56 protein-coding genes, 5 tRNA genes and 1 other RNA gene (2 of these 62 cut by a window edge) are annotated in these 55,205 nt (G+C 68.0%); 23 read left to right on the plus strand and 39 right to left on the minus strand.

The features are described from left to right. The 15 genes from ACWEOI_RS04245 to ACWEOI_RS04315 all read right to left on the minus strand — a co-directional run. Positions 1–1,534, minus strand: partial view of a dipeptide ABC transporter ATP-binding protein gene (locus ACWEOI_RS04245; protein ID WP_452358909.1) — the 5' portion only. Its footprint begins 89 nt before the window's first position; the window shows 1,534 of its 1,623 coding nt (coding positions 1–1,534); the start codon lies at positions 1,532–1,534; the stop codon falls past the left edge of the window. Continuing rightward, the gene (locus ACWEOI_RS04250; RefSeq protein ID WP_452358910.1) at positions 1,531–2,409 is read right to left on the minus strand and encodes an ABC transporter permease; all 879 of its coding nucleotides are present in this window, start codon (positions 2,407–2,409) and stop codon (positions 1,531–1,533) included. Before ACWEOI_RS04250 ends, ACWEOI_RS04245 begins: the two co-directional genes overlap by 4 nt. Further along, positions 2,402–2,575: a hypothetical protein gene (locus ACWEOI_RS04255; protein ID WP_357087937.1), complete on the minus strand. Its 174-nt coding sequence runs from the start codon at positions 2,573–2,575 to the stop codon at positions 2,402–2,404. The genes ACWEOI_RS04250 and ACWEOI_RS04255 overlap by 8 nt, the downstream gene beginning before the upstream one ends. Then, a complete protein-coding gene (locus tag ACWEOI_RS04260) occupies positions 2,568–3,527 on the minus strand; it encodes an ABC transporter permease (protein ID WP_452358911.1) in 960 nt (319 codons plus the stop codon). Before ACWEOI_RS04260 ends, ACWEOI_RS04255 begins: the two co-directional genes overlap by 8 nt. A gap of 4 nt (positions 3,528–3,531) precedes the next feature. Continuing rightward, positions 3,532–5,166 (minus strand): ABC transporter substrate-binding protein, encoded by a 1,635-nt coding sequence (locus ACWEOI_RS04265; protein ID WP_452358912.1) that lies wholly within the window; start codon positions 5,164–5,166, stop codon positions 3,532–3,534. Next, a complete protein-coding gene (locus ACWEOI_RS04270) occupies positions 5,163–6,233 on the minus strand; it encodes an LLM class flavin-dependent oxidoreductase (RefSeq protein ID WP_452358913.1) in 1,071 nt (356 codons plus the stop codon). Before ACWEOI_RS04270 ends, ACWEOI_RS04265 begins: the two co-directional genes overlap by 4 nt. Further along, complete coding sequence (locus ACWEOI_RS04275) at positions 6,230–6,733, minus strand: GNAT family N-acetyltransferase (RefSeq protein WP_452358914.1); 504 nt, start codon at positions 6,731–6,733, stop codon at positions 6,230–6,232. The genes ACWEOI_RS04270 and ACWEOI_RS04275 overlap by 4 nt, the downstream gene beginning before the upstream one ends. Beyond that, positions 6,730–7,716 (minus strand): ABC transporter substrate-binding protein, encoded by a 987-nt coding sequence (locus ACWEOI_RS04280; protein WP_452358915.1) that lies wholly within the window; start codon positions 7,714–7,716, stop codon positions 6,730–6,732. The genes ACWEOI_RS04275 and ACWEOI_RS04280 overlap by 4 nt, the downstream gene beginning before the upstream one ends. 25 nt (positions 7,717–7,741) lie before the next feature. Continuing rightward, a complete protein-coding gene (locus ACWEOI_RS04285; protein ID WP_379103411.1) occupies positions 7,742–8,506 on the minus strand; it encodes an amino acid ABC transporter ATP-binding protein in 765 nt (254 codons plus the stop codon). Then, a complete protein-coding gene (locus ACWEOI_RS04290; RefSeq protein ID WP_452358916.1) occupies positions 8,499–9,380 on the minus strand; it encodes an amino acid ABC transporter permease in 882 nt (293 codons plus the stop codon). Before ACWEOI_RS04290 ends, ACWEOI_RS04285 begins: the two co-directional genes overlap by 8 nt. 46 nt (positions 9,381–9,426) lie before the next feature. Continuing rightward, positions 9,427–9,975, minus strand: coding sequence for a flavin reductase family protein (locus tag ACWEOI_RS04295; protein WP_452358917.1), 549 nt, complete (start codon positions 9,973–9,975; stop codon positions 9,427–9,429). A gap of 112 nt (positions 9,976–10,087) precedes the next feature. Next, positions 10,088–10,801, minus strand: coding sequence for a hypothetical protein (locus tag ACWEOI_RS04300; protein WP_433669853.1), 714 nt, complete (start codon positions 10,799–10,801; stop codon positions 10,088–10,090). Positions 10,802–11,006: 205 nt separating this feature from the next. Further along, positions 11,007–11,726 (minus strand): hypothetical protein, encoded by a 720-nt coding sequence (locus ACWEOI_RS04305; RefSeq protein ID WP_433669851.1) that lies wholly within the window; start codon positions 11,724–11,726, stop codon positions 11,007–11,009. Positions 11,727–11,883: 157 nt separating this feature from the next. Continuing rightward, positions 11,884–12,582, minus strand: a complete 699-nt coding sequence (locus tag ACWEOI_RS04310; protein ID WP_433669849.1) for a hypothetical protein — start codon at positions 12,580–12,582, stop codon at positions 11,884–11,886. 116 nt (positions 12,583–12,698) lie between these two features. Next, positions 12,699–13,274 (minus strand): HhH-GPD-type base excision DNA repair protein, encoded by a 576-nt coding sequence (locus ACWEOI_RS04315; protein WP_357088749.1) that lies wholly within the window; start codon positions 13,272–13,274, stop codon positions 12,699–12,701. Between the two features lie 99 nt (positions 13,275–13,373). Here ACWEOI_RS04315 and ACWEOI_RS04320 point away from each other — a divergent pair, with 99 nt between their 5' ends. Then, the gene (locus ACWEOI_RS04320; RefSeq protein WP_452358918.1) at positions 13,374–14,192 is read left to right on the plus strand and encodes a methyltransferase domain-containing protein; all 819 of its coding nucleotides are present in this window, start codon (positions 13,374–13,376) and stop codon (positions 14,190–14,192) included. 56 nt (positions 14,193–14,248) lie between these two features. On the opposite strand, the gene ACWEOI_RS04325 is transcribed toward ACWEOI_RS04320, so the two are convergent. Both ACWEOI_RS04325 and ffs read right to left on the minus strand, forming a co-directional pair. Continuing rightward, positions 14,249–15,538 carry an aminotransferase gene (locus ACWEOI_RS04325; RefSeq protein WP_433669846.1) on the minus strand — a complete coding sequence of 430 codons (1,290 nt, stop codon included), beginning with the start codon at positions 15,536–15,538 and terminating at the stop codon, positions 14,249–14,251. A 141-nt stretch (positions 15,539–15,679) separates the two neighbouring features. Continuing rightward, positions 15,680–15,774, minus strand: an RNA gene (gene ffs / locus ACWEOI_RS04330) — signal recognition particle sRNA small type. A 100-nt stretch (positions 15,775–15,874) separates the two neighbouring features. Here ffs and ACWEOI_RS04335 point away from each other — a divergent pair. The 4 genes from ACWEOI_RS04335 to ACWEOI_RS04350 all read left to right on the plus strand — a co-directional run bounded on the left by ACWEOI_RS04335 (position 15,875) and on the right by ACWEOI_RS04350 (position 18,824). After that, positions 15,875–16,912, plus strand: a complete 1,038-nt coding sequence (locus ACWEOI_RS04335; RefSeq protein ID WP_433669844.1) for a hypothetical protein — start codon at positions 15,875–15,877, stop codon at positions 16,910–16,912. 54 nt (positions 16,913–16,966) lie between these two features. Further along, positions 16,967–17,052, plus strand: a tRNA-Ser gene (locus ACWEOI_RS04340). Positions 17,053–17,537: 485 nt separating this feature from the next. Next, positions 17,538–18,341, plus strand: a complete 804-nt coding sequence (locus tag ACWEOI_RS04345) for a DUF2637 domain-containing protein (RefSeq protein ID WP_452358919.1) — start codon at positions 17,538–17,540, stop codon at positions 18,339–18,341. A 57-nt stretch (positions 18,342–18,398) separates the two neighbouring features. Then, a complete protein-coding gene (locus ACWEOI_RS04350; RefSeq protein ID WP_452358920.1) occupies positions 18,399–18,824 on the plus strand; it encodes a hypothetical protein in 426 nt (141 codons plus the stop codon). Positions 18,825–18,893: 69 nt separating this feature from the next. Here the strand turns inward: ACWEOI_RS04350 and ACWEOI_RS04355 are convergent, their stop codons facing one another. After that, entirely contained in the window at positions 18,894–20,294 is a 1,401-nt protein-coding gene (locus ACWEOI_RS04355; protein WP_452358921.1) for a WS/DGAT domain-containing protein, read from the minus strand. Between the two features lie 96 nt (positions 20,295–20,390). Here ACWEOI_RS04355 and qcrB point away from each other — a divergent pair, with 96 nt between their 5' ends. Further along, entirely contained in the window at positions 20,391–22,046 is a 1,656-nt protein-coding gene (qcrB, locus tag ACWEOI_RS04360; RefSeq protein WP_433669836.1) for a cytochrome bc1 complex cytochrome b subunit, read from the plus strand. A 105-nt stretch (positions 22,047–22,151) separates the two neighbouring features. Here qcrB and ACWEOI_RS04365 read toward each other — a convergent pair whose 3' ends face one another. After that, positions 22,152–22,361 carry a DUF397 domain-containing protein gene (locus ACWEOI_RS04365; RefSeq protein ID WP_452358922.1) on the minus strand — a complete coding sequence of 70 codons (210 nt, stop codon included), beginning with the start codon at positions 22,359–22,361 and terminating at the stop codon, positions 22,152–22,154. Between the two features lie 381 nt (positions 22,362–22,742). Between ACWEOI_RS04365 and ACWEOI_RS04370 the strand changes: the two genes are divergently transcribed. The 3 genes from ACWEOI_RS04370 to ACWEOI_RS04380 all read left to right on the plus strand — a co-directional run bounded on the left by ACWEOI_RS04370 (position 22,743) and on the right by ACWEOI_RS04380 (position 25,122). Further along, entirely contained in the window at positions 22,743–23,240 is a 498-nt protein-coding gene (locus ACWEOI_RS04370; RefSeq protein WP_452358923.1) for a DUF309 domain-containing protein, read from the plus strand. A gap of 98 nt (positions 23,241–23,338) precedes the next feature. After that, on the plus strand, positions 23,339–24,298 hold the full coding sequence (gene gluQRS, locus ACWEOI_RS04375; RefSeq protein WP_433669832.1) for a tRNA glutamyl-Q(34) synthetase GluQRS: 960 nt from the start codon (positions 23,339–23,341) through the stop codon (positions 24,296–24,298). A gap of 50 nt (positions 24,299–24,348) precedes the next feature. Then, positions 24,349–25,122, plus strand: a complete 774-nt coding sequence (locus ACWEOI_RS04380) for an RDD family protein (protein ID WP_433669830.1) — start codon at positions 24,349–24,351, stop codon at positions 25,120–25,122. Between the two features lie 96 nt (positions 25,123–25,218). Here the strand turns inward: ACWEOI_RS04380 and ACWEOI_RS04385 are convergent, their stop codons facing one another. After that, positions 25,219–25,779: a DUF4190 domain-containing protein gene (locus ACWEOI_RS04385; RefSeq protein ID WP_452358924.1), complete on the minus strand. Its 561-nt coding sequence runs from the start codon at positions 25,777–25,779 to the stop codon at positions 25,219–25,221. A gap of 64 nt (positions 25,780–25,843) precedes the next feature. Here ACWEOI_RS04385 and ACWEOI_RS04390 point away from each other — a divergent pair, with 64 nt between their 5' ends. Then, complete coding sequence (locus tag ACWEOI_RS04390; RefSeq protein WP_452358925.1) at positions 25,844–26,614, plus strand: queuosine precursor transporter; 771 nt, start codon at positions 25,844–25,846, stop codon at positions 26,612–26,614. 42 nt (positions 26,615–26,656) lie between these two features. Here ACWEOI_RS04390 and tgt read toward each other — a convergent pair whose 3' ends face one another. The 5 genes from tgt to ACWEOI_RS04415 all read right to left on the minus strand — a co-directional run bounded on the left by tgt (position 26,657) and on the right by ACWEOI_RS04415 (position 32,940). Further along, positions 26,657–27,907: a tRNA guanosine(34) transglycosylase Tgt gene (gene tgt / locus ACWEOI_RS04395; RefSeq protein ID WP_433669825.1), complete on the minus strand. Its 1,251-nt coding sequence runs from the start codon at positions 27,905–27,907 to the stop codon at positions 26,657–26,659. A 104-nt stretch (positions 27,908–28,011) separates the two neighbouring features. Then, positions 28,012–29,976 carry an ABC transporter ATP-binding protein gene (locus tag ACWEOI_RS04400; protein ID WP_452358926.1) on the minus strand — a complete coding sequence of 655 codons (1,965 nt, stop codon included), beginning with the start codon at positions 29,974–29,976 and terminating at the stop codon, positions 28,012–28,014. Then, positions 29,973–31,706, minus strand: a complete 1,734-nt coding sequence (locus tag ACWEOI_RS04405; protein WP_433669821.1) for an ABC transporter transmembrane domain-containing protein — start codon at positions 31,704–31,706, stop codon at positions 29,973–29,975. The genes ACWEOI_RS04400 and ACWEOI_RS04405 overlap by 4 nt, the downstream gene beginning before the upstream one ends. A gap of 70 nt (positions 31,707–31,776) precedes the next feature. Further along, positions 31,777–32,316, minus strand: a complete 540-nt coding sequence (locus tag ACWEOI_RS04410) for an Rrf2 family transcriptional regulator (protein ID WP_433669819.1) — start codon at positions 32,314–32,316, stop codon at positions 31,777–31,779. A gap of 36 nt (positions 32,317–32,352) precedes the next feature. Beyond that, positions 32,353–32,940, minus strand: coding sequence for a TetR/AcrR family transcriptional regulator (locus ACWEOI_RS04415; RefSeq protein ID WP_452358927.1), 588 nt, complete (start codon positions 32,938–32,940; stop codon positions 32,353–32,355). A gap of 217 nt (positions 32,941–33,157) precedes the next feature. Here ACWEOI_RS04415 and ACWEOI_RS04420 point away from each other — a divergent pair, with 217 nt between their 5' ends. Continuing rightward, positions 33,158–35,485, plus strand: coding sequence for an MMPL family transporter (locus ACWEOI_RS04420; protein WP_452358928.1), 2,328 nt, complete (start codon positions 33,158–33,160; stop codon positions 35,483–35,485). 71 nt (positions 35,486–35,556) lie between these two features. On the opposite strand, the gene ACWEOI_RS04425 is transcribed toward ACWEOI_RS04420, so the two are convergent. Beyond that, positions 35,557–36,666: an FAD-dependent monooxygenase gene (locus ACWEOI_RS04425; protein ID WP_452358929.1), complete on the minus strand. Its 1,110-nt coding sequence runs from the start codon at positions 36,664–36,666 to the stop codon at positions 35,557–35,559. Positions 36,667–36,755: 89 nt separating this feature from the next. Between ACWEOI_RS04425 and ACWEOI_RS04430 the strand changes: the two genes are divergently transcribed. Beyond that, positions 36,756–37,322, plus strand: a complete 567-nt coding sequence (locus ACWEOI_RS04430) for a TetR/AcrR family transcriptional regulator (RefSeq protein WP_452358930.1) — start codon at positions 36,756–36,758, stop codon at positions 37,320–37,322. 36 nt (positions 37,323–37,358) lie between these two features. On the opposite strand, the gene ACWEOI_RS04435 is transcribed toward ACWEOI_RS04430, so the two are convergent. The 5 genes from ACWEOI_RS04435 to ACWEOI_RS04455 form a co-directional block, all read right to left on the minus strand. Further along, entirely contained in the window at positions 37,359–37,826 is a 468-nt protein-coding gene (locus tag ACWEOI_RS04435) for a hypothetical protein (RefSeq protein ID WP_452358931.1), read from the minus strand. A 96-nt stretch (positions 37,827–37,922) separates the two neighbouring features. Continuing rightward, positions 37,923–38,486 (minus strand): hypothetical protein, encoded by a 564-nt coding sequence (locus tag ACWEOI_RS04440; protein WP_433669811.1) that lies wholly within the window; start codon positions 38,484–38,486, stop codon positions 37,923–37,925. A 137-nt stretch (positions 38,487–38,623) separates the two neighbouring features. Continuing rightward, positions 38,624–38,711 (minus strand) — tRNA-Ser (locus tag ACWEOI_RS04445). A 54-nt stretch (positions 38,712–38,765) separates the two neighbouring features. Then, positions 38,766–39,203 (minus strand): deaminase, encoded by a 438-nt coding sequence (locus ACWEOI_RS04450; RefSeq protein ID WP_433594807.1) that lies wholly within the window; start codon positions 39,201–39,203, stop codon positions 38,766–38,768. A gap of 26 nt (positions 39,204–39,229) precedes the next feature. Then, positions 39,230–39,769: a tRNA adenosine deaminase-associated protein gene (locus tag ACWEOI_RS04455; RefSeq protein WP_433669809.1), complete on the minus strand. Its 540-nt coding sequence runs from the start codon at positions 39,767–39,769 to the stop codon at positions 39,230–39,232. Positions 39,770–39,827: 58 nt separating this feature from the next. Here ACWEOI_RS04455 and ACWEOI_RS04460 point away from each other — a divergent pair, with 58 nt between their 5' ends. Further along, entirely contained in the window at positions 39,828–40,778 is a 951-nt protein-coding gene (locus tag ACWEOI_RS04460; protein WP_452358932.1) for a prephenate dehydrogenase, read from the plus strand. Positions 40,779–40,784: 6 nt separating this feature from the next. Here the strand turns inward: ACWEOI_RS04460 and ACWEOI_RS04465 are convergent, their stop codons facing one another. Further along, positions 40,785–41,387 (minus strand): putative glycolipid-binding domain-containing protein, encoded by a 603-nt coding sequence (locus ACWEOI_RS04465; protein ID WP_404204459.1) that lies wholly within the window; start codon positions 41,385–41,387, stop codon positions 40,785–40,787. A gap of 275 nt (positions 41,388–41,662) precedes the next feature. On the opposite strand from ACWEOI_RS04465, the gene ACWEOI_RS04470 reads away from it, so the two are divergent. The 4 genes from ACWEOI_RS04470 to ACWEOI_RS04485 all read left to right on the plus strand — a co-directional run bounded on the left by ACWEOI_RS04470 (position 41,663) and on the right by ACWEOI_RS04485 (position 44,889). Continuing rightward, on the plus strand, positions 41,663–42,805 hold the full coding sequence (locus ACWEOI_RS04470; RefSeq protein WP_433673542.1) for a DNA (cytosine-5-)-methyltransferase: 1,143 nt from the start codon (positions 41,663–41,665) through the stop codon (positions 42,803–42,805). Positions 42,806–42,843: 38 nt separating this feature from the next. After that, entirely contained in the window at positions 42,844–43,263 is a 420-nt protein-coding gene (locus ACWEOI_RS04475) for a DNA mismatch endonuclease Vsr (RefSeq protein ID WP_433669806.1), read from the plus strand. A 217-nt stretch (positions 43,264–43,480) separates the two neighbouring features. Continuing rightward, positions 43,481–44,149 carry a DUF998 domain-containing protein gene (locus tag ACWEOI_RS04480; protein WP_452358933.1) on the plus strand — a complete coding sequence of 223 codons (669 nt, stop codon included), beginning with the start codon at positions 43,481–43,483 and terminating at the stop codon, positions 44,147–44,149. A 26-nt stretch (positions 44,150–44,175) separates the two neighbouring features. Next, on the plus strand, positions 44,176–44,889 hold the full coding sequence (locus ACWEOI_RS04485; RefSeq protein ID WP_433669802.1) for a maleylpyruvate isomerase family mycothiol-dependent enzyme: 714 nt from the start codon (positions 44,176–44,178) through the stop codon (positions 44,887–44,889). 55 nt (positions 44,890–44,944) lie between these two features. On the opposite strand, the gene ACWEOI_RS04490 is transcribed toward ACWEOI_RS04485, so the two are convergent. The 3 genes from ACWEOI_RS04490 to ACWEOI_RS04500 form a co-directional block, all read right to left on the minus strand. Then, positions 44,945–45,017 (minus strand) — tRNA-Arg (locus tag ACWEOI_RS04490). 36 nt (positions 45,018–45,053) lie between these two features. Beyond that, positions 45,054–45,143 (minus strand) — tRNA-Ser (locus ACWEOI_RS04495). Positions 45,144–45,231: 88 nt separating this feature from the next. Further along, complete coding sequence (locus tag ACWEOI_RS04500; protein WP_433669800.1) at positions 45,232–45,924, minus strand: dienelactone hydrolase family protein; 693 nt, start codon at positions 45,922–45,924, stop codon at positions 45,232–45,234. 187 nt (positions 45,925–46,111) lie between these two features. On the opposite strand from ACWEOI_RS04500, the gene hisC reads away from it, so the two are divergent. Together hisC and ACWEOI_RS04510 are read left to right on the plus strand one after the other, a co-directional pair. Continuing rightward, on the plus strand, positions 46,112–47,188 hold the full coding sequence (gene hisC / locus ACWEOI_RS04505; RefSeq protein ID WP_452358934.1) for a histidinol-phosphate transaminase: 1,077 nt from the start codon (positions 46,112–46,114) through the stop codon (positions 47,186–47,188). Positions 47,189–47,275: 87 nt separating this feature from the next. After that, complete coding sequence (locus ACWEOI_RS04510; RefSeq protein ID WP_452358935.1) at positions 47,276–48,073, plus strand: alpha/beta fold hydrolase; 798 nt, start codon at positions 47,276–47,278, stop codon at positions 48,071–48,073. Between the two features lie 59 nt (positions 48,074–48,132). On the opposite strand, the gene ACWEOI_RS04515 is transcribed toward ACWEOI_RS04510, so the two are convergent. From ACWEOI_RS04515 to ACWEOI_RS04525, 3 genes are all read right to left on the minus strand, one after another. After that, a tRNA-Ser gene (locus ACWEOI_RS04515) sits at positions 48,133–48,217 on the minus strand. A 65-nt stretch (positions 48,218–48,282) separates the two neighbouring features. Beyond that, entirely contained in the window at positions 48,283–48,717 is a 435-nt protein-coding gene (locus ACWEOI_RS04520; protein ID WP_433673541.1) for a MarR family transcriptional regulator, read from the minus strand. 169 nt (positions 48,718–48,886) lie between these two features. After that, positions 48,887–50,065 carry an alpha-hydroxy-acid oxidizing protein gene (locus ACWEOI_RS04525; RefSeq protein WP_433669794.1) on the minus strand — a complete coding sequence of 393 codons (1,179 nt, stop codon included), beginning with the start codon at positions 50,063–50,065 and terminating at the stop codon, positions 48,887–48,889. Positions 50,066–50,358: 293 nt separating this feature from the next. Here ACWEOI_RS04525 and ACWEOI_RS04530 point away from each other — a divergent pair, with 293 nt between their 5' ends. Beyond that, complete coding sequence (locus ACWEOI_RS04530) at positions 50,359–51,351, plus strand: NAD(P)H-quinone oxidoreductase (RefSeq protein WP_452358936.1); 993 nt, start codon at positions 50,359–50,361, stop codon at positions 51,349–51,351. Between the two features lie 3 nt (positions 51,352–51,354). Here the strand turns inward: ACWEOI_RS04530 and ACWEOI_RS04535 are convergent, their stop codons facing one another. After that, a complete protein-coding gene (locus ACWEOI_RS04535) occupies positions 51,355–52,560 on the minus strand; it encodes a cysteine desulfurase-like protein (RefSeq protein ID WP_452358937.1) in 1,206 nt (401 codons plus the stop codon). 327 nt (positions 52,561–52,887) lie between these two features. Between ACWEOI_RS04535 and ACWEOI_RS04540 the strand changes: the two genes are divergently transcribed. The 3 genes from ACWEOI_RS04540 to wzt form a co-directional block, all read left to right on the plus strand. After that, the gene (locus ACWEOI_RS04540; RefSeq protein ID WP_433669789.1) at positions 52,888–53,484 is read left to right on the plus strand and encodes a bacterial proteasome activator family protein; all 597 of its coding nucleotides are present in this window, start codon (positions 52,888–52,890) and stop codon (positions 53,482–53,484) included. A 120-nt stretch (positions 53,485–53,604) separates the two neighbouring features. After that, positions 53,605–54,450: a galactan export ABC transporter permease subunit Wzm/RfbD gene (gene wzm / locus ACWEOI_RS04545; protein ID WP_433673540.1), complete on the plus strand. Its 846-nt coding sequence runs from the start codon at positions 53,605–53,607 to the stop codon at positions 54,448–54,450. 7 nt (positions 54,451–54,457) lie between these two features. Continuing rightward, positions 54,458–55,205, plus strand: partial view of a galactan export ABC transporter ATP-binding subunit Wzt/RfbE gene (gene wzt, locus ACWEOI_RS04550; protein ID WP_433669787.1) — the 5' portion only. It continues 74 nt past the right edge of the window; the window shows 748 of its 822 coding nt (coding positions 1–748); it begins with the start codon at positions 54,458–54,460; its stop codon lies beyond the right edge, outside the window.

Genomic DNA, 55,205 nt, shown 5'->3' on the forward strand with positions numbered 1-55,205 from the left:
GTCGGTCGAAAACCTCGGCGGTGGCTCCGGTTTCGACGACACCGCCCTGACGCATGACCGCGACACGATCGGCCAGGCGACGGACCACCCCCAGGTCGTGGGAGATGAACAGGTAGGCCAGGTCCAGTTCGGCCTGGAGTCGTTCGAGCAGGTCGAGGATCTGCGCCTGCACCGAGACGTCCAGGGCCGAGACCGGTTCGTCCAGCACGAGCAGCTCGGGGCGCGGGGCCAGCGCGCGGGCGATGGCGACCCGCTGCCGCTGCCCGCCGGACAACTCCGCCGGGCGGCGATCCAGGAAGGCGGCGGGCAGCGCCACCTGATCCAGCAGCTCGGCCACCGCGGCACGTCGTCCGTGCCGATCGCCGATCCCGAACGCCTGCAAGGGTTCCGCCACGATTCGTCCGACCGTCAGCTTCGGATTCAGCGAGACGTACGGGTTCTGGTAGACGACCTGGACGCGACGGCGCAGCGCCCGCAGGTCCGAACCGCGCAGGGCGGTGACATCCTGCCCGTCGAACGTGACGCTGCCCGCGTCGGGCGCGGTCAGCCGGGCGATGATGCGGGCCGTGGTCGACTTGCCCGAGCCGGATTCGCCTACCACGGCCAGGGTTTCACCGCGATGGACCTCCAAGGACACGTCGTTCACCGCGTCGACGGTGAAATCCCTGGTGACGCGGAAGGACTTGCGCAGACCGGTCGCCGCCAGCAGCGGGGTCCCGTGTTCGCGGACCGGACGCGCGGGCTGATCCGCACCGAGGCTCGGCACGGCGGCGATCAACCGCCGGGTGTACTCGTGCCGCGGATTGCCCAATACCTCCGCCGCCGTGCCGGTCTCGACGATCATGCCGTCCCGCATCACCGCGATGCGGTCCGCCCGTTCGGCCGCGACGGCCAGGTCGTGAGTGATGAGCAGCACCGCGGTCCCCGATTCCGCGGTCCGCGCGGCCAGTAGATCGAGAATGCGGCGCTGCACGGTGACGTCCAGCGCGCTGGTCGGCTCATCGGCGATCACCAGTTCGGGCCCGCAGGCCAGCGCGATCCCGATCAGTACCCGCTGCCGCTGTCCGCCCGACAGATCCTGGGGATACTGGCGGGCCCGCAGCTCGGGGCGGTCCAGCCCGGCCTGCTCGAGGATCGCGACCGCCTCGAGGTCGGCGGTGCGGCGATCGGCGCGGCCGTGGATGCGCAGCACCTCCCCCACCTGCCGTCCGATGCGCAGCACCGGATTGAGCGAGGTGCCCGGATCCTGCGGAACCAGTCCGACGCGCGCGCCCCGAATCCGTTGCAGCGCGCGCGGAGACGCCCGGTCGACCCGCTCCCCGTCGAAGGTGATCTCCCCGGCGGTGATCACCCCACCCTGCAGCAGCCCGATCACGGCGTGGGCGAGAGTGGACTTGCCCGAGCCGGATTCGCCCACCAGCGCGAGCGTCTCCCCGCGCCGGACCTGGAGCGAGACGCCGCGCACGGCGGGTGTCGCTCCGCCGCGGCCCCGATACTCGACCTGTAGCCCCTCGATGTTCAACAGCTCGGTCATCGGGCCTCCTTCTGCAAGGCGCGGGCGATCCGCTGGGTGGACAGCACCAACACGACGATGACCAGCCCCGGCAGGGTGGTCAGCCACCACGCGGTGGCCAGGTAGCCGCGGCCCTCCGACACCAGCGAGCCCCATTCCGGGGTGGGCGGCACCGCGCCGTAACCGAGGAAGCTCAGCGACGCCACGAACAGGGTCACCACGCCGAAGTCGACGGCGGCCAAGGCCGCCACCGGCCCGTACGCATTGCGCAGGATGTGGCGGAACAGCACGATGTGCCAGCGCACGCCGGACGCGAACGCGGCCTCCACGTAGGGCGCGTTGCGCACCCGCAGCACCTCGGCGCGCATCACGCGCGCGAACCTGGCGATCAGCGAGATGCCCACGGCGATGGCCACATTGCGGGTGCCCAGCCCCAGCACGGTGATGGTGGCCAGGGCGAGCAGCATGTCGGGAATCGAGAGCACCACGTCGACCACGCGCATGATCGCGGTGTCGATCACGCCGCCCGCCGCACCCGCGACCAGCCCGATCAAGGCGCCGGTCACCAGCCCGATCAGCACGGCGAACACGGTCGCGCTCAACGACAGTGCCGCGCCGTGCACCACCCGGGTGTAGAGGTCACGCCCGAGATTGTCGGTGCCGAACCAGTGCTGGAGGCTGGGGCCGCGCAGCTTCTGCGCGGGCACGCCGCGCAGGGGATCACCGCTCGCGAACACGGCCGGGGCGACAGCCCAGGCGCACACCAGCGCGACGACCGCGCCCGCCGCGACGGTTCCCGGATTGCGCCGCGCCCACGCCGCGGCCGCGGTCCCGCCGGCGAGGGCCTCGCGGCGGAACGTCCGGTCGGACTCGGTCCGAAGTGCCAGGTCAGACATCGGACCACTCGTCATCCGCGTCCCAGAAGGCGATGCCCGGGTCGAGCAGGGGGTGGGTCAGGGTGATGACCCGCAGCGTCGATCGCGGGCCGCCCGAGTAGGCGCGCAGCCGCGCGCGCAGATCACGGATCACATGCCGGGGCGGGGTCGGCGAACGGTCAGGCATGAGCACGCTCCTTCGTCGAGTTCCTGTGCACCACACGGGGGTCGAGCAGGGGGTAGGCGAGATCGACCAGCAGATTGACGGTCACGAAGGCCAGGGCGGCGAACACGACGATGCCCTGGACGACCGGGATGTCCTGGCGCAGTACGGATTCCTGCGCCAGTCGGCCGATGCCCGGGCGGGAGAACACCGTCTCGGTGACCACCGCCCCGGCCAGCACGGTGCCGGTCCACAATCCCGACACCGTCAGTGCGGGGGCGGCGGCCGGGCGCAGGACGTGACGCAGCTGCACCCACCAGCGGGACGCGCCCTTGGCGAAGGCGACCTCGACGAACGGCTGCCGCCAGGTCGCGGCCAGGCTCGCGTGGAGGACCTGGGCGATGACCGCGCCGACCGGGATGGCCAGGGTGATCGCGGGCAGGATGGTCCCGCCGAATCCGGAGCCGCCGAACGCGGGCACCAGTTTCAACCGGAACGAGAACAGCTGCAGGAGCAGCAATCCCACCCAGAAGCCCGGCATCGACGCCCCGACGGCGGGCAGCGAGGTGAGCAGCCCGCGCAGCCGGGGACGTTCGGTGTACGCGGCCGCCAGGGCCAGCGCCCCGCCGGCCGCCACGGCCAGCAGCAGCCCGGTCGCCGCCAGCGCCAGCGTCGAGGGCAGGGCGTCGCCCAGCGCCGCGGTGACGGTCTGACCGGTGGAGATGGAGTGGCCGAGGTCGCCGCGCACCGCATGCGACAAGGCCGTCCAGTACTGGGCCCACAACGACTGGTCGAGACCGTAGCGTGCCCGCATCTCCGCGACCGCCGCGGCGTCGACGGGCGTGCCGGTGGCCGCGTCGGCCGCCAGCGCCACCGGGTCGCCGGGCAGCAGGTACAGCCCGGCGAAGGACAGCGTGAACGCCGCCCACAGCACGCCGATGGCCTGCAGCACCCCTCCGATCACGTAGCGGCCCATGGGTTTACCGCGCCAGCCAGGTGTCGTGGAACTGCAGTCGCGCCGAGGCCTCGAACTTCACCCCGGCCACCGTCTTGCCGACGCCGATGGCCTGCGAGAGTTCGATGGTCGGAATCCACAGGCCCTGGTCGAGGACCGCGGTCTGGGCGTCGCCGATGATGCGGGCGCGCGCGGCCGGGTCGGTGGCCGACAGCTGCTGGGCCAGCAGGGCGTCGAGGGGTTCGGCGGGGCCGCGGGCGTTCAGGTTGCGCTGGTCCACCGCGAAGGTGGTGCGCAGGATGTCGCCGTCGGCGCGGGTCGAGTTGTAGTAGTTGAAGTCGAAGTCCTTGCTGTTCTGGCGCACTGTCGATTCCGCCACCGACAACGGCTCCAGCCGCAGGTCGAAGCCGACCGCCCGCAGCTGCTGCTGGGTCAGCTCGAGAATGGGCTGGTTGGCGGAGAACACGGGGGCGAAGATGACGCCCGCGCTCAGCCGCTGTCCGTCCTTGACCCGGATACCGTCCGCGCCCGGCACCCAGCCGGCCTGGTCGAGCTGCTTCTTCGCGGCGTCCGGGTCGAACTTCACCCGCGCCGAAAGATCCACATAGCCGGGCGTTTTGGAGGCGAGCACGCTGCTGGCGGTCTTGAACTGCGGCCCGAGCACGGTGTCCACCAGTTCCTTGCGGTTGATGGCGGGTAGCAGCGCGGCCCGGACCGCCGGATCGCGCAGCACGCCCCGGGTCACATTGGCCTGCAAGCCGAACGGGACGCCCGGGTTGGCGGTGAACTGCACGCGACCGCCGCCGCCCTCGATCTGCGCCACGTCCTGCGGCAGCGCGTCGCTGATGGCGTCGAGCTGGCCGGAGGCGAGACTGCCGGTCCGCACCCCGGATTCGGGGACCACGGTGAACACGATCTTGTCCAGATGCGCCTCGCCCTGGCCGGCGAAAACCGCGGAGCCCCACGCATACCCGGCCCGCTTGACCAGGGTGGCGGAGGCGTTCTGCTTCCACTCCGCGTAGGTGAACGGGCCGCTGCCGACATTGGCGCCCAGGCACCGCTCCTCGGCGGCCTTGGCGGCGGTGGCCTCGGACTGGATGCCCAGCTGCGGGGTCGAGGTCGCCTGCAGGAACTGGGCGTTCGGACCGGCGAAGTCCACCCGCACGGTGCGCGGATCCAGCACCGTGCTGCCCGCGTACCCGGCCAGGTAGCTCGCGGCCAGCGGCGCCTTCGCACCACCGAGCGCGACGATCGAATCGAAGTTCCGCCGCACCGAGTCCGCGGTGAGCGGTGTGCCGTCGCTGAAGGTGACGCCGTCGCGCAGGTGGAAGGTGAACGACCTGGCGTCCGGGGAGACGGTCCAGGTGTCGGCCAGCCACGGTTTCAGCTGACCGGTCTCCGGGTCCTGATCGACCAGCGAGTCCACGACCTGCCGGGTCACATAGATCGTCTGATTGGTCGACGACTGCGCGGGATCGGAGCAGGTCGGGGCCGAGGACAGGCCGTAGCGGAGGGTGCCGCCCGCCTGCGGCGGACCCGACGGCTCACCACTGCCGGTGGCGGCGTCCCCGCCGCCGCACCCGGCGAGCGTGACGGCGGCGGCGAACACTCCCGCCAGGGCCACGGGTCGGGTGACGCGCGCGAGCAGGGAACGGGTCATCGGGGATCTCCAGCGGGGTAACGGTCGGCGCCGAGCGGTCGGCTCGGAATGCGGCGGAGCAGTTCGGGAGCGACCTCGGCCTGGAACAGTTCGAGGCTGTCGCGGTGCTCGGCCTCGGTCCGGCCGTCCGCGTCAGCGCTGAGGTGGATGACCTCGTGGCCGAAGCGCTCGTGATAGCGGCTCACCTTGTCCAGCACCTGTTCCGGGCTGCCGATGAGCGCCGAGGACCGGGCCGCGAAGTCCTCGACGGAGTCGAACACGATGGGCACGTCGAACTTCCGCGCCACCGCCTGCCGCGCCTCGAAGACCGGCCGGTACCGGTCGAGCGCCTCCTGCGAGGTCCGGGTCACCAGGAACCCCGCCGTGCCCGCGCCCACCAGCGCCTCGGCCGGGTCGTGGCCGTAGGCCGCCCAGCGTTCCCGGTAGTGGTCGATCAGTTCGGCGTACGGCTCGATCGGGTAGGTGACGTTCGCTGAGAACAGCGGATCCCCGTGCAGCGCCGCGTAATCCGCGGATTCACGACTGGTCGCGCTGCCGTGCCAGATGCGCAGCCGCGGCTGCAACGGCCGGGGCAGCGCCTTGGCCTCGGTCAGCGCGGGCCGGAACCGGCCCGACCAGGTGACGCTGTCGCTGTCCCACAGCTTCCGGAACAGTTCGTAGCCTTCGCGATTGCGATCCCACTGGTCGTCGGTGGTGACGTGGAACAGCTTGGCCTGCGCCGCGCCGTTGCCCTTCCCGATGATCAGTTCCAGCCGGCCGTCGGAGAGGTTGTCCAGCGTCGAGTAGTCCTCGAAGGCGCGCACCGGATCCAGCAGGCTGAGCGTGGTGACACCGGTGAACAGGGCCAGCCGCGAGGTGACGGCCGCGAGATGGCTGAGCACCACGGGCGGGGCCGCGGAGATGAACGGATCCTCGTGCCGCTCCCCCACCGCGAAGCCGTCGTACCCGAGCTCCTCGGCCAGGCGCGCGCTGTCGACGACCCGCCGCAACCGCTGCCGGGGCGACTCGGTCCCGCCGGTCACCGGGTCCGGAGTGTGGGTGATCAGGGTCAGCAGCAGGAATTTCATGCCGGGATCGCCTGCTCTCCGGCCTCGATGAACTTCTCGAACGGGTGCACGTAGCCGACTTCCTTGCGAACGTCACGCGGCAGCGCGGTGTATCCGGCCGCCGTGTACAGGGCGACGGCCTCCGGCTGGCGCGGCCCGGTGGTCAAATAGATGCGCGTGTAGCCGCGCCGCGCGATCTCGGCTTCCAGCTGATCGAGCACGAAGCGCCCCAGCCCTTTTCGCCGGTGGTCGGCGGCGGTCCAGATCCGCTTGAGCTCGGCGGTCTCGGCGTCGTACCGCTGGAACGCACCGCCCGCCACCGTTTCCCCGTTATCCACAACTATCAACAGGTCGCCCTGTGGAGGAGCGAAGTGACTGGCCGAATACCCGGTCAGATCCGCGTGCACCTCCCCCGGCGTCCCGCCGTACCGGCTGCTGTACTCGATGGCCAGCTCCGCCAGCAGCGGCGCGGCCAGGGGATCGTGTTGCCCGACATGGAAAACCCTGCGCGACATGCTCATCCCTTCTTCTTGGGCAGTCCGGGCGGATTGATCCGCGACTGCGGCACGGCCTCGCCGCCCAGACCCCAGCGGTCCAGCACCTGCTTGTAGAGCCCGTTGTCGATGGCGTACTGGATGGCGGCCCGCAGCGGACCGGCCAGACCGTTGTCCTTCTTGGTGAGGACCCCGATCTCGGCCTGGAGCGCGGCGCCCGCGCCGGAAAGGGTCGTGACCACCTTGGTCTGGCCGGCGGAGGCGGCGTGATACTGCGCCGACGGGTTGGGGCCGAGGTAGCCGTCCAATCGGCCCGAGGACAGCGCCAGGTAGTAGTCGCTGGTCTTCTCGTAGTAGGCGAGATCGATCTTGGGCAGACCCGCGGCGATATTGTCCTCGTTCCACTTCACCAGCAGCTGCTCCTGGTTGGTGGCGGTTCCGACGCCGATCGTCTTGCCCGCCAGCGACTTCCGGTCCTGATAGGTCCAGGTCGCGTCCTTGGGCACTTCCAGCGCGATATTGTCCAGGCGGTAGGTGGCGAAGTCGTACTTCTCCTTGCGCTCCTCGGTGACGGTGACATTGCTGATGAAGACGTCCGCCTCACCCGAGTCGACCTTCACGAAGTTCTGCGCCCAGTCCCCGATGCGGGTCTCCACTTTCAGGCCGAGCAGGTCGGCGAGCAGGTAGGAGATGTCGGCGTCGGAACCGATGGGGGTGCGGTCGTCGGTGGCGTAGAAGCGCAGCGGCGGTGTCGCGCCCACCGATCCGGTCACCACCAGCGTCCCGCGATCCCGCACGGCGGCGGGCAGCTGCGCCGCGAGAGCGTCCACCTTGGCGGCGTGCACCCGGCCGGACTGCGCCGGGGACAGGTCGTAGCTCAGTCCGTTGACAGTATTGGAGGCGGGAGCGTCACTGTCGCCGTCCTTGCCACAGGCGCTCGCCGCGAACAGGCCGAGCACGGTGAGTGCGGCGAGTGCGGTGATCCGTCTGCGACGGTGTGCCTGAGGCATGGGAGGTTCCTTCGTGGTCGATCGGTCAGAGGACGTGTGCGAGAAAGGCTTTGGTGCGCGGATGGGTCGGGGCATCGAGCACCTGCGCGGGCGGGCCCTGCTCGACGATGCGGCCGGCGTCCATCAGCACCACGGTGTCGGCGACCTCGCGGGCGAAACCGATCTCGTGGGTGACGATCACCAGGGTCGAGCCGGCGCGCGCGAGATCCCGGATCACCTCGAGCACCTCGCCGACCAGCTCCGGATCCAGCGCCGAGGTGGGCTCGTCGAACAGCACCACCTCCGGCCGCAGCGCCAGCGCCCGTGCGATGGCGACCCGCTGCCGCTGCCCGCCGGACAGGCGGCTCGGGTACTCGTCGGCCTTGTCCGCCAGCCCGACTCGCGCCAGCAGGTCGAGCGCCTCGGTGTTCACCTCGGCCTTGGCGCGCCGCTGGGCGGCCACCGGGGCCAGCGCGACGTTCTCCCGGACCGTCAGGTGCGGAAAGAGATTGAAGTTCTGGAACACGAAACCGATGCGCGCCCGCTGCCGCAGAATGTCGCGCTCGCGCAGTTCGTAGAGCTTGCGGCCCTTGCGGCGGTAACCGACCAGCTCGCCGCCCACGCGCACGGTGCCGGCGTCCACCTGTTCGAGGTGATTGATGGTGCGCAGCAAGGTGGACTTGCCCGAACCCGACGGGCCCAGGATGACCGTGACCTCGCCGGGACGGACCGTCAGATCGATGCCGGACAACACCTCGGTGCGGCCGAAAGACTTTCGGATGCCGCGCAATTCGATCGCGTAGTCACTCATCGCCGGTCCCTCTCGCGAAGTGCCGCTCGATATAGAACTGAATGACGCTGAGCACCGTGGTCAGCAGGATGTACCAGGCGGTAGCCACCATCAGCATCGGCACCACGCGGCCGTTGCGGCCGTAGATCACCTGGACCTGATAGAACAGCTCGGCGATCGCCATGGTCGAGACGATCGAGGTGCCCTTGAAGAGACTGATCACCTCATTGGCGGCATTCGGCAGAATTCCGCGCATGGCCTGCGGCCCGACGATGGTGAAGAACTGCCGCCGCCACGGCAGCCCGAGCGACCGCGCCGCCTCCCATTGCCCGGCGTCCACCGAGATGATGCCGGCCCGGATGATCTCCGCCGAATACGCCGCCTGATGCAACGCCAAACCGATGACGGCCGCACTGAATCCGCTGATCACGCCATTGGTCTGAAAACGCACGAACTCGGGGCCGAAAGGAATTCCCAGCGACAGCGTTTTGTACAGATAGGCCAGGTTGAACCAGAACAGCAGCTGCACGATCAGCGGAATCGAGCGGAACGCCCAGACATAGGTCCACGCGATCGCTTTCAGCACCGGATTCTTCGACAGGCGGCCGACAGCCAGCCAGACGCCGAGGAAGAACCCGAGCAGGGTGCCCCAGAAAGTCAGTTCCAGAGTCACCTTCAGCGCCGACAACACCGATTTCGCGGTGATGTACCGTGCGAACGTGCCCCAGTCCCAGCCCGGATTGGTGATCAGCCCGTGCGCGAACTGCGCGACCAGCACCAGCGCGACCACCCCCGTGACCCAGCGCCAGGGGTGGCGGGTGCGGACGACGGGCAGATCTCCGTCCTCGGCTCCGGTGGCCGCCACCGTCTGCGCGGATACCGCCAGGGTGCTCATGGACAACGACGATACGAAGCCCGGCACACCCTGTCGCCGGTCCGGCTCAGGCTGAATTCAATTGCGCGTCAAGAGATTTCCCGGAGAGTGCGCGGAAATCACTGCGATGGAAGACCAGGGGCTCCGACTCCGGGCTGACGCTCACCCGGTGCACCCGCAGCAGCACCACGGCGTGATCGCCCGCCGGAACCTGCTCGTACACCGAGGTTTCCAGCCAGGCCGTCGCCCCCGCCACGAACGCGGCGTTGCCGTTCCCGCCCCGCAGCTCCACATCCCGGAACCGATCCCCGCGCTTGGAGCTCAGACCGCGCGCCGCGCTCTCCTGGTCGCTGCTGAGCAGACTCAATCCCAATCGGCTCGCCTGCTCCAGCCGCGGCCAGGTCTCCGACGAGTACTGAATGCACACCGACACCAGCGGCGGATCCAGCGATACTGGCACGAAAGTGCTGGCCACCAGCCCGTGCGGCGTTCCGCCCAGCCGGGCGCAGAGCGCCACCACACCGCTGGGGAAGTGCGCGAAGGTCTTCCGGAGATCGGTCCCGTCGACCGGAGTGAGCGCGGCTGCCGCGCCGTGAATCGAGGTCAGGTCACCCATCGATCCACTCCAGCATCGGCGGCGCCGCCGCGACAGGATTGGGCTCAGGCCGATTACAACGACGAACCCCCGCCCGGCGGGTACCGGACGGGGGTTCGGAGTGCTGTGCGACCTACTTCGGCGCGACCAGGTGGGGCTGGTTGATGGTGACGAAGTAGTTGTAGGCGGAGGCGATCGCGACCGGGGCGGTCACGAGCAGGTTGCCCGCGATGGTGCCCAGGAAGCCGACGGTGCTCGCGCCGATGAAGCAGCCGGCCAGCGGGCCGACACCGAACATGGTGGCCAGCGGAGCCGTCGCGGCGGCGAAGACGACCGCGCCCATGGCGCAACCGACGGCCGCGCCGCCCAGGCCACCGACCAGGGTGCCGATGGTGGCGCCCATGGAGATGGTGTCCTTCATGCGGTTGAAGGCGGCGACCTCACGGTCGTAGTCCGACTTCCACGGAGCCTGGTCCTCGTAGGGCAGGTTGACGTCCTTGGCCTCGGCGACCGGCTTGTAGGTCGCGTGGTCCATGTCGTACTGCGGGGTCAGGGTCGCGGTGTGGTCGGAGATCTCCGCGGCGATCGGGAACTCGAAGTCGTCCACGCGGAAGTTCAGCGGCATACCGGCCACGACGGTGCCGTCGACGGCCTTGATCTTGAAGACGCCGTTCTCGACGACCAGCGAACCGGAATCGGTCCGGATGACGCTGTTGGTCTCGGAAGTGGTTGCGGTGTAATTGATCACGCCGTTGTCAGCGGCCGGAGCGGCGTTGACGGTACCGGCGGTGACGCCCATGGCAGCGGACAGCAGGGCCGCGGTCACGGCGAAAGTCTTGAAGCGCATTTCTCGGTTTTCCTCATCAGGCAGTCCGCGTGGTTGGACCGCATGATCGAAACGGGCCGACGCGAACGAAATATGTCGCACGGGTGCTCAAACGATGAACTCTCCCGAATTGCGAAACCCGCCCGGCCGATTGACCGAGCGGGCTGTCCCGATGAGGTGATCGCTGATGCCTGTTGTGCCCCTTGCTCTTGACTCGGACCGAGTATTACTTGGCCGGAGCCGGAGCGGTGATGTGCGGCTGGTTGATGGTGGTGAAGTACTGGATCGCGGCGGCGATGGCGACCGGCGCGGTGATCAGCAGCTGACCCGCGATGGTGCCCAGGAAGCCGACGGTGGCGGCGCCCACGAGGCAGCCGATGACCGGACCGGCACCGAACAGCGCGGCCAGCGGGGCCGAGGCCAGACCGGCCACACCGAAGCCGAGGACGCAACCGACGGCCGCGGCGCCCAGGCCACCGACCAGGGTCGCGACGGTGGCGCCCAGGGAGATGGTGTCCTTCATGCGGTTCCAGGCGGCCTGCTCACGGTCGTAGTCCGACTTCCACGGAGCCTGGTCCTCGTAGGGGAGGGCGACATCCTTGGCGACCGGCGCGTAGGTGGCGTGGTCCATGTCGTACTGCGGGGTCAGGGTCGCGGTGCGGTCGGAGATCTCCGCGGCGATCGGGAACTCGAAGTCGTCCACGCGCACCTTCAGCGGCATGCCGGCGACGACATTGCCGTTGGCGGCCTTGATGACGAAGTTGCCGTTCTCGACGACCATGGAACCGGCATCCGTGCGGATGATGGTGTTGGTCTCGGAGTTGGTGGCGGTGTAGTTGATCGCACCGTTGTTGTCGGCGGCGGGCGCGGCGTTCACGGTGCCGGCGGTGACACCCAGAGCGGCGATGACCAGCGCGGAAACCGCGGTGAAGTTCTTGAGACGCATGTGTTCGAAATTCCCTCTTGAGATGAGCGGTGTGCCCCGGAGGAACAACGTCAGGTGTATCCCCCGGGGCCCAGTGATGGAAACCGGCCTTGACTAACGCCGCGTGGCAGCTGGGTTTTGGCGCGGTGAACCTTTGCCCATCGGTTGCCGAAAATGCCTATTTGGGTGCGGAAAACGGCTGGTTGATAGTGGTGAAGTACTGCACCGCGGCAGCGATCGCGATCGGCGCGGTCACCAGCAATTGACCGCCGATCGTGCCCAGGAAGCCGACCGTGCTGGCTCCGATCAAGCAACCCGCCAGCGGTCCGACGCCGAACAGCGTGGCCAGCGGGGCCGTCGCCGTCGCGAAGGCGACGCCGCCCAGGACGCAGCCGAGTGCCGCGCCGCCGAGGCCGCCGACCACGGTGCCGATGGTCGCGCCCGCGGAGATGGTGCTGGTCAAACGGTTCCAGGCGGCCAGCTCACGGTCGTACTGGGTCTTCCACGGCGCCTGATCCTCGTAGGGCAGCGCGACCGGCTTGTACACCGCGTGCGCCAGATCGGCCTGCGGCGTCAGGGTGGCGGTGCGGTCGCTGATCTGCGCCGCGATCGGGAACTCGAAATCGTCGATCCGGAACTTCAATTCGGTGCCGGCGACGGTGGTTCCATTCGCCGCCTTGACCTTCAGCGCACCGTCCTCGACGACCAGCGAACCGGCGTCGGTGCTGACCACCGTGTTGCCCTGCTCGGTGACCTGGGACGTGTAGTTGATCGTGCCGTCGTCGGTCTTGGCCGGACCGGCGTACGCGGTGCCGGCGGTGACCCCCGTCGCCGCGACCAGCAATGCCGCGATCCCGGCGAATTCCCTCATCTTCATTTTCTTTACTGCTTCCACTGCCGAGAACTGAACTGTCGGCGGCAAGCATCTGTGAACCCCCTGTGAATCTGGAGGTTAAAAACCAGCTTGATTCGATGCCGTGGAAGTGAGGGAGATTACTTCGCCTTGGCGGCGGCCTTGGCCTGCTTCTTGAATTCCCGCACCTGGGTGAGGGATTCGGCGTCGGTGACGTCGGCGACCGAGCGGCGGGAGCCGTCCTCGCCGTACGCACCGGCCGCCTCACGCCAGCCCGCGGCGGCCAGACCACGCTGTTTGCCCAGCAGGGCGAGGAAGATCCGGGCCTTCTGGTCACCGAAACCGGGCAGCTTCTTGAGCCGTTTCAGGACTTCCTTGCCGTCCGGGTCGCCGTCGGTCCACAGGCCCGCGGTATTGCCGCCGTAGTTGTCCAGAATGTACTGGGCCAGCTCCTGGACCCGCCGTCCCATCGAGCGGCCGTAGCGGTGAATGGCCGGCGGCGTGGCGGCCAGCTCCTCGAATTCCGCGGGATCGGCGGCGGCGATCCGGTGGATATCGAAGCCGCCCATGCGGTCGGCCAGTTTCCACGGGCCACGGAATGCGTGTTCCATCGGAAACTGCTGATCGAGCATCATCCCGACCAACAGGGCGAAATCATCGGTCGAAAGCAGCTCGTCGGCATCGGATTCCTGCGCAATACACAGCGTGCGGCTCACCATGCGTCGATCATCCCATTCATCTTGCGTTGCGGTGACGCGGGTCACGACTAGGCTCGGCTTATGCCCGACACCATGGCTAATTCTTCAGTGCGAACCGTGCCGCAACCTGGTGCGGACTCAGGACTGCGACCGGACCGCTTCGACCGTGACGGACAGGACCAGCTCGTCGACGTCCAGGATCTACAGGCAGCGCTGCCGGGCATCCGGCGCCTGCGGGCCTGGGCCCACGAGGCGCTGGCCACCCGCCCCGGCGAGAGCGCCGTCGACATCGGCTCCGGCACCGGGTCGGAGGTGCTGGCCCTGGCCGAGCTGGTCGGGCCGACCGGCACCGCGCTCGGCGTCGAACCCGACCCGAACCTGCTGGCCGCCGCCGAACGCCGCGCCGCCCAGGCCGGCTCCTCCGCCACCTTCGTCAGCGGCGACGCCTACGGCCTGCCCGTCGGCAGCGAGAGCTTCGACGTGGCGCTGTGCGAACGCGTCTTCCAGCACCTCACCGCGCCCGCCCGCGCGGTCGGGGAGATCGCCCGCGTGCTGCGGCCCGGCGGCCGGGTCGTGGTGATGGACACCGACTGGGGCTCGGCCATCGTGCACCCGGGTGACCGGCACGTGGTGCACGAGGTGATCGAGACCATGATCGCGGGCACCACCAACCCGTACGCGGGCCGCCGCCTGTCGGGGCAGCTGGCCGCGGCCGGACTGGTCGTCGACGACATCGGCTCGCACGCCCTGATCCAGGACGGCAGCGTGGGCGCGGGCGCACTGGTCGCCCGGGTCGCCGATCGGGCGGTGGCGCGGGGCTCGATCAGCGAGCTGCAGCGCGATCAGCTGCTCGCCGACCTGGAGGCCGGCGCCGCCAGCGGCGACATCCACCTGTCGGTGACCATCTTCGCGGTGCTGGCGCACAAGCCGAACTGACCCGAGAACGCAAGCGGCGCGCACCCTTTCGGGTACGCGCCGCTTTTTCGCCGCCGCTACAGGCTCATGAGCTTCTCGGAGGCGGCCAGCAGCACGCAGGTGGCCAGGCCGTCCATCGCCTTCTCCAGCTCACCGAGGGACGGGAAGCTGGGCGCGATGCGAATGTTCTTGTCCTCCGGGTCCTTTCCGTACGGGTAGGACGAACCGGCCGGAGTGAGCGCGATGCCCGCGTCCTTGGCCAGCGCCACCACCTTGCTGGCGGTGCCCTCCAGCACGTCGAGGCTGATGAAGTAGCCGCCCTTGGGCTCGGTCCAGGACGCCACCTTCGACGCGCCCAGCCGGTCCTCCAGAATCCGCAGCACCAGTTTGAATTTCGGCTCCAGCACGGCCCGGTGCTTCTGCATGTGCTCCCGCACGCCCTCGGCGTCGCCGAAGAAGCGCAGGTGCCGCAGCTGGTTCACCTTGTCCGGGCCGATGGTCTTCTTGCCCAGGTGCTTCAGGTACCACTCCACATTCGCGGTGGAGGAGCCGAAGAAGCTCACGCCCGAACCCGCGAAGGTGATCTTCGAGGTCGAGGCAAGCACGAACGGGCGGTTCGGGTTGCCGGCCGCGGCGGCCATGCCCAGCACGTCCAGCACCGGCTCGGCGGTGTCGGTGAGCGGGTGCACCGCGTAGGCGTTGTCCCAGAACAGGCGGAAGTCCGGAGCCGCGGTCGGCATCGAAACCAGTTCGCGGGTAACGGCTTCGGAGAACGTGACGCCGGACGGGTTGGAGTAGTTGGGCACCGCCCACAGACCCTTGATGCTCGGGTCGGACGCGACCAGCTCCGCGATCAGGTGGGTGTCGGGGCCGTCGTTCTTCATCGGGATCGGGATCATCTCGAAGCCGAGCGACTCGGTGATCGCGAAGTGCCGGTCGTAACCCGGTACCGGGCACAGGAACTTGAGCACCGGCTCGTCCGCCCAGCGGCGCTCCGAATCCGCGGTCCCGTGCAGCATGGCGAACACCAGCAGGTCGTGCATCATCTCCAGGCTGGCGTTGTTGCCGGCCAGCAGATTCGACACCGGGATGCCGAGCAGTTCGGAGAAGATCGCGCGCAGCTCCGGCAGGCCGTGCAGGCCACCGTAATTGCGGACGTCGGTGCCGTTGGCGTCACGGTAGTCGGCGGCGCCCGGCAGCTCCAGGAGTCCCTGGGAGAGGTCCAGCTGCTCGGGCGATGGCTTACCCCTCGTAATGTCCAGCGTCAGCTTCTCGGTCTTGAGCTTCGCGTAGTTCGCGGTCTGCGTCTCGTGTTCCGTCACGAGTTCCGCATGGCTCATCAAACCGAATTGCGTCTGCCGAGGCATCTGAGCGCCCTTCCAATGGCGTGGGATGTTTGTCCAGGGTTGCGCGCACCGCGAACCCAACCGCCCAGGTTACTAGGCGGCGTCTCCGATTCGGCAGGGATATCTGTACTTCCGTCACCCGCGACGACCGGGCCGGAAAAAGAAAGGGGACCCAGCGCACCCGGCAGAGCCCGTTGACCCTTGCTGCCTTCCGGCCCTGGGGGAGTTCACAGGATGCGCGCCGCGCTGGATCCGTCGGCCAGTGTAGCGGCTCACCGCGCCCGGTGCCGCCCGGGGTCGATACGATGCCTGCGATATGCGGGGTCGCCCGCGTTTTTCCGGAGGGGTAAAGACGATATGACGAGTTCCGATCCAGGAGCCGGTGCTCCGCACGATCCGCAGAAAGCCCAGGAGACCGCGCAATGGTGGGCCACCGCGCCCGCCGCCGGGGAGGGCCAGCCGGTTCAGGGCGCGGACCCGACGATGCTCAACTACGCCGCCGGCGGCATGCCCCCGTACACGCCCCCCGCCCAGCCCCTTCCGACCGGGCAGTCCGCGCCCGGCTACCCACAGCAGCCGATGCCCGGCTACCAGCAGCCCATGACCGACGCCTACGGCCAGCCCCTGTCCGGCGGCTTCCCGCAGCAGCAGTTCGCCCAGCCCCCGGTCCCGCCGCCGGGCCAGGGCTACGGCTATCCGGCGCAGCCGCCGCGTTCGGGCGGAAATAAGACCGGTTGGATCATCGGCGGGGTGATCGGTCTGGTGGTGATCGTCGGCGCGGTGATCGGCGTGGTCGCGCTCAGCGGCAGCGACAGCTCGTCGCCGCTGGGCGGGGACAAGAAGAAGGCCGCCGGGAAGTACTCCATGGAGGGCATCACCAACGGCTGCACCGTGATCGACACCTCGGTGCTCAACAAGTGGGCCGCGAACTCCAAGGGCACCCCCGAGCACTCCGAGACCAAGCCCACCGACTACTCGGGCGGCCGCTTCGACTGCCGGGCCGGCAACGAGGAAACCTCCAAGACCGACAAGTACGCGATCGCCAATACCGCCGACCTCACCCTCAACGTCTCGCTGCTGAGCGGCTCGTCGAGCGCCTACAACCGCCCCGAGTACGACATCTGGAAGACCAGCGACACCGGCACCACCGGCAGCGGCCGCACCGCCGGTGACGTGAACGGCATCGGCGAGGCCGGCTACTGGGCGGCCAAGGTCGACGACTACTCCTCCTTCACCACCACCGACTACACGGTCGCGGTCAAGGACGACAACGCCTCGGTGAAGGTCAACATCCGGCTGCGCATGGGCAAGGGCCAGAGCGTCAGCAAGGACGAGATCGCCCAGGTGTGCAAGGAGCAGGCCCAGAAAGCGCTCAACAATCTGAAGAAGAAGTAGCCGCCGACCACTGCATTTGCTTCCACCAGGGGTGTACCCGGTATATTGCTCGACGGAGGATTCGCCTAGTGGCCTATGGCGCTCGCCTGGAACGCGGGTTGGGTTAACAGCCCTCAGGGGTTCAAATCCCCTATCCTCCGCTTCGAAGGCCCCGGCCGGACTCAGTCCGGTCGGGGCCTTCCGCATATCCGGAGCCGATCGGGCTCAGCGCAAGGCGTGAGCAACCTCACTCGGGGTGGATTCCAGCCGCCGGCGGGTTTGCGAACTCGAGTCTGCGGGACCGCGGTCGACGCTGGAGACGACTGTGTGACCCGAGACTCGTTGAGCTGGACGGTTCAGGCGAGCGGCTGCGGGAACGTGGCGGTGCCACAATCGTCTGCGAGTCCACTTTTCGCCAGAACCCAACGAGCAGAGGGGCATAACGGATAATCGCCACGAAACACCCATAGGCTGAGGATTACAGCAGTTCCAGCCATTGCCGTAAGTCGTGACATGTTGCAGTAGAGGCGATTTCAGATAATAGTTCGCCAATTTCAGTCGCCGCGGATAGGAACTCGGGACCCGACCGCATCTGAAAATAAGACGATGCGCAATCGACGACCGGCCGCGCGGTACCCTCGCCGCCATGGTGACGATGCCTACCACAGGATCTACGAATGGCGAAGTGCGAGTTTCCCAGTCGCGCGGGACGGGCGGCATTCTCCGTCGACTGAGTTCGTTCAGACCCCGGCTGGCACATGCTTCGCTGGTGGTGACCGCAGTGGTGGCAGTCAAGTCATTTCAGATGTCTTTTGCCGCGTTGCACCAACTCTCGGTGCGTAATCTGGTGCCGCCCGATCTCGCCTCGAATGTGCCGATCGCCATCGATGGCTTGGTGATCGCCTCGATCATCGCCACCGCCGCATTCCGGCAATGGAGCGTCGGCTGGTGGTACTCGACCGTCTTGTTCGCTCTCTCGACTCTCGTCTCGATCGCGGGGAATATCCAATACGCCCACGAGATCGGCGGCAGCGTTGTGCCGATGTGCCTGTACGCCGGCATGCCGCTGACGATGTTGTTCGCCGTGCACCTCACGCTGATGCTCTGGGAACGCGGCAAGCAGGTCGCGGCGGAACACGCGGCCGAGCTCGAGGCCGCCGAACTCGAGGCCGAGCTCCAGGCTCCCGAGCTCGAGGACGTGGTCGGTGCGGCCGAGCACGACGACGACCCGGAGCCCACCCTCGAGCTCTACGAGGCGGCACTCGAACGGCAGGAGACGAGGCGCGCCGAGGACCCGTTCCCTGCCGCCCAGCCGAAGCTCTACCCACTGGAATCCGTGGGACCCGGATATTCCATGGGCCAGACCGCCGGCATCGGCGCCCAGCACAAGCCCGTTCTGCTGGATGCCGACGAACGGCGCCGGTTCTACATGACCGCTGCGCAAATGTAGTGGGCATGCGGCTCGATCAACCCCCAACATTCACCACCGACCCTTCTGGAGCGAAGTATGGCGATGAACATGTGGCAGGACCAGGGAGTAGATCAGTTCCGGGAAATCGCGATCCGGCTGGCTTCGATCATCCAGAACAGTCTGGATCGATCCGGTGCGATGACTCAGTTCACCGATGCATTCGGTAACGTCGAATCATTCACCGATCTGATGATCGAATACTCGGGCCGGTGGTTCACCGAAACGGGTGGGCGCTCGACACTGATGGGACCCGAAATGTTCTGGATGTTGTCGGAGCCCGCGCCGCGCCGCAGCCCGGCGGCCGGTATACGAATCCACGACGTAGCCGGCGAATCCGACAGCACCTCCGGCCATCGCGCGCGAAAACTTTTGCTGATCTGTGTTTTCGAAGCACTCACCCATACCCAGTGGGGCGTACCCGATAGCTTGTCCGAGCATCCGATGGTCAACGGAATGACTTAACTCTCCACCGAACTCCACCTCGAAGGCCTCGGCCGGACTCGGTCCGCCGGGGTCTTTCGTCTTCGCGGGTCAGCGCAATGCGCGGGCGACCTCGTCCAGGGCCGAGTCCAGCAGATCGGTGTAGTGGTCCGGGTCAGGGATCACGGCGGGGTCGGCGTGCACGGAGATCGTGACGGTGTCGCCCAGGCCGGTGACGCCGTGGGTGAGGTGCATGACCGTGCCCAGGGCCGGGAAGCCGGCGGTGAAGCGGACCGGACCACCACCGAACTCGAGGTCGGCGGGGCCACGGTCGACACTGGAGACGACGGTATGACCGGAGACTCGTTCGGGGAGCTGGTCGATCGGGGCGTTCGCAACATCGCGGTGGAGGATCGGGGCGGGGAGGACGGCCGTCACCGCGTCGGGTGCGTGCTGGAGGGGGTGGGCCGCGCGGGTACGGCGGGCGGTGAGGTCGGCGGCGATGCGGTCGGCGCGGGCGCGCGGGTGGGGTTCGGACAGCGACAGGTCGACCGAGAGGTCGCGGTAGGTGTTGCGGGTGGGGCTGTCGGTCGCGGGGGCGGTGATCGCCATGGGGACCTGGGCGCGGAGTTCGGGGACCGGCTCGTCGCGGTCGCGGAGATAGCGTTCGAGGGCGAACGAGATGGCGGTGAGGGCGACCACCGTGACCGAATGGACCGGGGTGCGCAGACGGGCCTTGTCGCACACCAGCATTCGCGCGATGTGAGCGGCCGGTGGTGCGCCGGTGCCGTTCAGGAGGGTCGGTTCGACATCGGGGGCCGGGGGTGGGAGTTCACCGGCGGTGGTGAGGTCGGCCAGGTGGCGCTGTGCGCGGGCGGCGGCCAGGCCGCGAATCACGGTGCGCGCCATGCCGATCGGTATGGCGGGCAGGGCGAGGGTCGCGGCGAGGGCGGTAGTCGTCCTGGCGCGCAAGCTGTTCGGCACGTATCGGAGGGGGAAGGGGGCGGCCGGATGCGTCGCGGGTGGGGCCGGAAGGTCATCGGCGCCGAACAGGGCGCGGGCGATGGCGGCGGCGCGGCGGCCGTCGGCCAGGGCGTGAGATAGCTGGAGCACCGCTACCAGGGCGGGCTCTTCGGGAGCGAATCCCGGGACGTCCCGGACATTCCGGAAGGTGTGTAGTCGCCAGGGGCGGTCATTCGCCTTCAGGCCGGTGCCGAGCAGGGTGCCGAGGTCGGCGGTGAGATTCGCCCAGGTCGCATCGCCGAGGTCATGGTCGATGAACTGATCGTCGGTGACGTCGCAAGTCACCCAAAGCGGATACGCAATGTTCGCAGGAGTATCCAGCACGTGTATCAGCAAATCCGGAATACGGACCACTCGGTTCGCGACGGCCGCCCGCAGTTGCTCCGGATCCCGCCCGGCGTCGGCGAAGCAGTACAGCAGGAACAGATCGTTGCGCGTGCGCGCGGACAACCAGTACATGGTGGCGTCCCGAGGGGCCAGGGAATTCACCCGACGACCATAACGAAACCCTATACTCCGAGGCCGCTCGCGGTGCTACCGTTTGTAGTAGAAGCCTTACCACTCTCCCGGGGGCGGGTGACCGCTATGGCAACCACCAACAAGATCTCCGGTCGACTTGCGGAGCAAGCCGACGAGATGGACCAGCGCTACCAAGGCGCCGCATTCCTCAAGAGGTCGATCAACAAGGTATTTCCGACCCACTGGTCGTTCCTGCTCGGCGAAATAGCGCTGTACAGCTTCATCATTCTGCTGCTGTCCGGCGTCTATTTGACCTTGTATTTCGACCCCTCGATGCAGGACGTCACCTACAACGGGGCCTATCAGCCGCTGCGCGGGGTCACCATGTCGCGCGCCTACGAGAGCGCGCTGAACATCTCCTTCGACGTCCGCGGCGGACTGTTCGTGCGACAGGTGCACCACTGGGCCGCGCTGCTCTTCACCGCGTCGATGATCATCCACATGTGCCGGATCTTCTTCACCGGCGCCTTCCGCAAGCCGCGCGAGGCCAACTGGGTGCTCGGCGCGCTGCTGCTCATCATGGCCATGTTCGAGGGCTTCTTCGGCTACTCGCTGCCCGACGACCTGCTGTCGGGAACCGGGCTGCGCGCCGCCTTCGCCGGAATCACTCTGGGCAGCCCGGTGATCGGCACCTGGCTGCACTGGCTCATGTTCGGCGGGGACTTCCCGGGGAACATCATCATTCCGCGGCTCTACATCGCCCACGTGCTGCTGCTGCCCGGAATCATGCTGGCGCTCATCGTGGTTCACATCGCGCTGGTCTGGTACCAGAAGCACACACAGTACCCGGGCCCGGGACGCGCCGAGAAGAATGTCATCGGCACCCGCATCGTTCCGGTGTTCTCGCTGGACCAGGGCGCATTCTTCGCGTTCACCCTGGGCGTGCTGGCCATCATGGGTGGCCTGCTGCAGATCAATCCGATCTGGAATCTGGGTCCCTACAACCCATCCCAGGTGTCGGCGGGCACCCAGCCCGACTTCTACATGATGTGGACCGACGGTTTCCTGCGCCTGTTCCCCGCCTGGGAGGCGTACCCCTTCGGGCACACCGTGCCCGGCGCGTTCTCGGTGGCGCTGTTCATGCCGCTGATCTTCACACTGATCATCGCCTACCCGTGGATCGAGAAACGGCTCACCGGCGATCGGGCCCGGCACAACCTGCTGCAGCGCCCGCGCGACGTTCCGGTGCGCACCGCCATCGGGGCCATGTCGCTGAGCTTCTACCTGATCCTCACCCTGGCCTGCGTCAACGACATCATCGCCTTCAAGTTCGACATCTCGCTCAATGCCACCACCTGGGCCTTCCGCATCGGCCTGCTCACCGTCCCGGCGCTGGCCTACTTCGTGGCCTACCGGCTGTGCGTCGGATTGCAGCGCGCCGACCGCAGCGTGCTCGAGCACGGCATCGAAACCGGTGTGGTGCGGCGACTTCCGCACGGCGAGTACATCGAACTGCACCAGCCGCTCGGCCCGGTCGACGAGCACGGCCATCCGATCCCCCTCGAATATCAGGGCGCCCGCGTCCCTCGGAAGATGAACCAGCTCGGCGTCGCCGGCAGCCCGGGCACCGGCGCGTTCTTCTGGGCCGATCCCCAGGAGGAACGCGACCTCAACGCCGCCAACGAGCGCGCGGCCGAACACGCCCAGCTGGCCGTATTGCGGCGGGCACAGCAGAACGCGTCAGGTAACGGACAATCCGGCAATGGGCACGGCTCGAGCTGACCGCTCCCCCACGGCCTTCGACAGAGCGAAGCCCCCGAGTCTCCGGGACTCGGGGGCTTCTCGTTTTTCCCGGTGGGGTCGCGGCAGGCCGCCCGCAGGCCGCGATCAGGCCCGCTGGAACTCTCCGTCGGAGACACCCGCTACGAAGGCATCCCACTCGCCCGGGGTGAAAGCCAGGATCGGCCCGGCGCCGTGGTCCTTGGTGTCCCGGACCGCGACATTGCCGTCGCGGAGAAACGCGACCTCCACGCAGTTGCCGTTGGGGCCGCTGTGTTTGCTCTTGCGCCAAACGGCGCCGGTGAAATCCACCTTCACGGTACTAGCTCCTTTTCTGCGTCAAGCTTGGAATCCTGCTGGCATAGAACCTGGCGACCGCGGGATCGTTCGAAAACACGAATCACCGGGCTCGCCGCGGGTCGCACGCAAACGCTCCGTACAACCTGTCTCTGCACTTCGCGATGGGAATGCGCCCCCGATGGCCGTTCCCGCGCTAAACCCTAGCAGGGTTCGTCATTAGGAGATCGCATTCTTTCGTTTTCAACCAGCAAATTTGCGGCAAGGTTAGCCAGCAAATTATTTGCAAGAAATTAGCCCCAATTTGAGGCTATTGAATTTCAAATATGAGAATTCCTTCACTCACCGCTCGGGTACCCCGGGTGGATCGGGGCACGCGGGACATGGGGAATCATGGGAAGCATGCCCCAGCAGTCACCAGAGGATGCCGGACGGGACCGCGACGACGACGGCCGTGCCCGGAATGCCCGTCCTCGTGACCGTTTTGGGCGACCCCTCCCATTCGGCAGCTCGGGCATCCCCCGCATTCCCGATGACCTGGACCTGCCGCCGGCCGAAACCCTCGACTACGCCCAACGTCTGCTGGACGAGGGCCTGGCTTTCAACGCGCACGAGGTACTGGAGGCCGCCTGGAAGAACGGCCCGTTCGCGGAAAAGTCGCTATGGCAGGGCCTCGCGCAATTTGCCGTTGGACTCACCCACATTCAGCGGGGAAACCCCAAGGGAGCGCGCACTCTGCTGACACGGGCGTCCGAACGCCTCTCCGCCTACGGATCCGCCCCCTACGGCATCGACTCGCCCGGCCTGGTGGCCCGTGCCGAGACCTTGCTCATGGCCATCGAGCAGGGAAAACCCATCTCCGACACGGATCTTCGAGCTCGGCTCACAATCCCACACTGAATTCGCAATCCCAGTGCCCCGCCGCACTCGACGTGCGCACCCGCAGGAAGGCGAAGGGTCGGCCGCGCTGCGAAGGATGCGAACTACCATCGACAGACATGCCGACCGACCCCGCCCCAGCAACGACCGCCCACCCCGGGCGGCGGCCCGGGGCCGGTCGTTTCGCGCCCAGCCCGTCCGGCGATCTACATCTGGGCAACCTCCGCACCGCACTGCTGGCCTGGCTCTTCGCCCGCTCCACCGGACGCGAATTCCTCATGCGGGTGGAGGATCTGGACCGCGTCAAGAAGGGCGCGGCCGAACGGCAACTCGAGGACCTCGCCGCCATCGGCCTGGACTGGGACCCGCCCGTGGTGTGGCAGTCGCAGCGCCTCGCCCTCTACGAGACAGCCATCGCACGCCTCACCGAGGCGGACCTGACCTACGAATGCTTCTGCACGCGTAAGGAAATACAGCAGGCGGTGACCGCGCCGCACGGCCCGATGGGCGCGTACCCGGGAACCTGCCGCAACCTCACCGAATCGGAGCGGCAGCGGTGGCGCGACGAGAGCCGCCCCGCCGCGCTGCGCCTGCGCGCCGACCGTACCGAGTTCACCGTCACCGACGGGCTGCTCGGCGAATACCGTGGCGCCGTGGACGATCTGGTGCTGCGGCGCGGCGACGGCACCCCGGCCTACAACCTCGCCGTCGTGGTCGACGACGCCGACCAGGGCATCGACCAGGTGGTGCGCGGCGACGACCTGCTGCCCTCCACGCCGCGGCAGGCGTATCTGGCGACCTTGCTCGGCCTGCCCGTCCCCGCATACGCCCACGTCCCGTTGGTGCTCAATACCTCCGGGCAACGGCTCGCCAAGCGCGACGGGGCGGTCACCCTGCGCGATCGGACAGCCCTCGGCGAGTCCCCGCGACACGTGCTGAGCGCGCTCGCGGCGTCGCTCGGCTACGACGGCGCTACCACGTCGGCCGATGTCCTGGAACGATTCCGGCCGGAAAACCTGCCCAAAGAACCCTGGAGACTCGACCCCGACGGGTTGTTGCAACCCAGCTGGTGTCCGTAACGTACGCACTCGACCAGATCCCGAACGAAATCGACGAGGACGGCGGAACAATGACGAGCGGTGGGTACGACCCCAACCAGTATCCGCAGGGCGGCCAGCCGTACGGGCAGCCGCAGCAGCCTTACGGGCAGCCGCAGCAGCCACAGCAGCCGTACGGTCAGCAGCAGCCCTACGGGCAGTCCGACCCCTACGGCCAGCAGCCGCAGCAGCCTTACGGCCAGCAGCCCTACGGGCAGCAGCCCGACCCGTACGGCCAGCAGCAGCCGCCGCAGTACGGCCAGCAGCCGCAGCAGCCGTTCGGTCAGCCCGACGCCTACGGCCAGCAGCCGCAGCAGCCGTACGGCCAGCCCGCCTACCAGCCCTACCCGGACGGCGGCCAGCCCGGTTTCGGAGGCGGTTTCGGCGGATCGCAGCCCGGTGACCTGTGGACCCGCTTCGCGGCCCGCATCATCGACGGCCTGATCATCGGTATCCCGGCCGGAATCATCGAGGTGCTGCTGCCCAACAGCATCGCGTGGCTGTGGAGCGTGCTGGTCCCGGTCATCTACTTCGGCTACTTCATCTTCATGGAGACCCAGCAGGGCGGCCAGACGCTGGGCAAGAAGATCCTGAACCTGCGGGTCGTCGGCCCCGGCGGCGCGCCGCTGGACCCGGCCACCTCCGCCAAGCGCAACCTGTTCATGATCGTGCAGCTGGTCCCGTGCCTGGGCACGCTGGTCGGCCTCGGTATGGCGATCTACATCGCCATCACCATCGAGCAGAGCCCGACCAAGCAGGGCTGGCACGACCAGTTCGCCGGCGGCACCCAGGTGCTGAAGGGCTGAGGCTCTTCCCTCCGCTGAACGCAATGGGGCGCATCCACTCCGGATGCGCCCCATTGTCATTGGCGCGCCACCTCATTCGCGCACCGCGCCGGTCCCTCAGCTGGAGCCCGTCATGCTGGCGATGATGAAGATCAGGAACCCACCCAGCCCCAGCACCGTTCCGGCCGCGCCGACCCAGATGCCGCCGAGCGCCAGGCCGCGGCCCTGCTGCCCGTTCGTCTTGAGCTGGTTGAGAGCGACGACCCCCAGCACCAGTCCGACGATCGAGATCACCGGTAGGAACGCGCAGAAGAACATGGCCGGGATGCCGATGATCGACACCACCAGCGACGCGATGGCCAGCGAACTGGTCTGCTGCGTCGGCGCCGCGTACCCGTAGGGCTGATAGCCCGGGTAGCCGCCGTAGCCCGGGGGCTGCGGCGTGGGCTGCTGGCCCGCGCCCGGATAGCCCGGCGTCGGATTCGCCTGCGGCGGCGGATAGCTCGGATACACCGGCTGCGGCGGCGGGGTCAGCGGCGGCTGCTGATACTGCGGCGCGGAGGTGTAGCCGGGCGGAGGCGGCGTCGATTGCTGCGGCGCCGCGGGCGGGGTCTCGGGCGCGACGCCCTCACCCCCGTACTGCTTCCACCACTCGTCGGAATCGCCAGGATTCGTCATTCGTCCAGCCTAGGGCACCCCAGCTATCCGTACCCCGCGGTCGCGGCAGGGGATACTTTCGGGCGTGAGTGATATCGAAACGGTCGAAACCGACCGATCTGGACACCCCACGCCGCAACACGCCGCATTCGCGGACGCGGCGGGGGGATATTTCACGCCGGTGGCGGTGGCCTTCACCGCTGTCCTGCTGATTTCCAACGTATGTGTCGCCAAGGGCGTCCAATTCTTCTCCGGACAGCACTTCTCCCTGGGCCCGCTGACCATCCTGCCGATCACCATGGACGGCGCGTTCTTCCTCTTCCCGATCGCCTACGTCATCGGCGACATCCTCAGCGAGGTGTACGGCTTCCGGGCCACCCGCCGCACCGTCTACTACGGGTTCGCGGCGCTGCTGCTGATGATCGTCTGCTTCCAGATCGTCATCAAACTGCCCACCGGTGACCTGCAGCAGAACCCGACCGCCTTCGGGGACGTGCTCGGCAATACCCCGCAGCTGGCGCTGGCCGGGATCACCGGCTACTTCGTGGGCCAGTTCCTGAACTCCAGCACGCTGGTGCTGATCAAGGAGCGCACCAAGGAGAAGCACCTCTGGGCGCGACTGCTCGGCTCCACCGTCGCGGGCGAGTTCGGTGACACGCTGGTGTTCTGCTCGATCGCGGCGACCGCCATCGGCATCAACACCTGGGGCGACTTCGTCAACTACGTGATCGTCGGCTTCATCTGGAAGACCCTCGTCGAGGCGTGCGTGCTGCCGATCAGCTACCGCTGCATCGCCTTCCTGAAGAAGCGCGAACCCTCCTACCGCCCGCGCGAGCGCTCGGCCATCCACGAGTGACGCGGACCGACTCTCCGATGTTCGCGGCCGTGTCGAATTCCCTTATTGCCCAGGGGCTTTGATGCGGCCGCGCCAGCGGCCCAGGAAGTCGGCCTGATATTCGTCGAAGTAGCCGCCGTCGATGCTCTCGCGGACGCGATCGACCAGGCGCACCGTGAACCGCTCGTTGTGGATGGTGCACAGCGTCGAGGCGAGCATTTCCTTCGCCTTGAACAGGTGGTGGATGTAGGCGCGCGTATAGTTCGCGCAGGTGTAGCAGTCGCAGGTCTCGTCGATCGGCGTGAAGTCGCGCTTGAACCGGGCCGTATTGATATTGAACCGGCCCTCGTCGGTGTACAGCGCCGCATTGCGCGCCACGCGTGAGGGATTCACGCAGTCGAAGGTGTCCGCGCCGTTCTCCACGGCGGTGAAGATGTCCTCCGGCTCGCTGATGCCGAGCAGGTGCCGGGGCTTGCCCTCGGGCAGTTCGTCGCAGCACCAGCCGACGATGGTGCCCAGATTGTGCTTCTCCAGCGCGCCGCCGATGCCGTAGCCGTCGAATCCCGTTCCGGCCGCGCCCCGCAACTCCTCGAGGTCGCGACAGGCCTTGCGGCGCAGGTCCTCGTACTGCGCGCCCTGGATCACACCGAACAGCGCCTGATATGGCCGATGCGAGCGCGCCTCGGTGAGCCGCTCGTGCTCGTCGAGGCAGCGTTTGGCCCACAGCCGCGTGCGCTCCAGCGATTCCTCCTGGTAGCCACGGGTGTTCATCAGCGTGGTGAGTTCGTCGAAGGCCATCATGACGTCCGCCCCCAGCTGATGCTGGATGGCCATGGACACCTCGGGGGTGAACCGGTGCTTGGAGCCGTCCAGGTGCGAGCGGAAGGTCACGCCGTCGTCGTCGACGTGTGCCAGCCGCTCCTTGCCCTTGGCGATCACGTCGTCGTCCTGCACGCCGACCGATTCCATGGCCAGCACCTTCTTGAAGCCGACCCCCAGCGACATGACCTGGAAGCCGCCGGAGTCGGTGAAGGTGGGGCCGTGCCAGTTCATGAACTCGGCCACACCCCCGGCCTCGTCCACGATGTCCGGGCCGGGCTGGAGGTAGAGGTGATAGGCGTTGGCCAGCAGGGCCTGCGAGCCGAGTTCCTTCATGGTCTCCGGCAGCACGGCCTTGACCGTGGCCTTGGTGCCGACGGGGATGAAGGCGGGTGTCGCAATATCGCCATGTGGCGTACTGATCACACCGGTCCTGCCGTGCCGCCCTTCCAGGCGGGCACCGACCTTGAACGAGAACTCGGAGGCAGCAGACACCGAGCTATCCTCTCATCTCCCGAGCTGAGTAATTTTCTTCGCTCCGCGAAGAGTGACCCGGCCCGCACACCGTGGTGTGCGGGCCAGGCCGGCGGAGCGTCGGGTCATTTGGTGAGGACGACCGCGTCGGGCTCCGGATCGTCCACATTGTTGCCCTCGCCGTCGGTGATGGCGGCGGCGAACTGGGCGTTGTAGAGCCGGTGGTAGAAGCCGCGGGCCGCGAGCAGTCTCTCGTGCGTGCCCTGCTCGACGATCCTGCCCTTCTCCATCACCACGATGGTGTCGGCGTCGCGGATCGTCGAAAGCCGGTGTGCGATCACGAAACTCGTGCGGTCCCGGCGCAGCGCCGCCATGGCGTGCTGCACCAGCAGCTCGGTGCGGGTGTCGACCGAGCTGGTGGCCTCGTCCAGGATCAGGATGGACGGCTTGGCCAGGAACGCGCGGGCGATCGTGATGAGCTGCTTCTCACCGGCGCTGACGCCGGAGCCCTCCTCGTCGATGACCGTGTCGTAGCCCATCGGCAACGCGTGCACGAACCGGTCCACGTAGGCGGCGCGGGCGGCCTCGAGGATGTCCTCCTCGGAGGCGTTCGGATTGCCGTAGGCGATGTTCTCGCGGATGGTGCCGCCGAACAGCCAGGTGTCCTGCAGCACCATGCCCATGCGCGAACGCAGGTGGTCGCGGGTGATGGCGGTGATGTCGACGCCGTCGATGGTGATGGCGCCGGAATCCACCTCGTAGAACCGCATGAGCAGGTTGACCAGGGTGGTCTTGCCCGCACCGGTCGGCCCGACGATGGCCACCACGTGACCGGGCTCGGCGACCAGCGAGAGGTCATCGATGACCGGGGTCTCCGGCTCGTAGCGGAAGGACACGTCCTCGAACGCGACCCGCCCGCGCTCCAGCGGCCGCGAGTCCTCCGGATCCGGGTCCGGCGACTGCTCCTCGGCGTCGAGGATCTCGAAGATCCGCTCCGCCGACGCCACACCCGACTGCAGCAGGTTCATCATCGAACCGATCTGGGTGAGCGGCTGGGTGAACCCGCGCGAGTACTGGATGAACGCCTGCACCTCGCCCAGCGACAGCTGACCCGACGCTACCCGCAGACCGCCGACCACGGCGATCAGGACGTAGTTCAGGTTCCCGAGGAACATGATGGCGGGCATGATCAGCCCGGAGATGAACTGCGACTTGAACGAGGAGTCGTAGAGCTTCGCGTTGGTCTCGTCGAACTTCTCCCCCACCTCGCGCACGCGGCCGAATGCGCTGACCACCTCGTGGCCGGTGAAGGCCTCCTCGACCTGGGCGTTCACCTCGCCGGTGTACTTCCACTGGTCCACGAAGTGCGGCTTGGAGCGCTTGGCGATCTGCGCGGTCACGATGACCGCCAGCGGCACGGTGAGCAGCGCGATCAGGGCCAGGATCCAGGAGATCCAGAACATCATGATCAGGATGCCGATCACCGACAGCACATTGATGATCAGCTGCGACATGGTCTGCTGCAGTGTCTGCGCCACATTGTCGACGTCATTGGTGACACGCGAGAGCACGTCGCCGCGCGGCATGGAGTCGAAGTAGCGCAGCGGCAGCCGGTGGATCTTCTCCTCGATCTGCGCGCGCATCCGCTTCACGGTGCGGTTGAGCACCACGATCAGCAGCTGTGCCTGCAGCCAGCCGAACAGCGCGGACCCGATGTAGAGCGCCAGCACCCAGGCCAGCACCTGCCCCACGGCGGTGAAATCGATTCCGGTGCCGGGGATCACGTCCATGCTGGCGAGCATGTCGGCGAAGGTGGTGTTGCCGCCCGCGCGCAAGCCCTCGACCAGTTCGTCCTTGCTCTGCCCGGCGGGCAGCTGCTTGCCGACCACACCGTCGAAGATGAGGTTGGTGGCCTTGCCGAGGATCTGCGGACCCAGGGTGTTGAGCACCACCGAGCCGACGGCCAGCACGAACACGACCGCCAGGTAGGCCTTGTCCGGCGCGAGCATGCGCAGCAGGCGCTTCAGCGACGGGCCGAAGGATTTCGCCTTCGCGTCCGGCGCACCGGGATTGGGGGCTCCGGGCCTCATCGCACCTCCTCCGCGCTGAACTGCGATTCCACGATCTCGCGGTATTCGTTGCAGTCGAGCAGCAACTGGTCGTGGGTGCCGATGCCGGCCATCGCGCCGTCCTCCAGCACCACGATCTGATCGGCGTCGCGGATGGTCGAGATCCGTTGCGCCACAATGATGACCGACGCGTTCGCGGTCTCCGGCTTCAGGGCCTCGCGCACCCGCATGTCGGTGGCGACGTCCAGGGCGGAGAAGCAGTCGTCGAACAGGTAGACGCGCGGCTTGCGCACCAGCGCGCGGGCGATCGCCAGGCGCTGCCGCTGACCGCCGGAGACGGTCGTACCGCCCTGCGCCACAGGCGTTTCCAGCCCCTGCGGCATCTCGCGCACGAAGTCGGCGGCCTGCGCGATCTCCAGCGCGTGCCAGAGTTCCTCGTCGGTGGCGTCCGGCTTGCCGTAGCGCAGGTTCGAGGCCACCGTGCCCGAGAACAGGTACGCCTTCTGCGGGACCAGGCCGATCTCGGTGCGCAGCGTCTCCAGCCCCAGCTCCCGGACATCGGTGCCGCCCACATGGACCGCGCCGTCGGTGACGTCGATGAGCCGCGGGATCAGGTTGATCAGGGTGGTCTTGCCCGCGCCGGTCGCGCCGACGATGGCGGTGGTGGTGCCCGGCTTCGTCTGGAAGCGAATGGCTTTCAGCACCGGCTTCTCCGCGCCCGGGAACTTGAACTCGGCGAACCGCAGGTCCACCTTGCCCGGGTCGTCCTTGAACGCCTGCGGCAGCCGCGGCTCCGACACCGAGGACTCGGTGTCGAGCACCGCGCTGATCCGCTCGGCCGAGACCGCGGCGCGCGGGGCCATCATGGCCAGGAAGGAGGCCATCATGACCGCCATCAGGATCTGCATGATGTAGGCCAGCATCGCGGTGAGCGTGCCGATCTGCATGTCGCCGTTGTCGATCGAGTGGCCGCCGAACCAGATGACGCCGACCGTGGTGACGTTCGAGATCAGCATGACCATCGGGAACATCAGGGCCATGTACTTGCCGACGTAGAGCGACTGCTCGGTCAGCTCGCTGTTGGCGACGCCGAAACGCCAGGTCTCCTGACGTTCGCGCACGAACGCCCGCACCACGCGGATACCGGTGATCTGCTCACGCAGCACCCGGTTCACCGCGTCGATCCGGTCCTGCATGCGCCGGAAGCCCGGCACCATGCGGGTGATGATGAAGCCCATCGACAGGGCCAGCGCGGGCACCGCGATCAACAGCAGCCACGACAGCTGCATGCTCTCGCGCAATGCCATGAAGATGCCGCCGATGCACATGATCGGGGCCATCACCAGGATGGTCGCGCTCATCAGCACCAGCAGCTGCACCTGGCCGATGTCATTGGTATTGCGGGTGATCAGCGACGGCGCGCCGAACACGCCGACCTCGCGCGCGGAGAAGGTGCCCACCCGGTGCAGCAGGGCCGCGCGCATATCGCGGCCCGCGCCCATGGCGGCCTGGGCGCCCAGGTAGACCGAGGCGGCCTGGGCGATGATCTGGATGGCGGTCACCAACAGCATCCAGCCGCCGGTGGACCAGATGTAGCCGATATCGCCCTTGGTGACACCCCGGTCGATGATGTCGGCGTTCAAGGTGGGCAGATACAGCATGGCGATGACCGAGATCAGCTGGAGCACGACGACCCCCGCCAACTGATTGCGGTAGGGCCGCATGGAGGTGCGTAGAAGTCGGATCAACATGATGCTGGCAGGCTACCGCCATCCTCGGACGCTCGCCGTGACGTTTTCCGGCGGCGCTGGGTCCGCCCCGCTAGATGTCGGGTTGATCCAGATCACGCCACTCGCCCGCGGTGGGCTGCGCGGGCGCGGCCGCGACCGTGCCACCCGCCGGGCGGGGGCGGCGGGTCCAGGCGTCCGGGTCGTGCAACAGCTCGTCCAGGAAGGACGGGAGCAAGTCGTGGGCGATATCGGCGATGGTGACGCGCTCGAGCACGGAACGGATGTTCACCCGCAGACCGATCCACACCCGCTGCAGCGGTTCGGCCGCGCCCGAATAACTGACGTCCTCCGGCCGCTGCCCGCGCACGGAGGCCAGCGGGCCCTCCACGGCGCGGATCACATTCGCGATGCTGATCTCGGCGGCCGGGCGGGCCAGCCGGTAACCGCCGTCCGGACCGCGGCGGCTGATCACCAGATCGCCCTTGCGCAGATCCGCGACCACCGATTCCAGCACCTTCGGCGGAATGTCCTGGGCGGCGACGATCGCGTCGGCCTTCACCGAATCCGGTTGCCCCTTCGCGATTTCGACGAGGGTGCGCACCGCGTAATCGACCTTCGCGGTGATGTGCACGGAAACTCCTGATATCGGACCGGTGGTGTGAAAACCCTATCGCGCTGGATACAGCACACCGAGTGCGGCATTCAGCAGGGTCGTCTCGACGTGGTCGACATCCATGTCCGGGACGATCTCCTGGGTCATCATCGCGGTGCTGAGCACCTGCATGGCCGTGGCGGCGCGCAACAGGGTGTCGGCGTCCGGATCGGGTCCCGCCATCCACCGGCACATGCGGTGGTGCAGCTCGATCATGTCGGGGTAGCGATTGCCGAGCGCGTTGACGATGGCGACCGTGTCGCGCATGCACAGCGCGCCCACCTGACGGTTGGCCAGGGTGGAGTGCAGCCGCTCGCGAATCACCGCTCGGACGTTGTCGGGAGTTGCGGGCAGGTTGTCGAGGCTCGCGACCTGATCCCGCACTTCGTCGAACATCGGCTCGATGATCGCCACCAGGAGATCGACCTTCGAGGCATAGTGATAGTAGAGCGAGGCTTTTGTGATTCCCACCGCATCGGCGACCTCGCGCAAACTGCTGTGGTCGAACCCTTTGCTGGCGAATAACTGCAGAGCGGCGTCACGGATCGCGTCTTTAGTGCTTCTACCTGCGACAACGGTCCCGGAACCGTTTTGGCCACCCATGCGCACATCCTCTCACTCGCGCTCGAAATGCGATCAACGCCACCTAGAGTCGAGGTTGTTCCTCCACTTAGCTCCTCGGTAGTCTACCTACCGCACGGTAGGCAGATTTCGTTTCGTGAAGGCGGGGAGCGGTAGCTCCCGGCGGCAGTGTTGTCTACGCGCTCGCACACCAGCACCCCTGTTCAGCCCGCACAAACCATCGCCCAGGAGACCCCTCGTGTCCGTATACCTCTATCGGTGGGGGAAGTTCGCCTTCCGCCGTAAATGGATCGTCATCGCGGCGTGGATCGCCGCGTTGTTCGTGATCGGTGGTGTCGGCGGTTCGCTGGCCAAGCCGTTCCAGGACTCCTTCACCATGCCGGACCTGCCGTCCGAGCGGGCCACCAAGATCCTCGACGAGCACTTCCCGGGCGCCTCCGCCGGCTTCGACCAGAATGCCGTCAACGGCACCTATGTGATCGCCGCGCCGAACGGTCAGAAGCTGACCGACCCCGGCAACGCGGCCGCGCTGCAGGCCTTCGTCACCAAGCTCGGCGCACTCGACATCATCGACAAGTCCGCGCCGCTGATGAACCCGGTCGAGATCACCAAGAAGATCGGTGAGCGCGCTGGAATCGACTGCCTCGCCGCCGACCGCTCCAACCCGGCCTTCGCCGCGAACTGCTCGAGCGCACCGCTGAACGTGCTGAACAAGGAGCACCCGGACTCGGTCGCGACCATGCAGGTCAAGTACACGATCCCGAAGTACTCCGACCTCACCGCGGCAGACCGTGACGCCGCCTACAAGGTCGGTGACGACGCGCGCGCGGCCGGCCTGCAGGTCGAACTCATCGGTTCCATCACCCAGGATCCGGGCGGCTCCAGCGGCGCCTCGGAGATGATCGGCATCGCGGTGGCGCTGGTGGTCATGGTGATCGCGTTCGGCGCGATCGTGGCGGCCTTCGTGCCGATCCTCACCGCGCTGGTCGGTGTCGGCACCGCCATCTCCGTCATCATGTTCGGCACCCACTGGCTGACCGTGCCGACCTTCACCCCGATCCTGGCCTCCATGATCGGCCTGGCGCTGTCCATCGACTACGCCATGTTCATCGTCTCCCGGTACAAACACGAACTGGCCGTGTCGAATTCGCCGGAGGAGGCCGCGGGCACCGCGGTCGGCACCGCGGGCTCGGCCGTCATCTTCGCCGGTCTGACCGTCATCATCGCGCTGGCCGGTCTCACCTTCGTGAAGGTCAGCTTCCTCACCTCGATGGGTATCTTCGGCGCCGTCTCCGCGGCCATGGCGGTGCTGGTGGCCGTCACCCTGATGCCCGCGCTCATGGGCGCGTTCGGCCGCTTCCTGTTCAAGCCGAAGCTGCCGCTGGTCGCCCAGCACGATCCCGAGGACGACTCGTCGGTCACCAACGGCCAGCGTTTCGCCCGTCTCATCGGCAAGGCGCCCGCGCTGACCCTCGGCATCTCCGTGGTGCTGCTCGGTCTGCTCGCCGCCCCCGCGGTGAATCTGCAGCTGGGTCTGCCCGGCGGCGACTCGATGCCGCACGACAGCACCATCCGCAAGGCGTACGACCTGCAGACCGAGGGCTTCGGCGAGGGCTCGAACGGCACGCTGATGGTGGTGGTCGACCTCAGCAAGACCCCGGAGAACCAGCGGACCGAGGCGCTGAACGCGTTGCGCGACAAGCTGGCCCACTACCCGGGCATGGACTACCTGACGGTGGCCCAGCACAGCCAGGACGGTCAGGCCGCGATGTTCACCGGCGTCCCGCACGCCGGGCCGAACAACAAGGAGACCAAGGACCTGGTCAAGGACGCCCGCAACGCGGAGTCCGAGCTGAAGTCCCAGTACGGCATGGAATACGGCATCACCGGCACCACCGCGATCTTCGCGGATGTGTCGCAGGCCCTGCTGGTCAAGATCATCCCGTATCTGGCGATCGTGGCGGGCGCGGCATTCATCCTGCTGCTCTTGGTGTTCCGCTCGATCCTGGTCCCGCTGACCGCCGCGCTCGGCTTCCTGCTCTCCATGGCGGCCACCTTCGGCGCGACCGTGCTGATCTTCCAGGACGGCAAGTTCGGCCTGGTCGAACCGCACCCGCTGGTCAGCTTCCTGCCGATCATGTTGATCGGCTTGGTCTTCGGCCTCGCCATGGACTACCAGGTGTTCCTGGTGACCCGCATGCGTGAGGAGTACGTGCACGGCAAGTCCGCCAAGGAAGCCATGATCAGCGGCTACCACCACGGCGCCCGCGTCGTGACCTCCGCGGCCATCATCATGATCTCGGTCTTCAGCGCGTTCATGCTGCAGGACAACGTGGTGGCCAAGTCCATGGGCTTCGCCATGGCGGCGGGCGTCTTCTTCGACGCCTTCATCGTGCGCATGGTGCTCATCCCGTCGCTGCTCGCCCTGCTGGGCGACTCGGCGTGGTGGATCCCCAAGTGGCTGGATCGCATCCTCCCCGACATCGACGTGGAGGGCGCCAAGCTCACCGAGCTGAAGCAGTCCACCGTCCCCGCCGAGGCGAAGGAACACGCCACGATCGGCTGATCGACGCGTTGAATGCTCGGCCCCCACCCGGATTCCGGGTGGGGGCCGAGTTCGTCTGCGCGCCTTGGTCGTCAGCGCAGGAAGCGGACGGCGGTGTTGCGGAGCGCGATGCCGGCGGCGGTGCCGGGAACCATGAGGGCGGTGGCGGCGCGGAAGCCGCGCTGCTTGGGTTCGACGAGCTTGCGGTGGCGGCGCTCGTAGGACGCCAGTGCCTGCCGGGGGTCGTCGGGGGTGCGGGTGAGTTCTTCGGCCAGGGTATGTGCGCCGGAGATCGCAAGGGTGGAGCCGTCGCCGAACAGGGAGAGGGAGGATCCGGCGTCGCCGAGCAGGGCGATGCGGCCGATCGACCAGTGCGGCAGGCTGATTCGGCTCACCGAGTCGAAGTAGATGTCGTCGGCGGCCTGGAGTTGGTCGAGGAGACCGGTGAAGATGCCGGTGCGGCCGGCGAAGGCGGCTGCCACCAGGCGTTTGTGCTGCACGAGGTCTCGGTGGTCGAAGCCGGGAACGGCCGCCTGCCGGAACATGAAGGCGGCCACGGCTTTCCCGTTGGACGGATGGACGGTGATCGCGCGGCCCGGCCAGTTGAACATGACCACCTCACGTTCGTCGTCGAAGATCCGATCAACGGGCAGGGTGGCGGCGTACATGCCCATATGCCGGATGAATCCGGCCTCGTCGCCGAAGACCAGCCGCCGGACGTTCGAATGCAGGCCGTCGGCTCCGATCACATAGTCGTAGCGGCCGGTGCCGCCGCTCTCGAAGCGGATATCCACCCCGCCCGCATCCTGCGCGATCGCCGAGATCGACTCTCCCCAACAGACTTCGGCCTTGTCACGGGCCGCACCGAGCAGGATCCCGGCCAGGTCCGCCCGAGCGACCTCCACCTCCCGGTCCCCCGCCCCGCCCTGAAAAGCGCTGAGCCGCAGCCCCGACCGCTTCCTGCCGGTCTCGTCCACGAAGCTCATCCGATCCACAGCCGAGGCCGCCGCCCGCAGCGCCGGCATCACCCCCATGGCTTCCACGACCTCTACCGCGGGCCCCTTCACATCGATCGGGTTCCCGCTCGACCGCTGCTTGCGCGCCCGCTCGACCACGGTCACGTCGAACCCGTTGCGCCCCATCCAATACGCCAGCGTCGCCCCCGCGATCCCCGCCCCGGAGATCAGCACGGCCTTGCTCATCGTCATCACCTCCATCCGAAGTGGACGATTTTCGTCCACTTTTCAGACGGTACAGTAACCGGAAGAATTTCGTCCACTTAATCCCGGAGGTGAGGACAACGGCCGAGCTCAGGTCCGACGCCCGCAACAACCGCGACCAGATCCTGGCCGCCGCCCAGCTCGTCTTCCGGGAACAGGGCACCAATGTCTCCATGAAGGACATCGCCGACGCCGCCGGAGTAGGCGTCGGCACCCTCTACCGCCGTTTTCCCGACCGCGGCGCCCTCATCACCGCCGCCGCCCACTCCTACCTCTCGGCCCTCTCCGACCTGGCTGCCACCGCGGAACGCGAAGCCCCCACCCCCTTCGAAGCCCTCACCCGCCTCCTCCGCGCCTGCGCCGAACTCCGTCTCGGCGCCCTCGCCGCCGCCATCGAACCCACCCTCCACGCCGACATCAAGGCCGACCCCGCCCTCACCGAAGTCCGCGCCACCATCACCGACCGCATCGCCCGCCTCACCACCCAGGCCCACGACGACGGCACCCTCCGCCCCGACGTCACCTCAGCCGACATCGGCCGCCTGATGACCCTCCAGATCTACGCCACCCCCGACGAGCCCTACCCCACCGCCGTCAACCGAGTCCTCGACCTCCTCCTCAACGGCCTCCGCCCCTGAACAAGAAAGCCCCGCACCGGTTTCCCAGTGCGGGGCTCACATTTCGCGGGCGTTGATCCAGCGGGTGACGGAGGGCAGGGCGGCGAGGATGACCACGCCGAGATAGAGGGCCATGAGGCCGAGAACCCAGGCCAACAGAAGAGGGCTCGCGGGCACGTGCTTCTGCCACTCGAGCACCTGTTCGGCGAAGAGCGGAACGAAGCCGAGAATGACCAGGACTCGGCCAACCGCCGTACGACGCAGCAGCAAAATGCCGCCGGGGATCAGTAGCAAGGCAGCGATCGGGCCGCACACCATCGAAGGCAGCACACCCATGAGCTTCCGCATCTCATCCGAGTAGCTCCACCACAGGTGGTACTGCGCAGCACTTCCCAACGCCGTCAGCAACCCGAACCCGAGAGCCGCGACACCCGCGAGAACCCCGGCGGCGCTGTCCACACGCGGCGGCACCTGCTGCGCGGGATACCAGTAGGGCTGGCCAGGCTGGTTGTACGGGTAGGACATCGAAGCCTCCAGGCTGCTCGTTCGCACGGAAAGTTCTGCGTTGCAAGCAATCCTGCGAGCCAACGCTTAAGCAAACCTTTTCGTCCGGATAACGATCTACGGCACGGGAGGATCTTGGTTCTCACCGCTGGGCGGAAGCCAGGGTTGGTCCCCAGGCGGCAGTTCACCACTGATCACCCCGAGATCCGCACGCGCGCATTCGTAGAACTCATTCCGCCGACGCCCCATCTCCGAGTACTGGCGGACATACTCCGCATGGTCGATGGCGTGGCCCCGCGCAGGCCAACCGAGCTCCCACGCCGCACGATTCCACGCCCGTGCCGCAGCAACAGCACCGGGCGAGCCGAGCAGCAGGACCGCTTCCCACTTGACGGTCTTCTCAGCCTCTGCCTCCGCCAGTGCTTTCAGCCCGACTTCTATGTCCATCGGTTGCGCCACAGCTGGATAGCCGCGGGCCGCCGCCAACCGATATGACACCTGCACGTATTGCTTCAGCGCGTTCGCGAACTCGCTGTACGCCGCCAACCGCTTGTCATCCCACCGCACGTCCTGGGCCCGTCGCCATTTCGCCCGCTCCGTCGATGCCGTCACGATGAACGTCGATCCAGCGCCCAAAACCACCGCCACCAGCGTAAGTACCTGCTGCACAACCGGATTCACTGCTCCAGTCTGAGCTCATGCGGGTCCTGGGAGCCACGGCATTTCCTGCGACTGGAAGCCAAGGTCCGGCGATGCGTTCACGCAGGCGGCTCGAAATAGAAGGAGCCCCTCACCTGTACAGGTGAGGGGCTCCTCAGCGGTGGCGGAGGGATTTGAACCCTCGGAGGGGGGTTACCCCTCACACGCTTTCGAGGCGTGCTCCTTAGGCCGCTCGGACACGCCACCGGTGGTGACTTTACAGGAGGACCCGGCGGAATCCGAAATCGGCTGGAGAGGGGGCTAGGGGCGGTGGGATTGGAAGAAAGAGTCCAGGAGGGCGGCGCATTCGGGTTCGAGGACGCCGGCTCGGACTTGGGGGCGGTGATTGAGACGTCGGTCACGGACCACGTCCCAGAGGGAGCCGACGGCGCCGGTCTTGGGTTCCCAGGCGCCGAAGACGACGCGGGAGACTCGGGAGAGGACCAGGGCGCCGGCGCACATGGTGCAGGGCTCGAGGGTGACGGCGAGGGTGGCGCCCTCGAGGCGCCAGCCGTCGCCGTGGACCCGGGCGGCGGCGCGCAGGGCGAGGACTTCGGCGTGGGCGGTGGGATCGCCCAGGGCTTCACGGGCGTTGGCGGCGCGCGCGAGTTCGCGGCCGTCGGCATCGAAGACGACCGCGCCGACGGGGACGTCGCGCGGGTCGGCCGCGGCCGCGGCGGCGATGGCGGCTCGCATCATCGCCTCATCGGCGGCGAGCGAGTCGGTCAACGCGGGAGCTTGTCCAGGACCGCCGAGAACTCGTTGGCGAAGCCGAGGCGCTGGGCGACCATGCCGAGCTGCTCGTCGGGGTACAGGTCGGTCTCGGCGAGGATGACCGCCAGCACCGGCTCGGGCAGGCCGAGGTCGGAGAGGACGCCGAGGTCGCCCTCTTCCCACGGTTCGACGTCGTCGATCTCGTCGGGGTCGATGTCGGGGACCTCGACATTGAGTTCCTCGAGTACGTCGACCGCGATGTCGTAGTCGATGGCAGCGGTGGCGTCCGAGATCAGGATGCGGCTACCGGTCGGGCCGGGGCGCAGGATGATGAAGAACTCGTCGTCGACGTCGATCAGGCCGAACACCGCGCCGGAACTGCGCAGCGCGCGCAACTCGTCTTCGGCCGCGGACAAACTGGTCAGGGACGCGTCGCTCAGCGGCGTCACCTTCCAGTTGGCTTCCTCACGGACAACGGCCACCGCGAACCCTTCCACGTCGTCGAAGTCGTCCGACGCCGCCCTGTTCGTGCTCGAGCGTTGTGCTGCCATGCGCGCAACGGTAGTCCGCTTCGGGGGAAATGTTGAAGTCGTATGCGAATCTGATCGCATGACGGGCATTTCGAAACCAGCTGTCTGCGTCCTGGGTACCGGTTTGATCGGCGGTTCGGTCCTGCGGGCCACCGCCGCCGGCGGCTACGAGGCCTTCGGCTACAACCGGTCCGAGGTCGGCGCCAAGGCCGCCCGGATGGACGGCTACGACGTGATCAGCGACGTGGAGGCAGTGTTGTCGCGCGCCGCGGAACGCGACGCGCTGATCGTGATCGGCGTGCCCATGCCCGCCATCGACGCCGTGCTCTCCGATGTGAAGACCTACGCCCCCGACTGCGTGCTCACCGACGTGGTGAGCGTGAAAGCCCCGGTCGCGGCCGCCGTCCAACGCCACGAACTGAGCGCCCGCTACGTGGGTGGTCACCCGATGGCCGGGACCAGCGAATCCGGTTGGGCCGCATCCACTCCCGACCTGTTCAAGAACGCCGCCTGGGCGGTCAGCGTGGACCCGGGCGTGCACGCCGACAACTTCCGGCGCGTCGCCCAGCTCGCCCTGGACTGCGGCGCGGTGGTGGTCCCCGTGCTGGCGGTGGAACACGACCGCGCGGTCGCCCGCATCTCGCACCTACCCCACGTGCTCGCGGAAGCTCTCGCCATCGAAGGCGCCAACGGCGGCCCGCTGGCGCTCGGCCTCGCGGCGGGCTCCTTCCGCGACGGCACCCGCGTCGCGGCCACCTCCCCCGAACTGGTCCGCGCCATCTGCGAACCCAATGCCGCGGCCCTGCTGGACGTCCTGGACGACACCCTCGAGGTGCTCACCCAGGCCCGCGACAGCCTGCGCGCCAACGGCACCCTCGCCGAACTGACCGAGGCCGGTCACGACGCCCGCACCGACTACGAGGACAACGAGCGCTGGCCGATCACCGACATCAGCCTGGGTGAGCGCAACTGGCTCACCAAGCTCATCGACGCCGGGCGCGCCGGCGGCGTTCTCACCTCACTGGACTGACCGGGATCAGATCCGTTCGGCCAGGCCCGGATAGTCGAGGAGGAATCCGTCCTGGTCGACGGTGACGGTCGCCGAGGACACCGGGGACAGCACGTGGATGCCGTCCGGCCCGCTGCTGTACGTGAGGCTGGCCTCCTGCACCTGCAGGTCCGGTAGCCGCACGTAGACGACCGGAACCTGCACGTCCTCGCTCGCCCGGGCCAGCCCGTAGCGGCGGATCGGGAGCGTGTTGAAGAACGGGCTCAGCACCACGTCCACGTCCAGCGCCCCGCCGAAGGTGGAGCGCACATGGGTGTTTCCGGCGTCGATCAGCCAGTAGTCCTCCTCGTCGCGCGCGATCGAGGCGTGGCGTTCGCCGGTGGCCAGGGTGCTGCGCAGCGACAGCCGCTTGGTGACCCCGGATTCGTCGGTGACCAGGTCGTAGGACGCGCTGAACGCGGGATGGTCCTCGCAGTCGCCGGCGATGATCCGGCCCGCGGCGCGAATCCGGTTGCCGCTCAGCACCACCCGCACCGATTCCATGCGTGAGGCGTTGTGTGCGCGCCAGGTGAGAATGGCCGGCCACCGCTTCGCTCCCGGCTTGGCGTCCTCACTCCCGTTATCCGTCACGCCTATAACCGTAGTTGCAGGCCCCGGCTCGTCCGAGATCCCCGGCCGGTATCACTCCCGGGACCGGACATCGTGATCAACATGCAATGGTGCGGAGCGGTTCTCGGCGTTTCCGCACGCCAACGCCCGCCGATCGATCGCCCGAGTGATAGCGACCGGCTCTGGAAGCCCGGCCCTGTCGGGCGTTGCGCTCGATGTGGATGAGGGGACTCGAGTAACGTGCTCTGCGGCACGGGGACTCCGGGGTGAAAGGGACTGTTGTGACGGGCGCGCGGATGGTCGGCCTGTTCGCCGGCATCGGTGGGCTGGAACTCGGGCTCGCGGCCCACGGGTGGCGCAGTGAACTGCTCTGCGAGATCGATACGGGTGCGCAGGCCGTGCTGGCGGCGCATTTCCCCGGCGTGCCACTGCATTCGGACGTGACCAAGCTGCGCGCGCTGCCGTCCGGGATCGAGCTGGTGGCGGCCGGATTCCCGTGCCAGGACCTGTCCCAGGCCGGGCGCACGGCCGGAATCACCGGTTCCCGTTCGGGTTTGGTGGACGAGGTGTTCCGGCTGGTCAAGCGTCGGCGGGGACCCCGCTGGCTGCTCATCGAGAACGTGCCGTTCATGCTGCAACTCGGCGGCGGCGCGGCCATGCGCCACATCACCGACGCGCTCACCGAACTCGGCTACACCTGGGCCTATCGCGTGGTCGACGCGCGCGCCTTCGGGCTGCCGCAGCGGCGGGAGCGGGTGCTGATGCTGGCGTCCCGCACCGAGGATCCGCGGCCCATCCTGTTCGGGACCGACGCGGGCCCGCGGGAGGTCGGCGATCCGGCGCACGATCCGTGCGGCTTCTACTGGACCGAGGGCAATCGCGGACTGGGCTGGGCGGTGAACGCGGTGCCCACCTTGAAGGGCGGTTCGGGCCTCGGCATCGCCAGCCCGCCCGCGGTCCGGCTGCCGTCGGGGGAACTGGTGACGCCGGGCATCACCGACGGGGAGCGGTTGCAGGGCTTCGACCGCGACTGGACCACGCCGGCGCTGGAGGTGCCGGGCGTGCGCCCCGGGCATCGCTGGAAGCTGGTCGGCAACGCGGTGAGCGTGCGGATGGCCGAGTGGATCGCCGGGCGCGTCACCAACCCGGCCGACGACCCGATCCCCGACGGCGAACCGCTGACCCGCCGCAGCTGGCCGACCGCGGCCTGGGGGCATCGCGGGGAGGTCCGGCGGGTTCCGGTGTCCACCTGGCCGGTTCACGCGCCGTACGAGGACCTGCGCTGGTTCCTCGACGATCCCCGGCTGCTGTCGGCCCGGGCGACCGCCGGATTCCTGCGCCGCACCCAGATGGGTTCGCTGCGGTTCCCGGAGGGATTCCTCGACGATGTCGAGAACCATCTGGAGCGCATGGGAGGCGCTCCCGTCAAAGCCGCGTGATCCTTGCCCGGCGCACCGGCCGCGGCAAGGATGGCCGGATGACGGATGCGCGGCCGGGCACCGATGCGGCGACCAGCGCCCGCATGGCCAAGCAGCGCCGCGTGGGGACGAAGCCGGAGCTGGCCCTGCGGCGGGAATTGCATCGGCGCGGTGAGCGCTACTTCGTGGACCGGGCGCCGCTGCCGGGACTGCGGCGGCGGGCGGATCTGGTGTTCCCGCGGCGGAAGGTGGCGGTCTATGTGGACGGGTGCTTCTGGCACAGCTGCCCGCAGCACGCGACCCGGCCGAAGAACAATGCCGACTGGTGGGCCGAGAAGCTGGCCGGGAACGTGGCGCGCGACCGCGACACCGATGCCCGGCTGGTGGCCGCGGGCTGGACCGTGGTGCGGGTGTGGGAACACGAGGCCGCCGAATCGGCTGCCGACCTGGTGATGACCGCTTTGTCGCGCCAGCTGTGAGGTCGCTGTCAGTACATGGGCGACAATGGACTGGTGACCGGACCACCCGACCAGTCCGGATGGAACGAATAACTGCCGGGCAGGGCAGTCCGAGTGAGCGAGGCCAGCGAAAGCGAGCGCGGTGATGCCAACCGAGCAGAAACTAGCCGAGGCGGCTCCGAGCACGACCGTGCTCCAGCCACGATGGCGACGGGCACTGCGATGGTTCATCGCGATCTTGATCGCGGTCGCCGGACTCGGTTACTCCTCCTGGGTCCTGGAGTTCATCCTGCCCATCCAGAGCAACCCGACCAACACCTTCCTCAGCCAGCTGGCCGAGAAGGGCGCACCGTTCCGCTGGGTCTTCACGACCGGTGACACCGTCTCCGGCTCGCTGCTGGTGGTGGCGGGACTGGGCGGCGTGCTGCTGTTCTCGCGGCGGCTCTACTCCACCATCGGCTGGGTGGCGCTGGCCTGCTTCGGCGCGGCCACCATCGCGGACGCGCAGTGGCCGATCGTGCCCGACGAGCCGGGCGCGCCCAAACGCTATGTGGACACCGGGCTGTTCCCGCAGCTGCACCAGATTCACGCGCTGACCAGCACCCTGGCCGTCTTCTCCATCTACATCGCGATGATCGCGTTCACGGTGGCCGCGTTCAAGTACCGGCGCTGGCCGATCCTGCGACACACCGGGCTGTGGATTCTGATCGTCGGCTCGGTGGTGACCGCGTGGATGCTGATCGCCGACAACCTGCCCGGCAACTACGGCCTGGGCATCGCGCAGCGCATCCAGGTCGGGGCCATGTCCCTGTGGCTGGTGGCGCTGGCCGTGCAAATCGTTGTGGCCGAACGCGATTCCGGGACGCCGTCCCGGCACCGGCGCACCGCGCGCTCGTCCGGCCGCTGACCGCCCGCAGCGGTTAGGGTCGGATCGTGACCAGCGACGCGCACCTCGCCGACACCGCCGCCCAGCTCGACACCGTCGCCGCCGCGACCGAGCGCCTGCTCCCCGCGGTCGCCGCGCTCAGCGAGGCCGACCTCGTCGACCCCTCCCTGCTGCCCGGCTGGACCCGCGGCCATGTGCTCGCGCACCTCTCCCGCAATGCCGACAGCCTGGTCAACCTGCTGCTGTGGGCCCGCACCGGCATCGAAACCCCGCAGTACGCAAGCCAATACCTCCGCGACTCCGATATCGAGGCCGGTGCGCCGCGCCCGCTGCGCGACCAACTCGAGGACCTCACCGCCTCCGCCGAACGCTGGCTGACCCTGGCCCGGGCCATGCCCGCCGACAGCTGGACCGCCACCGTCCGCAACCGCATGGGCGGCGAGATCCCCGCGATGCGCGTCATCTGGATGCGCCTGCTGGAGGTGGAGATCCACCACGTCGACCTGAACATCGGCTACACCCCCGCCGACTGGCCCGAGGAGTTCACCACCCGCCTCCTCGCGCAGTCCCTGAGCGAGGTGAAGCCCGCCGACGACGCGGGCTTCACGGTCACCGCCACCGACACCGGCTTCACCGGCGCAGTGGGCGCCCAGGGCCCCGAAATCACCGGCCCAGCCGCGTCCCTGGCGGCCTGGCTCATCGGCCGCTCCCCCGGCGCCGACCTCACCGGCGATCTCCCCGCCCTCGCCGCCTGGAAGTAGCCGCACCCACCAAAAGCCAAGTGCCCCACACCGTTTGGTGTGGGGCACTTGTTTGTGCGCCCGAAGGGATTCGAACCCCTAACCTTCTGATCCGTAGTCAGATGCTCTATCCGTTGAGCTACGGGCGCATGTCTATTCAAATGTCCACCCGGCGTACCGGGCAGTGGCGGAGGCGAGAGGATTTGAACCTCCGGTCCCCGTGAAGGGACAACTCATTAGCAGTGAGTCCCATTCGGCCGCTCTGGCACGCCTCCTGGTGCCCCTCTTCGAGGGCGCCGGTTCCTTTCGAACCGCCGGGACAGAAGATTACACAGCGGGTGACCAATAGGCCAAATCGGCTGGTCAGCGTAGGTGCGAGTCGAACCATTCGTAGATTCTGGTCTGTGCGTCGAGCACGGAGACGTCGTCGACGGCGGCGGGGTCGAATCCGGGTTGGTCGGGGCGGTGGTGGAGACCGGGGTAGGTGACCACCAGGGTGGCGACGTCGGCGCGGGCGGCGGCCTCGCGGAGGCGGTCCACCTGATCGGGCGGCGTGCGCGGGTCGTCCTCGCCGAAGAGGCCGAGCCAGGGGGCCTGGAAGGCGGGCGCGGCGGCGAGCAGGGCGACGGCCTGCTCGTTGAGGGGCGTTTCGATGCCGGGGGCGGCGACGCTGACGGCCGCGCCGACGCGGCGGTTGGTGGCGACCAGGGCGGCGGCGGTGCCGGCGGAGTCGAAGCCGAGGACGCCGATGCAGTCGCGGAAGACGCCGTGTCCGGTGAGCCACTCGAAGCAGGCGTCGAAGTCGGCGAAGAGGTCGTCGCCGAAGACGCGGTCGACGAGGCTGCCGTTGGCGGGGCGGTGGAACAGGTCGGGGGCGATGACGGTCCAGCCGTCGGCGGCGAGCGCTCGCATGAGTTCCAGCAATGGCTCGGTGAATTCACGTGATTCGTGCAACACCACGATGCCGCCACGCGTGTGTCCCTCGGGTTCGAGCACGGTCAGCGCTATCGCGGTGGTGTCGTGCACAGGGGCCAGTTCTCGATAGATGCCCGACATAGGGCCACTGTAGTTGCGCTAGGTAAAAACGGGATAAATCTTTCCGCCGGTCAGGAGGGCCGGAGATATTCCAGCCGAGTGCGATTCGAGCCCGGCTCGGGGCGGGCGAGCAAACCCCGGCCGACGTCCGCGCGAACCGGGCGGCACCCCCGGGCGACCCCGCCGGCACTGGACATAGGGTGGAGGGGTGAGCGCGCACATTCGCCCGGACCTCGATGCCATCCCGGCATACGTCGCCGGCAAGACCCACCCCGGCGCGGTGAAGCTGGCCAGCAATGAGACCACCTTCCCGCCGCTGCCGTCGGTGACCAAGGCCATTGCCGAGGCGGTCGAGCTGTCCAACCGGTACCCGGACAACCACGCCATCGAATTGCGCGGCGCCATCGCGGATTTCCTGGGCGTGGAGCTGGAGAACGTGGCGGCCGGGTGCGGCAGCGTCGCGCTCTGCCAGGAGCTGGTGCAGATCACCTGCCGCAACCCCGACGACGAGGTGCTGTTCGCGTGGCGCTCGTTCGAGGCGTACCCGATCGTCACCCAGGTGGCGGGCGCGAAGGCGGTGCAGGTGCCGCTGGACGATGAATTCACCCACGACCTGGACGCTTTGGCGGCGGCGATCACCCCGAAGACCCGCGTGGTGTTCGTGTGCAACCCGAACAATCCGACCGGCACCGCGCGCGGCCGGGCCGAGATCGTGGAGTTCCTCGACAAGGTGCCCTCCGACGTCCTGGTGGTGCTGGACGAGGCGTACTTCGAGTACGTGCGGATGCCCGCCGAGGACTTCCCGGACGGCGTCGAACTGGGCCGCACACGCCCGAATGTGCTGGTGCTGCGGACGTTTTCGAAGGCATACGGCCTGGCGGGGCTGCGCGTCGGCTACGCGGTCGGCGCGCCCGAGGTGATCACCGCGCTGATGAAGGTGCACATCCCGTTCAGTGTGAGCCGGGTGGCGCAGGCGGCGGCCATCGCGTCGCTGGAGGCGCGGCCGGAGCTGATCGAACGCACCGATGCGGTTGTGGCCGAGCGGGATCGCATGCGCGCCGCCCTGCTGGCGGCGGGCTACCGGGTGCCGCCGAGTCACGCCAACTTCGTCTGGCTGCCGCTGGGCGACCGCAGCGCCGAATACGGGGCGGCCAGCACCGAGGCGGGAGTCATCATCCGGCCCTACGGCGCGGACGGCGTGCGCGTCACGGCGGGCGATCCGCACGAGAACGACGCGTTCCTGGAGTTCGCCACCGATCCGGCGACGATCGCGCGCTTCATCTAGAACACGTTCCTGTTAGGGTCGGCACGCGCCTCGAATCCACACCGGCGCAACCGAAGACCTGACAGGGGGCGCCGCCGCATGCCGTTCGTGACGACCGAAGACGGGGCGAAGATCCACTATCGCGACACCGGCGGCGACGGCCCGGCGGTGCTGCTGATGCACGGCTTCTTCCAGGACACCGAGATGTGGGCCGCCCAGGAGGCGTCCCTGGCCCCGGACTACCGGATCGTCACCATCGACGCGCGCGGCCACGGCCACACCGAGGACCCGGCCGAGCCGTTCGACAACTGGCGATTGGCCTGGGACGCATGGGCTGTCATCGATCACCTCGGCCTGGACCGGCTGGTCGTGGGCGGCCTGCTGCAGGGCGGCTGGATCGGCATGCGCATGGCGCTGCTGCAGCCCGCGCGGGTGCGCGGCCTGGCCCTGATCGGCACCCGGGCCGACGCTTACGACGACGCGGAATCCGTTGGCTTCGAGATGATCATCATGAACCAGTGGATCCTGGGCGACGTCCCGCTGGAGCCCATCGCCACCCCGATCGCGGTGCAGATGATCGGCGGCACCCGCGAACAGCGCCGCTACTGGCTCGACAAGTGGAACGCCGCGGACCGGCGCCGGCTCGAGCAGGCCGGTCGCTGCCTCATCGACCGTGAGTCCATCGTCGACCTGGTCAAGGACATCACCGCGCCCGCGCTGCTCATGCACGGGGTGCAGGATCAGATCCACAGCCGCCGCCAGACCGAGGAACTGGCCGCGCAGCTGGGCGGTCCGACCCGGGTCGAGACCATCGAGGGACTGGGCGCGGCGCACTCGGTGCCGTTCACCCACCCCGAGGTCACCGACCCGATCATCCGCGACTGGCTCGCGAATCTGCCCGCCTAGAAAGGCGAAATGCCGACGGCCAAGGGGTGTGAAATCCCTTGGCCGCCAGCATCTTCACGCGGAAGCGGAGGGATTTGAACCCCCGGTTGCTTTCACAACGCTCGCTTTCAAGGCGAGTGCATTCGGCCGCTCTGCCACGCTTCCAAGCGGACTGATGGTAACTGATGGCGCGTGCGGTCGGCCTGCCGCTTCCGGATCGGCGTAGCCGGTCACTCGAGATCGGCGGCCGGCCTGGTGTCCGCGCGGTGGTCGGCGGCCAGGTTCACCAGGTCCAGGGCCGCGGCCACCGCGGCCAGCTGCTGCGGTGTGAGCAGGTCCACGAAGAACCGGCGGACCGCGGCGACGTGGGCGGGCGCGGCGGTCCGCAGCCGGCACAGGCCCTCGTCGGTGAGCTGGGCCAGGACACCCCGGCCGTCGTCCTCGCAGGCGATGCGGCGGACCATGCGCTGCGCCTCCATACGGCGGATCTGGTGGGTGAGGCGGCTGCGGGAGGACAGCACGCCGTCGGCGAGGTCGCTCATGCGCAGGGCGCGGCCGGGGGCCTCGGAGAGTTTGGTCAGGATGCGGTACTCGGCCAGGGACAGGTCGCAGTCGCGTTGCAGCTGCCGGTTGAGGTCGGACATGAGGCGCTGGCTGCCGTCCATGTAGGCGCGCCAGGCACGCTGCTGCTCCGGGGTGAGCCACCTCGGTTCGAGCGTGTTCCGGCCCGCGGCAGCGGCCACCGGCTCATTGTTGTGACGGCGTGTGATCGCCCCTCCTCAGCTCGGCGGTCCCGCGCGGTTTCCCCCCGCAGAATTCCTCCGCGTGCCCGGGCTAAACGCGGTAGGACGAGATCATGGTCCGGCTCAGTTCGTGCGGACCGCGGCAGCCCGAAAGCCCCATGGCCGCATCGAAATCCGCGAGCAGGCAGCGCAGCGCGTGGCGCACGCCGTCCGCGCCCGCCAGGCCCAGGCCGTACACCCAGGGGCGGCCGTAGAGGACGGCCTTGGCGCCCAGCGACAGCGCGATCATGACGTCGGAACCGGTGCGGATGCCGGAGTCGAAGAGCACGTCCGCGCGATCGCCGACGGTGGCCACGATGGTCGGCAGCGCGTCCAGCGCACCGACCGCCCCGTCCACCTGACGGCCGCCGTGATTGCTCACGATCACCGCGTCCGCGCCCGCGTCCACCACCTGGCGGGCGTCGTCGGGGTGCAGGATGCCCTTCACGGCGATGGGCAGTTCGGTCCAGTCCCGCAGCCGGGCCAGGTCCGCGGGGCGCAGCGCGTGATTGCCGAACAGCCCGGACCAGGTGAGCACGGCCGCGCGCAGCGCCTCCTCGCTCTCCTCCGGCGGGGCGCTCAGCTTGGCCCGGAAGACCGGGTCGGACAGGTAGTTGGCGATGCCCTGGCCGTGCAGGAACGGCAGGTGGCCGTGCTGGAGATCGCGGGGCCGCCAGCCCAGCGCGGGGGTGTCGGCGGTGACGACGATGGCCTTGGCGCCGGACTTCTCGGCGCGTTCGACGAAGGAGCGGGCCAGCTCCATGTCATTGGGCCAGTACAGCTGATACCACCAGGCCCCGGCCCGGGCGCCCACCTCCTCGATGGTGGAGGAGGCGGCGGTGGACAGGCACATGCCGATGCCCAGTTCCTTGGTGACGTCGGCGACGAAGGTCTCGCCGCGCTCGCGCAGCAGACCCAGCACGCCGACCGGCGCGGTGAGAATCGGTGCGGCCAACCGGGTTCCGAGCACCTCGACCGAGTGGTCGCGCGCGCCGGGCCCGCTCGCGCCGCGCAGCACGCGCGGCAGCAGCCGGTACTTCTCGAAGGCGGCGAGATTGGCGTGCGCGGTGCGTTCGGAGGACGCGCTGCCCGCCACATAAGCGAAGGCCGCCGGATCCAGCACTTCCCGAGCCCGCTCTTCCAGGCCCGCCGCGGTCATCGGGAGCGCCGGGACAGCGCCCGCCAGACCGGCGAGATAGATCTCGTTCTGGAAGTCGACGAAACTGCTCATGCCCCGGAACGCTAGTACCTTCGACCCGGCTGCGTATCGGGTCGAAATTACTCGGGGACTATCGGCGGTTTCGGACGCGGACCAGGGCGCGCGGGGCGTCGTTGGCGACGAATCCGGACATCGCCATGGCGGCCAGGATGACCATGCCGCCGAGAACGGTCAGGGTGGTGATCATGGAATCTCCTTTCGAAACCCTCCACACACACGGTGCCGGTCGAAGCTGAGAGAATGCTGTACCGCGCCCGAGGGTGGCCTGACAGTAATCGGTGCGGCTCGGTCGTAGGCTCGTTTTCATGTATGCGGTGACACTCGACGGTTTCGGTGGGCCAGAGGTCATGAAATGGGCGCAGGTGGACGACCTGCCCGCGCCCGGACCGGGCGAAGTGGCGATCGATGTGACGGCCGCGGGGGTGAACCGCGCGGACCTGCTGCAACGGCAGGGCCTGTATCCCCCGCCGACCGGCGCGAGCGAGATCCTGGGCCTGGAGGTGTCCGGGACCGTCGCGGAAGTCGGTCCCGGCGTACGGGATTGGCGGCCCGGCGATCGGGTGTGCGCGCTGCTGGCCGGCGGCGGCTACGCCGAACGGGTGAACGCGCCCGCCTCCCAGCTACTGCCGGTACCCGACGGCCTGGACGTGGCCGCCGCGGCCGCGATGCCCGAGGCGGCGGCCACCGTGTGGTCCAACCTGGTGATGACCGCGGGCCTGCACAGCGGGCAGTTGCTGCTGATTCACGGCGGCGGCAGCGGTATCGGCACGCACGCCATCCAGGTGGCGCGGGCGCTGGGCGCGCGGGTCGCGGTGACGGCCGGATCGCAGTTCAAGCTGGATCGATGCGCGGAATTGGGCGCGACGGTGCTGATCAATTACCGCGAGCACGATTTCGTGACCACGCTGCACAGCGAATATCCCGGCGCCGACATCATTCTCGACAATATGGGCGCGTCCTATCTGAAGCGCAATGTCGAGGCGCTCGCCGAGGACGGGCACCTGGTGGTGATCGGCATGCAGGGCGGCGTGCAGGCGGAACTGAATCTGGGCGTGCTGCTGGGCAAGCGGGGCTCGGTGCACGCCACCAATCTGCGCCGCCGCCCCGAGCACGGGCGCGGGTCGAAGGCGGAGATCATCACCGAACTGCGCCGCCACCTGTGGCCGTTGATCTCCGACGGCACGGTGGCGCCGGTGGTGTCGGCCGAGGTTCCGGTGACCGAGGTGGCGCGGGCGCACCGGCTGCTGGACTCCGAGGAGACCGTCGGCAAGGTGATCCTGCAGATCCGCGAGGTCTAGGGCCTAGGTGTCGAGGGCGGCCAGCGCGCGGCCGAGCTGGTCGATCTCGAAAGTCGTTGTGTAGGGCGCGAGTCCGATGGTCACCGCGCCGCCCTCGTCATTGACGCCCAGGGCGTCGAGCAGGCGGCTGCCGCCGTGGGAGCCGCTCAGCGTGCCGATGCGGGCGTCGGCAAGCTTGGCGGAGACCTTCTCCGCCTGCATGCCCGAGATGGTGAAGCTCACCGTCGGGATGCGGGTGGAGGCGCGGCCGATCACGGTCAGATTGGGGATGGTGTCCAGCACCGCCATCAGATGCTCGAAGAGCTGATCGTGGTAGTCCTGCAGCGAGGTGATCGACATCTCCAGGCGCTCGCGGCGGGTGCCGGTGGCGCGCTCGTCCAGCGAGGCCAGGTAGTCGATGGAGGTGGTGAGCCCTGCCAGCAGCGCGTACTGGTGACCGCCCACCTCGAGCCGTTCCGCGCCCTTGGCATAGGGATTCAGCGACATGGACGGAATCCGGTCCAGGAAGGCCGGATCGCGGAAGACCAGCGCGCCGATCTGCGGGCCGCCCCAGGCCGGTGCGCTCAGGGCGATCACGTCGGCATTGAGTTCGTCGATATCGATGAGCGCGTAGGGCGCGGCGCCGAAGCAGTCGGCGACCAGCAGGCCGCCGACCTCGTGCACGCGGTCCGCGGCCACCCGGACCGCGGGCGCGGAGCCCACGATGGGTGAGGCCGCGGTCAGCGCGACCAGGCGGGCGGTGGGTCCGATGAGTTCCTCGAACTGCCAGGCCGGCATCTCGCAGGTCTCGATCTCGACCTCGGCCCAGCGCACGTGCGCGCCATAGCGATTCGCGATGCGCAGCCAGGGCGCGACATTCGCCTCGTCATCCAGGCGCGACAGCACGATCCCGGTGCCCAGACCCAGCCGGGAGCTCAGCGATTCGGCCAGCCAGGCCAGCAGGACCGCGCGATCCGGGCCGAGCACCACGCCCGCCGGATCGCCGCCGACCAGATCGGCGACGGCCTCGCGCGCCGCCTCCAGGATCGCGGCGCTGCGCTTGGCCGCGCCGTGCCGATTGGAGTGCGAGAAGGCGGAGGTCCGGAAACCCGTTGAGACGGCCCGGGATACCGAATCCGGGACCAGCATGCCCGCTTGAGGGTCTAGATGGATCCAGCCGTCGCCCAGGGACGGAATCAGGCCCCGCACCCGTGCGACGTCGTAAGTCATGCTGGCCACTCTAAAGGGAGAGGGCACGACTGGGTAACGGTAGGGATGGAAGCGTCCTCCCAGAAAGGGACGACCTGCATCTACCGAACAAACTGGACGGGACGGTGTTTATATTGCCCCTCCGCTTCGCTCCGGGGCGGGTTCGCGGCCTCTGGTCCCGATTCTTCCCTCCTCCGCTCCTCCGCTTCGCTCCCCCGCTCCGTCAGTCCAGAATCGGGACGGCCGCGAACCGAGGGGTCTGGTCACACTTCGCGGCGAGTCATCGGCGTGTTACGAATCCGGGGTGGGACTTAGCGGGTTCGGGGCGGATTGGGCAGGATGGGAGACATGACGCAATCCGATGGGGTTCCGGAGAACATTGTCGTGATCGGACCCGAAGGGAAGCCGCTGTTCATCCCGGCGGCGGCCCAGATCGGCGGCGAGCCGGTGGAGATCACCGGACAGGTTGTCGGTGACGATAATTCGGGCATTCTGGACGACTCCCAGGAGAAGGAGGAGTCGCTCGCCGACATGGTGGAACAGCCCGCGAAGGTCATGCGCATCGGCACCATGATCAAGCAGCTGCTCGAGGAGGTCCGGCACGCGCCGCTGGACGACGCCTCCCGCACCCGCCTGCGCGAGATCCACCGCACCTCCATCCGGGAGCTGGAAACCGGCCTCGCCCCCGAGCTCCGCGAGGAGCTGGAGCGGCTGGCCCTGCCCTTCACCGACGAGACCATCCCCTCCGACGCGGAGCTGCGCATCGCCCAGGCCCAGCTGGTCGGCTGGCTGGAGGGACTCTTCCACGGCATCCAGACCGCCCTGTTCGCCCAGCAGATGGCGGCGCGCGCCCAACTCGAGCAGATGCGCCAGGCCCTCCCGCCCGGCATGAGCCACGGCGACCCCCGCGGACAGCAGGGCGCGGGCGGCGGTCAATACCTCTGACGCCCGGTCCTGCCGCCACGCCAGCCGGTCGGCGGCAGGTTCCGCGTGCAAAGGGAAAGCCATTAGATAAGGTCGGGTGCTGTGCCTGCTGCTGCTCCCCCCGACTCGGCGAAGACCGACGTGCGCCCGGACGCTGAGACCGTGCCGCTCGTGTCGGATTCCCAGTCCTTCGGTCGCGCCTTCAAGGATTTTCGCGACGGGTTCTCCCAGCGTGAACTATGGCTGGCATTGGGGTGGCAGGACATCAAGCAGCGGTACCGGCGTTCGGTGCTGGGCCCGTTCTGGATCACCATCGCCACCGGTTTGCAGGCCGCCGCGATGGGCGTGCTCTACGCCACACTGTTCGGGCAGTCGCTGAGTTCGTATCTGCCGTACGTGACAGTGGGTTTGATCGTCTGGAATGTGATCAATGCCAGCATTCTCGAAGGCTCGGACGTCTTCATCGCGAATGAGGGCTTGATCAAACAACTGCCGTCGGCGCTGAGCGTGCACGTGTACCGCTTGGTGTGGCGGCAGTTCCTGTTCTTCGCCCACAACCTGATCATCTACGTGGTGATGGTGCCCGCGTTCGGGATCTGGCGGCATCTGCACTGGTCGGCGCTGCTGGCGATCCCGGCCCTGGTGCTGCTGTTCCTCAATGCCATCTGGGTGACGATCGTGTTCGGCATCTTCAGCACCCGCTATCGGGATCTGGCGCCGATCCTGGGCAGCACCACCCTGATGTTGTTCGTGCTCACCCCGGTCATGTGGAAGACCTCGGCGCTGTCGGGCACCGCCAGCGACCGGGCCAAGCTGGCCGAACTGGTACCGACCTTCCACTACCTGGAGATCGTGCGCGCGCCCCTGCTGGGCGACCCGATCCACCTCCGCAGCTGGATTGTGGTGGTGGCGATCACCGCTGTCGGCTGGATAGTCGCGATACTGGCTATGAAGAAGTTCCGTTCCCGAGTCCCCTACTGGGTGTGAAGGCTCAATGACCGACCGTGTGAGTATCGAGACCCAGAACGCGTGGGTGGAATTCCCCATCTTCGACGCCAAATCCCGATCGCTGAAGAAAGCGGTACTGGGTTCGGCCGGTGGGGCCATCGGGCGCAACCAATCCGATGTGGTGGTCGTGGAGGCGCTGCGGGATATCTCGCTGTCGCTGAAGGAAGGCGATCGCGTCGGCTTGGTCGGCCACAACGGCGCGGGCAAATCGACACTGCTGCGGTTGCTTTCGGGCATCTACGAACCGACCCGCGGCAGCGCGCGGATTCGCGGCCGGGTGGCGCCGGTCTTCGACCTCGGCGTGGGCATGGACCCCGAGGTCTCCGGTTACGACAACATCATCATTCGCGGCCTGTTCCTCGGGCAGACCCGCAAGCAGATGCTGGCCAAGATCGACGAGATCGCCGAATTCACCGAGCTGGGTGACTATTTGGCGATGCCGCTGCGCACCTACTCGACCGGTATGCGGGTGCGTCTGGCGATGGGCGTGGTGACCTCCATCGATCCGGAGATCCTGTTGCTCGACGAGGGCATCGGCGCGGTCGACGCGGAATTCATGAAGAAGGCGCGGGTGCGTCTGCAGGAATTGGTCTCGCGCTCTGGCATTCTCGTCTTCGCCAGCCATTCCAACGAGTTCCTGGCCCAGTTGTGCGACCACGCCATGTGGATCGATCACGGACAGGTGCGCATGCAGGGCGGCATCGAGGACGTGGTGCGGGCCTACGAGGGCCCGG

The organism is Nocardia sp. NPDC004340, from assembly GCF_053602575.1.

Excerpts from the sequence above, each read along its gene's own strand:
- ACWEOI_RS04460 (WP_452358932.1), top strand. The coding sequence starts at position 39,828 with ATGACGGGCATTTCGAAACCAGCTGTCTGCGTCCTGGGTACCGGTTTG.
- ACWEOI_RS04405 (WP_433669821.1), bottom strand. The coding sequence starts at position 31,706 with ATGTTGATCCGACTTCTACGCACCTCCATGCGGCCCTACCGCAATCAG.
- ACWEOI_RS04470 (WP_433673542.1), top strand. The coding sequence starts at position 41,663 with ATGGTCGGCCTGTTCGCCGGCATCGGTGGGCTGGAACTCGGGCTCGCG.
- ACWEOI_RS04275 (WP_452358914.1), bottom strand. The coding sequence starts at position 6,733 with ATGAGCATGTCGCGCAGGGTTTTCCATGTCGGGCAACACGATCCCCTG.
- ACWEOI_RS04450 (WP_433594807.1), bottom strand. The coding sequence starts at position 39,203 with ATGATGCGAGCCGCCATCGCCGCCGCGGCCGCGGCCGACCCGCGCGAC.
- ACWEOI_RS04270 (WP_452358913.1), bottom strand. The coding sequence starts at position 6,233 with ATGAAATTCCTGCTGCTGACCCTGATCACCCACACTCCGGACCCGGTG.
- ACWEOI_RS04255 (WP_357087937.1), bottom strand. The coding sequence starts at position 2,575 with ATGCCTGACCGTTCGCCGACCCCGCCCCGGCATGTGATCCGTGATCTG.
- ACWEOI_RS04500 (WP_433669800.1), bottom strand. The coding sequence starts at position 45,924 with ATGTCGGGCATCTATCGAGAACTGGCCCCTGTGCACGACACCACCGCG.
- ACWEOI_RS04250 (WP_452358910.1), bottom strand. The coding sequence starts at position 2,409 with ATGTCTGACCTGGCACTTCGGACCGAGTCCGACCGGACGTTCCGCCGC.
- ACWEOI_RS04285 (WP_379103411.1), bottom strand. The coding sequence starts at position 8,506 with ATGAGTGACTACGCGATCGAATTGCGCGGCATCCGAAAGTCTTTCGGC.
- ACWEOI_RS04280 (WP_452358915.1), bottom strand. The coding sequence starts at position 7,716 with ATGCCTCAGGCACACCGTCGCAGACGGATCACCGCACTCGCCGCACTC.
- ACWEOI_RS04345 (WP_452358919.1), top strand. The coding sequence starts at position 17,538 with ATGGTGACGATGCCTACCACAGGATCTACGAATGGCGAAGTGCGAGTT.
- ACWEOI_RS04525 (WP_433669794.1), bottom strand. The coding sequence starts at position 50,065 with ATGAGCAGTTTCGTCGACTTCCAGAACGAGATCTATCTCGCCGGTCTG.
- qcrB (WP_433669836.1), top strand. The coding sequence starts at position 20,391 with ATGGCAACCACCAACAAGATCTCCGGTCGACTTGCGGAGCAAGCCGAC.
- gluQRS (WP_433669832.1), top strand. The coding sequence starts at position 23,339 with ATGCCGACCGACCCCGCCCCAGCAACGACCGCCCACCCCGGGCGGCGG.
- ACWEOI_RS04325 (WP_433669846.1), bottom strand. The coding sequence starts at position 15,538 with ATGCCTCGGCAGACGCAATTCGGTTTGATGAGCCATGCGGAACTCGTG.
- ACWEOI_RS04265 (WP_452358912.1), bottom strand. The coding sequence starts at position 5,166 with ATGACCCGTTCCCTGCTCGCGCGCGTCACCCGACCCGTGGCCCTGGCG.
- ACWEOI_RS04415 (WP_452358927.1), bottom strand. The coding sequence starts at position 32,940 with ATGGGTGGCCAAAACGGTTCCGGGACCGTTGTCGCAGGTAGAAGCACT.
- ACWEOI_RS04400 (WP_452358926.1), bottom strand. The coding sequence starts at position 29,976 with ATGAGGCCCGGAGCCCCCAATCCCGGTGCGCCGGACGCGAAGGCGAAA.
- ACWEOI_RS04385 (WP_452358924.1), bottom strand. The coding sequence starts at position 25,779 with ATGACGAATCCTGGCGATTCCGACGAGTGGTGGAAGCAGTACGGGGGT.
- ACWEOI_RS04295 (WP_452358917.1), bottom strand. The coding sequence starts at position 9,975 with ATGGGTGACCTGACCTCGATTCACGGCGCGGCAGCCGCGCTCACTCCG.
- ACWEOI_RS04290 (WP_452358916.1), bottom strand. The coding sequence starts at position 9,380 with ATGAGCACCCTGGCGGTATCCGCGCAGACGGTGGCGGCCACCGGAGCC.
- ACWEOI_RS04520 (WP_433673541.1), bottom strand. The coding sequence starts at position 48,717 with ATGGACGGCAGCCAGCGCCTCATGTCCGACCTCAACCGGCAGCTGCAA.
- ACWEOI_RS04310 (WP_433669849.1), bottom strand. The coding sequence starts at position 12,582 with ATGAAGATGAGGGAATTCGCCGGGATCGCGGCATTGCTGGTCGCGGCG.
- ACWEOI_RS04435 (WP_452358931.1), bottom strand. The coding sequence starts at position 37,826 with ATGTCCTACCCGTACAACCAGCCTGGCCAGCCCTACTGGTATCCCGCG.
- ACWEOI_RS04300 (WP_433669853.1), bottom strand. The coding sequence starts at position 10,801 with ATGCGCTTCAAGACTTTCGCCGTGACCGCGGCCCTGCTGTCCGCTGCC.
- ACWEOI_RS04350 (WP_452358920.1), top strand. The coding sequence starts at position 18,399 with ATGGCGATGAACATGTGGCAGGACCAGGGAGTAGATCAGTTCCGGGAA.
- ACWEOI_RS04380 (WP_433669830.1), top strand. The coding sequence starts at position 24,349 with ATGACGAGCGGTGGGTACGACCCCAACCAGTATCCGCAGGGCGGCCAG.
- ACWEOI_RS04425 (WP_452358929.1), bottom strand. The coding sequence starts at position 36,666 with ATGAGCAAGGCCGTGCTGATCTCCGGGGCGGGGATCGCGGGGGCGACG.
- ACWEOI_RS04535 (WP_452358937.1), bottom strand. The coding sequence starts at position 52,560 with ATGACTTACGACGTCGCACGGGTGCGGGGCCTGATTCCGTCCCTGGGC.
- ACWEOI_RS04475 (WP_433669806.1), top strand. The coding sequence starts at position 42,844 with ATGACGGATGCGCGGCCGGGCACCGATGCGGCGACCAGCGCCCGCATG.
- ACWEOI_RS04455 (WP_433669809.1), bottom strand. The coding sequence starts at position 39,769 with ATGGCAGCACAACGCTCGAGCACGAACAGGGCGGCGTCGGACGACTTC.
- ACWEOI_RS04335 (WP_433669844.1), top strand. The coding sequence starts at position 15,875 with ATGACGAGTTCCGATCCAGGAGCCGGTGCTCCGCACGATCCGCAGAAA.
- ACWEOI_RS04530 (WP_452358936.1), top strand. The coding sequence starts at position 50,359 with ATGTATGCGGTGACACTCGACGGTTTCGGTGGGCCAGAGGTCATGAAA.
- ACWEOI_RS04305 (WP_433669851.1), bottom strand. The coding sequence starts at position 11,726 with ATGCGTCTCAAGAACTTCACCGCGGTTTCCGCGCTGGTCATCGCCGCT.
- ACWEOI_RS04260 (WP_452358911.1), bottom strand. The coding sequence starts at position 3,527 with ATGGGCCGCTACGTGATCGGAGGGGTGCTGCAGGCCATCGGCGTGCTG.
- ACWEOI_RS04370 (WP_452358923.1), top strand. The coding sequence starts at position 22,743 with ATGCCCCAGCAGTCACCAGAGGATGCCGGACGGGACCGCGACGACGAC.
- ACWEOI_RS04540 (WP_433669789.1), top strand. The coding sequence starts at position 52,888 with ATGACGCAATCCGATGGGGTTCCGGAGAACATTGTCGTGATCGGACCC.